Source organism: Acholeplasma equifetale ATCC 29724 (assembly GCF_000687735.1).
GTDB lineage: Bacteria > Bacillota_I > Bacilli_A > Acholeplasmatales > Acholeplasmataceae > Acholeplasma > Acholeplasma equifetale.
Window position 1 is genome coordinate 288,357 of record NZ_JHXL01000001.1, and the last position, 48,852, is coordinate 337,208.

At 27.9% G+C, this 48,852-nt stretch carries 52 protein-coding genes, 1 tRNA gene and 1 riboswitch (1 of these 54 cut by a window edge); of the genes, 9 read left to right on the plus strand and 44 right to left on the minus strand.

Translation table 11 applies throughout. The annotated features are described in order from the left end of the window. The 4 genes from T434_RS0101405 to T434_RS0101420 form a co-directional block, all read right to left on the minus strand. Nucleotides 1–399, minus strand: the 5' end (the start) of a protein-coding gene (locus T434_RS0101405; RefSeq protein WP_026399587.1) for a bifunctional riboflavin kinase/FAD synthetase. The gene continues 504 nt to the left of window position 1, outside the view; 399 of the gene's 903 nt are visible here — the first part of the coding sequence; it begins with the start codon at nucleotides 397–399; the stop codon falls past the left edge of the window. Then, a complete protein-coding gene (gene truB, locus T434_RS06430; RefSeq protein ID WP_162150589.1) occupies nucleotides 396–1,253 on the minus strand; it encodes a tRNA pseudouridine(55) synthase TruB in 858 nt (285 codons plus the stop codon). The genes T434_RS0101405 and truB overlap by 4 nt, the downstream gene beginning before the upstream one ends. A gap of 56 nt (nucleotides 1,254–1,309) precedes the next feature. Then, nucleotides 1,310–1,618, minus strand: coding sequence for a thioredoxin (gene trxA / locus T434_RS0101415; protein WP_026399588.1), 309 nt, complete (start codon nucleotides 1,616–1,618; stop codon nucleotides 1,310–1,312). A gap of 76 nt (nucleotides 1,619–1,694) precedes the next feature. Continuing rightward, nucleotides 1,695–4,001 carry an endonuclease MutS2 gene (locus T434_RS0101420; RefSeq protein ID WP_026399589.1) on the minus strand — a complete coding sequence of 769 codons (2,307 nt, stop codon included), beginning with the start codon at nucleotides 3,999–4,001 and terminating at the stop codon, nucleotides 1,695–1,697. A gap of 54 nt (nucleotides 4,002–4,055) precedes the next feature. Here T434_RS0101420 and rnhC point away from each other — a divergent pair, with 54 nt between their 5' ends. Further along, on the plus strand, nucleotides 4,056–4,916 hold the full coding sequence (rnhC, locus tag T434_RS0101425) for a ribonuclease HIII (RefSeq protein WP_026399590.1): 861 nt from the start codon (nucleotides 4,056–4,058) through the stop codon (nucleotides 4,914–4,916). Here the strand turns inward: rnhC and T434_RS0101430 are convergent. From T434_RS0101430 to T434_RS0101485, 11 genes are all read right to left on the minus strand, one after another. After that, complete coding sequence (locus T434_RS0101430; protein ID WP_026399591.1) at nucleotides 4,905–5,795, minus strand: RluA family pseudouridine synthase; 891 nt, start codon at nucleotides 5,793–5,795, stop codon at nucleotides 4,905–4,907. The genes rnhC and T434_RS0101430 overlap by 12 nt on opposite strands. Further along, nucleotides 5,773–6,195: a hypothetical protein gene (locus tag T434_RS07860; RefSeq protein WP_162150590.1), complete on the minus strand. Its 423-nt coding sequence runs from the start codon at nucleotides 6,193–6,195 to the stop codon at nucleotides 5,773–5,775. The genes T434_RS0101430 and T434_RS07860 overlap by 23 nt, the downstream gene beginning before the upstream one ends. Nucleotides 6,196–6,543: 348 nt before the next feature. Next, nucleotides 6,544–7,509 carry a S16 family serine protease gene (locus T434_RS0101445; RefSeq protein ID WP_026399594.1) on the minus strand — a complete coding sequence of 322 codons (966 nt, stop codon included), beginning with the start codon at nucleotides 7,507–7,509 and terminating at the stop codon, nucleotides 6,544–6,546. Further along, nucleotides 7,499–7,981 carry a deoxycytidylate deaminase gene (locus T434_RS0101450; RefSeq protein WP_026399595.1) on the minus strand — a complete coding sequence of 161 codons (483 nt, stop codon included), beginning with the start codon at nucleotides 7,979–7,981 and terminating at the stop codon, nucleotides 7,499–7,501. Before T434_RS0101450 ends, T434_RS0101445 begins: the two co-directional genes overlap by 11 nt. Further along, complete coding sequence (msrA, locus tag T434_RS06435) at nucleotides 7,978–8,475, minus strand: peptide-methionine (S)-S-oxide reductase MsrA (RefSeq protein ID WP_035358034.1); 498 nt, start codon at nucleotides 8,473–8,475, stop codon at nucleotides 7,978–7,980. Before msrA ends, T434_RS0101450 begins: the two co-directional genes overlap by 4 nt. Continuing rightward, on the minus strand, nucleotides 8,472–10,166 hold the full coding sequence (gene aspS, locus T434_RS06440) for an aspartate--tRNA ligase (RefSeq protein ID WP_210997085.1): 1,695 nt from the start codon (nucleotides 10,164–10,166) through the stop codon (nucleotides 8,472–8,474). Before aspS ends, msrA begins: the two co-directional genes overlap by 4 nt. A 2-nt stretch (nucleotides 10,167–10,168) precedes the next feature. After that, a complete protein-coding gene (hisS, locus tag T434_RS0101465) occupies nucleotides 10,169–11,428 on the minus strand; it encodes a histidine--tRNA ligase (RefSeq protein ID WP_026399596.1) in 1,260 nt (419 codons plus the stop codon). Beyond that, the gene (locus T434_RS06445) at nucleotides 11,425–11,970 is read right to left on the minus strand and encodes a GNAT family N-acetyltransferase (RefSeq protein WP_162150591.1); all 546 of its coding nucleotides are present in this window, start codon (nucleotides 11,968–11,970) and stop codon (nucleotides 11,425–11,427) included. Before T434_RS06445 ends, hisS begins: the two co-directional genes overlap by 4 nt. A 290-nt stretch (nucleotides 11,971–12,260) precedes the next feature. Further along, nucleotides 12,261–12,686 (minus strand): D-aminoacyl-tRNA deacylase, encoded by a 426-nt coding sequence (dtd, locus tag T434_RS0101475; protein WP_210997087.1) that lies wholly within the window; start codon nucleotides 12,684–12,686, stop codon nucleotides 12,261–12,263. Nucleotides 12,687–12,694: 8 nt separating this feature from the next. Further along, the gene (locus tag T434_RS06450; protein ID WP_245588310.1) at nucleotides 12,695–14,878 is read right to left on the minus strand and encodes a RelA/SpoT family protein; all 2,184 of its coding nucleotides are present in this window, start codon (nucleotides 14,876–14,878) and stop codon (nucleotides 12,695–12,697) included. Nucleotides 14,879–14,896: 18 nt separating this feature from the next. After that, complete coding sequence (locus tag T434_RS0101485; protein ID WP_026399598.1) at nucleotides 14,897–15,409, minus strand: adenine phosphoribosyltransferase; 513 nt, start codon at nucleotides 15,407–15,409, stop codon at nucleotides 14,897–14,899. Nucleotides 15,410–15,567: 158 nt separating this feature from the next. Here T434_RS0101485 and T434_RS0101490 point away from each other — a divergent pair, with 158 nt between their 5' ends. Beyond that, entirely contained in the window at nucleotides 15,568–16,818 is a 1,251-nt protein-coding gene (locus tag T434_RS0101490; protein WP_026399599.1) for a replication-associated recombination protein A, read from the plus strand. Between the two features lie 18 nt (nucleotides 16,819–16,836). On the opposite strand, the gene T434_RS0101495 is transcribed toward T434_RS0101490, so the two are convergent. Both T434_RS0101495 and T434_RS0101500 read right to left on the minus strand, forming a co-directional pair. Beyond that, nucleotides 16,837–17,709 carry a cation diffusion facilitator family transporter gene (locus tag T434_RS0101495; RefSeq protein WP_026399600.1) on the minus strand — a complete coding sequence of 291 codons (873 nt, stop codon included), beginning with the start codon at nucleotides 17,707–17,709 and terminating at the stop codon, nucleotides 16,837–16,839. Nucleotides 17,710–17,794: 85 nt separating this feature from the next. Beyond that, nucleotides 17,795–19,480 (minus strand): ribonuclease J, encoded by a 1,686-nt coding sequence (locus T434_RS0101500; protein ID WP_026399601.1) that lies wholly within the window; start codon nucleotides 19,478–19,480, stop codon nucleotides 17,795–17,797. 138 nt (nucleotides 19,481–19,618) lie between these two features. On the opposite strand from T434_RS0101500, the gene recU reads away from it, so the two are divergent. Beyond that, nucleotides 19,619–20,203: a Holliday junction resolvase RecU gene (gene recU, locus T434_RS0101505; RefSeq protein ID WP_162150593.1), complete on the plus strand. Its 585-nt coding sequence runs from the start codon at nucleotides 19,619–19,621 to the stop codon at nucleotides 20,201–20,203. On the opposite strand, the gene T434_RS0101510 is transcribed toward recU, so the two are convergent. Further along, entirely contained in the window at nucleotides 20,191–20,817 is a 627-nt protein-coding gene (locus tag T434_RS0101510; protein WP_162150594.1) for an energy-coupled thiamine transporter ThiT, read from the minus strand. The genes recU and T434_RS0101510 overlap by 13 nt on opposite strands. Before the next feature lie 59 nt (nucleotides 20,818–20,876). Next, nucleotides 20,877–20,985, minus strand: a riboswitch (TPP riboswitch). 133 nt (nucleotides 20,986–21,118) lie between these two features. Between T434_RS0101510 and T434_RS07865 the strand changes: the two genes are divergently transcribed. The 3 genes from T434_RS07865 to T434_RS0101525 are packed head-to-tail and all read left to right on the plus strand — an operon-like array spanning nucleotide 21,119 to nucleotide 22,862. Further along, the gene (locus T434_RS07865) at nucleotides 21,119–21,493 is read left to right on the plus strand and encodes a hypothetical protein (protein WP_162150595.1); all 375 of its coding nucleotides are present in this window, start codon (nucleotides 21,119–21,121) and stop codon (nucleotides 21,491–21,493) included. A gap of 1 nt (nucleotide 21,494) precedes the next feature. After that, nucleotides 21,495–21,932: an NfeD family protein gene (locus T434_RS07625; RefSeq protein ID WP_084301012.1), complete on the plus strand. Its 438-nt coding sequence runs from the start codon at nucleotides 21,495–21,497 to the stop codon at nucleotides 21,930–21,932. Between the two features lie 15 nt (nucleotides 21,933–21,947). After that, the gene (locus tag T434_RS0101525) at nucleotides 21,948–22,862 is read left to right on the plus strand and encodes an SPFH domain-containing protein (protein WP_026399606.1); all 915 of its coding nucleotides are present in this window, start codon (nucleotides 21,948–21,950) and stop codon (nucleotides 22,860–22,862) included. A gap of 45 nt (nucleotides 22,863–22,907) precedes the next feature. Here the strand turns inward: T434_RS0101525 and T434_RS0101530 are convergent, their stop codons facing one another. The 17 genes from T434_RS0101530 to T434_RS07795 all read right to left on the minus strand — a co-directional run bounded on the left by T434_RS0101530 (nucleotide 22,908) and on the right by T434_RS07795 (nucleotide 37,154). After that, nucleotides 22,908–23,945, minus strand: coding sequence for a M42 family metallopeptidase (locus T434_RS0101530; RefSeq protein WP_051614293.1), 1,038 nt, complete (start codon nucleotides 23,943–23,945; stop codon nucleotides 22,908–22,910). A gap of 229 nt (nucleotides 23,946–24,174) precedes the next feature. Beyond that, entirely contained in the window at nucleotides 24,175–25,038 is an 864-nt protein-coding gene (locus T434_RS0101535) for a UTP--glucose-1-phosphate uridylyltransferase (protein WP_026399608.1), read from the minus strand. Further along, entirely contained in the window at nucleotides 25,039–26,511 is a 1,473-nt protein-coding gene (locus T434_RS0101540) for a hypothetical protein (RefSeq protein ID WP_026399609.1), read from the minus strand. An 82-nt stretch (nucleotides 26,512–26,593) separates the two neighbouring features. Then, a complete protein-coding gene (gene rplT, locus T434_RS0101545; RefSeq protein ID WP_026399610.1) occupies nucleotides 26,594–27,124 on the minus strand; it encodes a 50S ribosomal protein L20 in 531 nt (176 codons plus the stop codon). Nucleotides 27,125–27,137: 13 nt separating this feature from the next. Further along, nucleotides 27,138–27,344 carry a 50S ribosomal protein L35 gene (rpmI, locus tag T434_RS0101550; RefSeq protein ID WP_026399611.1) on the minus strand — a complete coding sequence of 69 codons (207 nt, stop codon included), beginning with the start codon at nucleotides 27,342–27,344 and terminating at the stop codon, nucleotides 27,138–27,140. Between the two features lie 15 nt (nucleotides 27,345–27,359). Further along, nucleotides 27,360–27,899 carry a translation initiation factor IF-3 gene (gene infC / locus T434_RS0101555; protein WP_162150609.1) on the minus strand — a complete coding sequence of 180 codons (540 nt, stop codon included), beginning with the start codon at nucleotides 27,897–27,899 and terminating at the stop codon, nucleotides 27,360–27,362. Nucleotides 27,900–28,242: 343 nt separating this feature from the next. Further along, entirely contained in the window at nucleotides 28,243–28,989 is a 747-nt protein-coding gene (locus T434_RS0101560; protein ID WP_026399613.1) for a hypothetical protein, read from the minus strand. Further along, a complete protein-coding gene (locus T434_RS0101565) occupies nucleotides 28,986–29,609 on the minus strand; it encodes a hypothetical protein (protein WP_162150596.1) in 624 nt (207 codons plus the stop codon). The genes T434_RS0101560 and T434_RS0101565 overlap by 4 nt, the downstream gene beginning before the upstream one ends. A gap of 78 nt (nucleotides 29,610–29,687) precedes the next feature. Further along, nucleotides 29,688–30,941, minus strand: coding sequence for an aminopeptidase P family protein (locus T434_RS0101570; RefSeq protein ID WP_026399615.1), 1,254 nt, complete (start codon nucleotides 30,939–30,941; stop codon nucleotides 29,688–29,690). 18 nt (nucleotides 30,942–30,959) lie between these two features. After that, nucleotides 30,960–32,600 (minus strand): phospho-sugar mutase, encoded by a 1,641-nt coding sequence (locus tag T434_RS0101575; RefSeq protein WP_026399616.1) that lies wholly within the window; start codon nucleotides 32,598–32,600, stop codon nucleotides 30,960–30,962. A 7-nt stretch (nucleotides 32,601–32,607) separates the two neighbouring features. Then, entirely contained in the window at nucleotides 32,608–33,348 is a 741-nt protein-coding gene (locus tag T434_RS06455; RefSeq protein ID WP_035358040.1) for a type III pantothenate kinase, read from the minus strand. Between the two features lie 16 nt (nucleotides 33,349–33,364). Next, nucleotides 33,365–33,985 carry an MBL fold metallo-hydrolase gene (locus T434_RS06460; protein ID WP_084301013.1) on the minus strand — a complete coding sequence of 207 codons (621 nt, stop codon included), beginning with the start codon at nucleotides 33,983–33,985 and terminating at the stop codon, nucleotides 33,365–33,367. A gap of 36 nt (nucleotides 33,986–34,021) precedes the next feature. Beyond that, complete coding sequence (rpmG, locus tag T434_RS0101590; protein ID WP_026399617.1) at nucleotides 34,022–34,171, minus strand: 50S ribosomal protein L33; 150 nt, start codon at nucleotides 34,169–34,171, stop codon at nucleotides 34,022–34,024. 68 nt (nucleotides 34,172–34,239) lie between these two features. Further along, the gene (locus T434_RS0101595) at nucleotides 34,240–35,778 is read right to left on the minus strand and encodes an ABC-F family ATP-binding cassette domain-containing protein (protein WP_026399618.1); all 1,539 of its coding nucleotides are present in this window, start codon (nucleotides 35,776–35,778) and stop codon (nucleotides 34,240–34,242) included. Continuing rightward, nucleotides 35,775–36,254 carry a hypothetical protein gene (locus T434_RS0101600; RefSeq protein WP_162150597.1) on the minus strand — a complete coding sequence of 160 codons (480 nt, stop codon included), beginning with the start codon at nucleotides 36,252–36,254 and terminating at the stop codon, nucleotides 35,775–35,777. Before T434_RS0101600 ends, T434_RS0101595 begins: the two co-directional genes overlap by 4 nt. Then, nucleotides 36,251–36,736 (minus strand): NUDIX hydrolase, encoded by a 486-nt coding sequence (locus T434_RS0101605; protein WP_162150598.1) that lies wholly within the window; start codon nucleotides 36,734–36,736, stop codon nucleotides 36,251–36,253. The genes T434_RS0101600 and T434_RS0101605 overlap by 4 nt, the downstream gene beginning before the upstream one ends. Nucleotides 36,737–36,986: 250 nt before the next feature. Next, nucleotides 36,987–37,154 carry a hypothetical protein gene (locus tag T434_RS07795; protein ID WP_156934074.1) on the minus strand — a complete coding sequence of 56 codons (168 nt, stop codon included), beginning with the start codon at nucleotides 37,152–37,154 and terminating at the stop codon, nucleotides 36,987–36,989. 87 nt (nucleotides 37,155–37,241) lie between these two features. On the opposite strand from T434_RS07795, the gene T434_RS0101615 reads away from it, so the two are divergent. After that, nucleotides 37,242–38,171, plus strand: a complete 930-nt coding sequence (locus tag T434_RS0101615) for a helix-turn-helix domain-containing protein (RefSeq protein ID WP_162150599.1) — start codon at nucleotides 37,242–37,244, stop codon at nucleotides 38,169–38,171. Between the two features lie 17 nt (nucleotides 38,172–38,188). Here the strand turns inward: T434_RS0101615 and T434_RS0101620 are convergent, their stop codons facing one another. After that, nucleotides 38,189–38,812 (minus strand): Pr6Pr family membrane protein, encoded by a 624-nt coding sequence (locus tag T434_RS0101620; RefSeq protein ID WP_026399622.1) that lies wholly within the window; start codon nucleotides 38,810–38,812, stop codon nucleotides 38,189–38,191. A gap of 53 nt (nucleotides 38,813–38,865) precedes the next feature. After that, complete coding sequence (locus T434_RS0101625) at nucleotides 38,866–40,383, minus strand: hypothetical protein (RefSeq protein WP_026399623.1); 1,518 nt, start codon at nucleotides 40,381–40,383, stop codon at nucleotides 38,866–38,868. A gap of 145 nt (nucleotides 40,384–40,528) precedes the next feature. Here T434_RS0101625 and T434_RS0101630 point away from each other — a divergent pair. After that, a tRNA-Lys gene (locus T434_RS0101630) sits at nucleotides 40,529–40,604 on the plus strand. Between the two features lie 558 nt (nucleotides 40,605–41,162). On the opposite strand, the gene T434_RS0101635 is transcribed toward T434_RS0101630, so the two are convergent. From T434_RS0101635 to T434_RS06465, 6 genes are all read right to left on the minus strand, one after another. Further along, nucleotides 41,163–41,354, minus strand: coding sequence for a hypothetical protein (locus tag T434_RS0101635; RefSeq protein WP_026399624.1), 192 nt, complete (start codon nucleotides 41,352–41,354; stop codon nucleotides 41,163–41,165). A 60-nt stretch (nucleotides 41,355–41,414) separates the two neighbouring features. Beyond that, a complete protein-coding gene (locus T434_RS0101640) occupies nucleotides 41,415–42,101 on the minus strand; it encodes a Type 1 glutamine amidotransferase-like domain-containing protein (RefSeq protein WP_084301014.1) in 687 nt (228 codons plus the stop codon). A gap of 79 nt (nucleotides 42,102–42,180) precedes the next feature. Next, nucleotides 42,181–42,381 (minus strand): hypothetical protein, encoded by a 201-nt coding sequence (locus T434_RS0101645; protein ID WP_026399626.1) that lies wholly within the window; start codon nucleotides 42,379–42,381, stop codon nucleotides 42,181–42,183. 36 nt (nucleotides 42,382–42,417) lie between these two features. Next, on the minus strand, nucleotides 42,418–43,458 hold the full coding sequence (locus T434_RS07870) for a hypothetical protein (RefSeq protein WP_162150600.1): 1,041 nt from the start codon (nucleotides 43,456–43,458) through the stop codon (nucleotides 42,418–42,420). Further along, entirely contained in the window at nucleotides 43,455–46,445 is a 2,991-nt protein-coding gene (locus T434_RS0101650; protein ID WP_162150601.1) for an EAL domain-containing protein, read from the minus strand. The genes T434_RS07870 and T434_RS0101650 overlap by 4 nt, the downstream gene beginning before the upstream one ends. Next, the gene (locus T434_RS06465) at nucleotides 46,432–47,316 is read right to left on the minus strand and encodes a choline kinase family protein (RefSeq protein ID WP_162150602.1); all 885 of its coding nucleotides are present in this window, start codon (nucleotides 47,314–47,316) and stop codon (nucleotides 46,432–46,434) included. Before T434_RS06465 ends, T434_RS0101650 begins: the two co-directional genes overlap by 14 nt. Before the next feature lie 104 nt (nucleotides 47,317–47,420). Here T434_RS06465 and T434_RS0101660 point away from each other — a divergent pair, with 104 nt between their 5' ends. Beyond that, complete coding sequence (locus T434_RS0101660; protein ID WP_026399628.1) at nucleotides 47,421–48,572, plus strand: CPBP family intramembrane glutamic endopeptidase; 1,152 nt, start codon at nucleotides 47,421–47,423, stop codon at nucleotides 48,570–48,572. A 135-nt stretch (nucleotides 48,573–48,707) separates the two neighbouring features. Here T434_RS0101660 and T434_RS08070 read toward each other — a convergent pair whose 3' ends face one another. Next, the gene (locus T434_RS08070; RefSeq protein ID WP_342668039.1) at nucleotides 48,708–48,845 is read right to left on the minus strand and encodes a transposase; all 138 of its coding nucleotides are present in this window, start codon (nucleotides 48,843–48,845) and stop codon (nucleotides 48,708–48,710) included. Nucleotides 48,846–48,852 lie beyond the last annotated feature (7 nt).

The window sequence follows — 48,852 nt, forward strand, 5'->3', positions numbered from 1 at the left end:
CAAATCTTTAATTGTCCCAGAACCTCTAAAACCAAATCTAAAATCTTTTCCAACAACAATTCTTTTTACATGAATACTTTTTAAAAATTCTATAAAGGCTTCTTTAGATAATTGAGAAAATTCTAATGTGAAATGTATATTAAAAAAGTAATCCACATTTAAATTTTCAAGTGCTTTAATCTTATCTTCAACGTTCATTAAAATTGATACATTTGTTTGAGTTATTACGGAGACTGGATGTGGTGTAAAACTCATAACAGCTGATTTTGTATCATGAAATGATTTTGTAAGTTTCATAATTTGTTGATGTCCAATATGTACACCATCAAAATTACCAATTGCTAAAGTTATTGGTACATCATGTTTAATATTAAAATATTCAGAGTTATATACTTTCATAGTGATTTTCCTTTACCAAAAAAATATTTAGGTTTAAACTTATCGCCATCTAATTCATAGTACGCAATCATTTCATTATTATGATTTATAACTACAAATGGATCTTTTTCAGTTGTTTGTCTGTGATCAAGTTGAACACCGTTTTTAACTAATCGAATCATATAATCATTAAGCTTAATTCTACGAATGTTATCAAAAAGTTTTTCATCTGTAATCAAATCATTCATTGTAACTTCTTCTATATTTTTCGCATCTTTCAATTGATATTTCCCGATAGATAAACGGTTTAACTTTTCTAATGCGCCATATGTATTCAATTTATAACCTAAGTCTCTTGCTAAACTTCTAATATAGGTTCCTTTAGAGACATGAGTTTCAAAAGTTAATTTTCCATTAAAATCAATCATTTTAAAATCATAGATTTGAACGCGTCTTGGTTCTAATTCTATTTCTAATCCTAAACGTGCCATTTCATAAGCTTTCATACCATCTTTTTTTATGGCAGAATACTGTGGAGGAATTTGATCGTAACTTGGTATAAATGAATGCATCGCTTCTTTGATACGTTTTTCATTAATTTTTACTTCTTTTTCTTGAATAACTTTACCTGTAACATCTAGGGTATCATAATCTTTACCGAAAACCATAATACCTTCATATGATTTATCTAAATTTTCAAACATAAAAAGAAGCTTTGTCGCTTCGCCAACTAAAACGATAAGTAAACCTGTAGCAAATGGATCCAAAGTTCCAGTATGACCTAATCGTTTAATACCTAATCTTTTTTTAAGCTTCATTAAACAATCATGGCTTGTAATACCTTGGGGTTTATTAATAAGTAAAAGACCATTCATTTTATCACCATATACATTATATATGAAAAAAGGCTTTTTATAAGCCTTTTTAATCATTATTTATGTTCTTCAAGCCACTCTAAAATTTTTTCTCTTGGTTGATATCCTGAAGTTCTTGAAACTTCTTTACCATCTTTATATAACACTAATGTTGGAACTGCACGAATACCTGTTTTGATTGCTTGTTCACGATATTCATCAATATCAACTTTAATAAATTTGGTATCATTCTTTTCGGTAGCAATTTGTTCTAAGACAGGCATTAACATTTTACATGGACCACACCAAGTAGCATAATAATCTACTAAAACTAAACCTTCTTGATTGATAAGTTTATTGTAGTCCTCGCCTTTAAATTGTTGCATGAACTGCGCCTCCTATTATTTTTTTCATATCTATATTATACATTTGAAACTCTCTTTTTACAAAAGAAATGACACTTTATAATGTAATAATTGTTACACCATTTAATCCTTCACCCTCACCACCATATCGATAAGACTTAACATATGGTGACTTCTTAATGTATTCATAAACAGCTTTTCTTACTGCCCCTGTACCAAAACCATGAATCACTCTAATAAACGGCATATTAGTTAGTAAAGCATCATCAATTGCTTTATCCATCAAATCTTTGACATCTTCATATCTTACGCCACGTAAATCAAGTTCATATTGAGCTTGTTTCATTGGTGCTTGGTCACCTTTCTTTTTAGGTGTTACGGTTTTAACTTTTGTTTTAACGGGTGTTTTAGCATGTACTTTACGTAAATCATTTTTCTTAAATGTTAATTCAAAAGGTCCAAATGCAACCACATAATCATCTTTTTTGATTGCAACTACAATACCCTCTTGTTGATATGACTTAATATAAACTGTATCATTAACTTGAATATCATCACTTTCTACTTCTTCTTCTTTTTTAAGTGTATTCAAGCTTCCTTTAAGTTTAGCACTTTCTGGTTTTGTAAGTGTTTCCTTATGTGTCAATTCATCAATTTTTTGAAGTAACTCTTCTTTTAATTTTTGATAAGTTTTTAACTCTTTTTCTTCAATCTTTGCTAAACGTTTTTCTTTTTCTCTTTCAAATAATTCTAATTTCTCTTGATACTCAAGTTTTTGTTTATTTAATTCTTTTTCTTTTTCTAGCAATTCTTCTTTTAATTTAAAGACTTCATTTTGTTCTTTAGAAAGTCTTTCAAGCATAAGACCAATATCTGTTTGATGATTTAGTAATAATGACTTAGCGTGTTCAATAATTTCTTTCTTTATGCCTAATCGCTCTGCAATGTATAATGCATGGCTTGATCCAGAAACACCAAGTTGAATCTTATAAAGTGGTTTTAATGTAGTTTCATCAAATGCAACACTTGCTAGTAAAATATCTTTTTTCTCATAAGCATATAACTTTAGTTCACTATAGTGTGTTGTCACTAAAAGACGTATGTTTTCATTTTTTCTTAAATAATCGATAATTGAAATTGCAAGTTGTGTTCCTTCAAGTGGATCAGTTCCTGAACCTAGTTCATCAAGCAATATTAAAGATAATCCGTTTTGCTCATCAATAATATTTTTAATCTTTGTTAGATGAGATGAGAATATAGATAAATTTTGTTCAATTGATTGTTCATCACCAATATCGGCATAAACACCTTCAAAAAAACTCATTTTTGAATTTTCACTAGCAGGAATTAATATTCCAGCATGCAAGAATAGTGTTAAAAGACCAACAGTTTTTAAAGCTACTGTTTTACCTCCAGTATTTGGTCCTGTAATAAGCAAGGTCTTATAATTTTTATCAACTTTAATGTCGATAGGTACAACAACCGATGGATCAATCAAAGGATGTCTTGCTTGAATAAGTGAAACGTCACCTTCATTATTTAAAATTGGTAAAACACCACGAATACTTAAACTATAAAGCGCTTTGGCGTGAATTAAATCCAGCTTAATTAATGCTTCAAAACTTTCTAATATTTCTTTAGTATGTGGATATAATTGTTCACTTAATTGTTTTAAAATTCGATAAATTTCTTTTTCTTCTAATTGCTTTAAATATTCAATATCTTGAGTAATTTGTCGAATCTCATCAGGTTCAATAAAGACTGTTTGTCCACTTTGTGAAATGTCATGAACAATCCCTTTTATTTTATTTCGATAACTATCTTTAACAGGTATTGCATATCGATTATGACGCGTTACAATTAAGCTCTCATTTAAATAATCTTTATATTTGGTTAATAAGCCTTGTAGTGTAATTGTTAATTCTTTTTCTTTTTGATTAAGTGTTTTTCGAATTCGATTTAATTCAACGGATGCAGTATCTTTTATTTCATTTTCATCAATAATTTCATCAATCAAATCCAATGGTTTATTAAGTTCATGAATCAAATCAAAGATTTGTCCAATATATGTATATTGATCGAGTTGTTGTTGATATGACTTAAATTGAGCTACCATCTTTAAAAAATTATTTAATAGTACAACGTCCTCGATACTTAAAATCATTTCTCGATTAAGTTTGACTAAAAAATTTCCTTGATCAAAATTCTTATGGAAAGGAAATCTTTGAAATCTTTCAATGGCACTCAAGGTTTCATGTGTATAATTAAGTTCTTGTAAAAAAGTATCATAATCTTTAGCGAGTATTTCAACATTGAGCATTGATTCTGCTTTAGATGAATTTGTATACTTTTTGACTTTGTCTAGTATTATGTCTAATTCTAGCACTTTATGTGAAAAGGACATGAAACACACCTTCTTTCTAAAAAAATGGTATAATCTATATAAACAGGTGAAAAAATGAAAAATCTAACGCTTAACTTATCCAAGGGACAACTTGAAGCTCTAAAAACATTATATCAAGAAAATTTAATTAAGGTTGAACAACCTTATATCTTTTTTGCTGCAGTACATAATGATGTAAAAATTACTGCCTTTAATACTGGAAAAGTTGTCATTCAAGGACAAGAAATAAATTCTGAGGTTATTGCTATTAAAGCATATTTAAATATTAAAAATTATGCTGCAATTGGTTCAGATGAAGTTGGAACAGGTGATGTTTTTGGGCCAGTTGTTGTATGTAGTGTATATGCAAGTGAAAGCGATGTTGAATATTTAGAAAGTTTAAATGTTCGTGATTCAAAAAACATGAGCAATCAAGATATTATTAAAATTGCTCCTGTTATTGCTAAAAAACTCATTCACTCACTTGTTATTCTTCCACCAGAAAAATATAATGAAAAAATTAAAGAAGGTCTTAATTTAAATAAAATTAAAGCCTTCTTACATAATTACGCAATTATTAAAACAAGTGCTAAAATTGATCGACAACTTCCTGTTATCGTTGATCAATTCTGCTTACCAAGTCATTATTATAACTATCTAAAAGATGAAAAGATTGTTTATCGTGATATCGAGTTCCATACTAAAGCAGAAACTGTTCATATTTCTGTTGCTGCTGCTTCAATTATTGCACGTTATGCGTTTTTAGTTAAAATGCATGAATTAAGCAAAAAGTTTGAAATTAAACTTAAACTTGGCGCTGGTAAAGAAGTTGATGAACAAATTCTTGAAATTTATCAAAAACATGGTGCACATGGTTTGAACGCTATCGCTAAAACAAATTTCAAAAATGTAACTAAACTTGGATTAATTATTTAATTTTAAAAATTCTTCGAACTCTAAAGGCAATGGCACTTCATGTGTCATTTCTTTTTTTGTTATAGGGTGAATATAGTGTAATTTATAAGCATGTAACATTTGACCATTATCTACATATGGTCTTTTATAACTATATAATGGATCTCCAACAATCGGATATCCAATATATTGTAGATGTACTCTAATTTGATGTGTACGACCTGTTTCTAAATTACATCTTAATAAACTAAATTTACCGTTAGTCTCTACTACTTCAAAATGTGTAACTGCATGACGTCCTGTTTTAATGACCGTATTTTTAGTTCTATAATTTGGATCTCTTCCAATTGGTGCATCAATAGTTCCAAATTGTGTATTTGGTGTACCATGAACTATTGCATAATAACTTCTTTGAATCTCATGATTTTTTAAAGCTTTTGCTAAATTTTGATGCGCCTCATTTGTTTTTGCAACCATCAATAAACCTGATGTATCTTTATCAATACGATGAACAATCCCTAATCTTTGAGGACCATTCACATCAGATAAACTTTGATAATGATAAATTAATGCAGAAACAAGCGTATCACCCTTATAAGACGGTGCTGGGTGTACAACTAAACCTTTTGGTTTATTAATCACTAGAATATGTTCATCTTCATAGACAATGTTTAATGGTATATTAACTGGTTTAACATCATATGTTTGTTCTTCTGTTATTGCATATGTAATTTCATCATTCATTGATAACATAAAACCTGGTTTAACCATTTTACCATTTACTAATATTTCTCCGTTTTTAATTGATTTTGTAATTAATGAACGACTAAAACTTGTTACCTCAACTAAAAAGTGGTCAAGACGTTTTTTATCAACTTCATGATATATAATTTTTTCCATAAGTAAACACCTTCTTTATATAGTAATACACTAGATATATAAATCCAAATACACCCATTAACATACTTAAGTTAAATTGAAAAGAATTAATACTAAAATAAGTCACTATTGATTCTTCAAAAAGATAATCTAATCCAACTGAAAAAATAAACGTAGTAATCATAATTGATGAATACATATAAAACTTACTTTTCTTTTCACTTAATTCAAGTAATAATCCGCTTATCCAAATCAATAAAAACATCATAAATATGAATAAAAATGATGGCATATTTATCTTGGTATAAGTTAATCCTATTTTAAATACGCCTAGGGACTTAAAAATTTGTGTAAATTCTAATATTGTTTTAAGTAAAAATTCGAATAATATAAGAAAACTTGTTATTAAATATTTTTTCATTGATAACCTCACTAAATCATTAACATAACGATACATCCAATTGTCCATATAACAATCGAACCTATTATCAATGATAATAAATTAAATACTAAAAATTGAATGTTTGAAAGTTTCTTTTTAATTACTTGATATTTAAAAATTAAATATAAAATAAATAAGCCATAAATTAATAGAGTAATAATAAATGATATTAATATAATATACTCACGATAAAGTAGGAAATTTGCAGATATTAAAATAAGGGGTAAAAAAATGATTAAACTTTTTCGAAAGGCATCTAAACTTAAATGAAGTCTCAATTTTTTAGAATATATTTTTTTATAGTCTTGATGTGTTGAAGATATTAATTTAAATAGGTTGACCAAAAATATCATAGATAACCTCAATTGCATCCTCTATTGTTTCAACAGGATAAAGATTTATTTTTGATTCAAAATCTAATACTTCATTAAGTTGTGCCTTGGGTAATATAAAATATTTTGCCCCTTCTTTATATGCTTGATATACTTTTTGTCTTATACCCCCGATAAGTCCAATTTCTCCATTATACCTAATTGTCCCTGTCCCAACAACAAGTTCATTAATTAGATCATAAGATGTTAGACCAAGATAAATGGATAAAGTATACATCATACCAGCACTTGGTCCCCCAGTGGACCATAGTATATCGTTAAGCTTAATTGAAGGGTATGTCGAATGAATTTCATATTTTGGATAAAATCTAAATAAATGTTCTTTTGTTTTATGAATTTTTATATCAAAAATTTCTTGATTTCTACTTATTGTTAAAATAACTTCATCTTCTAAACTCAAAAAGTATAAACCCATTGATTCATAGTCACTAAATCCTTGATGATTAACATCAATAATAATATCTCCAATCAATAGATTATCAAAAAATGTTTCTCTATAATCAACAATCATTCCAACAAATTCATAATCAATTTGAATTGAATTTACCTTTTCTTTTGCAAGTTTGTAAGACCATATAATGGCTTGTTCAATGGATGCATTTTTTTGGTTTTTGCTACGGATAATTTGTTCAAAAACATTAATTTGCTGTTCATATGGTGATTGATAATCAACATCCATATTTGGATCCAGTCGATAAACTAATCTCATAAATGGCGTAATATAATCAAGTGATATAACTGAAATACTACTCAAATATGGTGATTGTTCATATCCTTCAATTTCAAATGCCTCTTTAATTGTTTTAGATTCATTTGGTGCGATTATATAATAATTTGTTGGAACACTTAACATTAAAATAAGATAGATATAGACGAAAATAAAACTTCGCTTAATCTTCATTTACTGGCTCCAAAATGATTTTGTCTACTTTAATTTGACGTGCTTTAATACCCGCACTTTGCATCATTTTTAATGATGCTTGATTAAAATCTTTTCCATGATCTTTATTAGATTCATAAATGATTTCTTTAATTCCAGATTGAATGATCAATTTCATACATTCATTACATGGAAAAAGTGTGACATAAATTGTCGCACCTTTTAAATCTTGTGTTGAATTCAAAATAGCATTTGCTTCTGCATGAACAACATAAGGATATTTTGTATTGACAAAATCCCCTTCTTTTTCCCAAGGAAAATCATCATCATTCATACCCATAGGTAAGCCATTATACCCAATCCCAATAATACGTTTATCTTGATTTATAATACATGCGCCCACTTGTGTGGATGGATCTTTTGAGCGTAAACTAGAAAGTTTTGCAACACCCATGAAATAACTATCCCAATTAATATAATTTTGTCTTTTCATTTTTTCTCATCCCCCTTAGCTAAACTTAAATCAACATGACAGTATCCATTTGGATTTTTACTTAAATAATCTTGATGATAGGTTTCTGCATAAAAGAAATTATGAAGTGGTTCAACAGATACGACAATCGGTTTATCATATTTTATTTGCTCTTGTTTAATAAATTCTAGTGCTATATCTCTATCGATTATATTTTCATAATATATACCGCTACGATATTGAATTCCAACATCATGACCTTGACGGTTTAATGATGTTGGATCAATAATTCTAAAAAAATGTTCGTAAATCTTATCAAGTGGTATAACTTCTTCATCATATTCGATTAAGATTGCTTCAGCATGTGTTGCTATACCATGACATACTTGTTCATAACTCGGATTTTCAATATTACCATTAGCATAACCAACTGTTGTATCTATAATTCCTTTAAGTTGCTTAAAATAAGCTTCAACACCCCAAAAACATCCACCTGCAAGAACAATTTTTCTCATTCTACTTTCAATCCTAATTCTTTTAATGATACTTCATCAACTTTAGATGGACTCATCATCATTAAATCTTTAGCAGATTGTGTTTTAGGGAATGCAACTACATCTTTAATGTTTTCTGTTTTGGTTGCAAGCATAACAATTCTATCTAACCCTAATGCAATTCCTCCATGAGGTGGTGTTCCGTATTGTAATGCTTCAACAAAGAATCCAAATTTTTCTTTAATTTGTTCTTCTGTAAATCCAAGTGTTTCAAACATTAGCATTTGAACTTCTTGATCATATATACGAATTGAACCACCACCAACTTCATAACCATTCCATACAAGATCATAAGCTTTAGCTAATGCATCTTTTGGATTATTTTTTAACTCATTCGCATCTTTTGGTGATGTAAATGGATGGTGTTTAGCATAGAATCTATTTTCAGTTTCATCATATTCAAGTAATGGGAAATCTGTTACCCATAATAATTCATCTTTAGATTCATCAATCATTCCAAGATCGCGAGCAATAGTCTTACGAATCGCTCCTGCTGCTTGAGTTGAGCCATCATAAGTTCCTGGAATAATTAACATAACTGTATTTTCTTTCATAATTGTTGCATTAACAAACTTAGAAATAGATCCTGATAATTGACCATTTTCTAATTTTAAGTATGCTAATGTATCACCATGATTTTTCTTAACTTCTTCTGTTAATTTATCAAAATATTTTCTTGTAAATAAAGCGTTATTTTCTAAAGTAAAACCTCTTAAAACTTTATCTTTAAAAATAGGAATTTCAAATCCTTTGAATGTATCATTGAAGTTTTCTATTTTAAGTTCATAACGAATATCTGGTTTATCAGAACCATATGAATCAAAAGCTTCTTTATAAGACATACGTTTTAAAGGGAATTTAATGTTTTTATTCAGTAATTTCATTAAATTTTCTATAACTTTTTCTGTCATACTCATGATGTCATCTTGATCAACAAATGATGCTTCAATATCCACTTGAGTGAACTCTAATTGACGGTCACTTCTTAAATCTTCATCACGAAAACAACGTGCAATTTGGAAATATCTTTCGAATCCAGCAACCATATAAAGCTGTTTAAAAATTTGAGGAGATTGTGCTAGTGCATATGCTTCCCCATGATAAAGTCTTGAAGGAACTAAGAATTCTTTAGCACCTTCTGGAGTTGTTTTAACTAAATAAGGTGTTTCTAATTCAAGGAAACCTAAATCTTCTAATGAATGACGAATATTTTTAGTAATTTCACTACGTTTTAAAATATATTGTTGTTGTAAAGGACGTCTTAAATCTAAATAACGATACTTAAGTGCAACTTCTTCACTCACAGCTTCTTTATCACTAATTGTAAATGGAGGAATTTTTGCAGTATTGATAATTGATAATTCTAAAACATCAACTTCAATTTCTCCAGTTGGTAATTGTGGATTGACACTTTCTCTTAATTTAACAATGCCTTTAGCTTCAATAAGATATTCACTTTTAACGGACGAAGCTTCTTCATATGAAGGACTTTCTGGACGTACAACAAGTTGAGTTATACCAAATCTATCTCTAAGGTCAATAAAAATTAATCCACCAAGATTACGTTTTTTTGCAACCCATCCTTTTAAATAAACATTTTCATTAATATGATTTTTTCTAAGCTCATTATTGTGATGTGTGTAATTTTTCATAATTATAAAACTCCTAGTTTTTCTTTTAACTGATTCATTGGAATAAGTTCCTGAATTTGAGTATCTGTATTTTTTAATTGAACCATTTGATCTTTTAGTTCATTTTCACCAATGATGACTAAGTACTTAGCTTTTAAATCTAAAGCTTCTTTTAGTTGTGATTTAAAACTTTTCGGTAAATAGCTCATATCTACTTTAAAATCATCTTGGCGTAATTCATTTAATAGCTTAAATGACATGCTTTTCGAAGGTTCATCAAAATAGATGAAATATGCGTCTAAACGTTCTTCGTTTACTAATTGAATATTTTCCATTTCAAGCGCATAAAGTAATCTTTCCATTCCAAATGCAAATCCAATAGCACCTAACCTTGGGCCACCTAATTCTTCAACTAATGATTCATATCGTCCACCACCACCTAAAGTGTTTTGTGCACCAAATCCCGGTATTGCAGCTTCAATTTCAAATACGGTATGTGAATAATAGTCTAAGCCACGAACAATTTTCCCGTCAATGATGTAAGGAACATTTAATGCATCAAGCGCTTCTTTAACTTTATTAAAATGTTCTTTTGCAGCATCTGATAAATAATTTATTGGTAGTGGAGCATTTTCTACAATTTCTTTATCCTCTGGTGCTTTAGAATCAAGAATTCTTAATGGATTCTTATTTAATCTTTCAATAGAATCTGCACTTAATTGATCCTTAAATGGTGTTAAATAATCAACCAATACTTTTTTGTAATTAGATTTTGATAAATCATCACCGATTGAATTAAGTTTAACTTTGACTCCTTTTAAACCTAACCTACGAATAGTTTCATAAGCTAGGAAAATAACTTCAGCATCAACAAAAGGATCAGAACTACCAACTGCTTCTACTCCAAATTGCATAAATTGACGATATCTACCTTTTTGAGGGCGCTCATATCTAAAGTTAGGTCCTATATAATATAGTTTTGTTAAGCGATTATTAGCATATAACTTATTTTCAACATAGCTACGAATAACACCTGCTGTACCTTCAGGTCTTAATGTTAAATCTCTATCTCCTTTATCTTTAAAGTTATATGTTTCTTTAGTGACCATATCTGATTGTTCGTTTTCTCGATGAAAAACATTACTATATTCCATCATAGGCGTACGAATTTCTTCATATTTAAATGTATTAAATAAGTCTCTAACAAACTTTTCTAAAGCTTGCCAACGTTTTGATTCATTTGGCAATACATCATATGTTCCTTTTACTTTTACAAAACTCATTTAAAATCTTCCCTTCTTAAGTAATACCAGCTCGCAGGTTCATAAACACCATTAAAGCGATCATAGTATGTTTCTAAATCTTCTCTTTCAAAAATAAATCCGTTTTTTTCAATTACTCTTTTTGATGCTAAATTTTTATTGGCATGCCCAATAATAATTTTATCGAATTTGTGATAATAAAAACCTACTTCTAATAATTTTCTTAAAGCTTTAGTCATGACACCTTTATTCCAATAATCTTTATGTAAAACATAACCTACTTCAACGGTGTTATTTGGATGTAGTGTATGAAAATCAACAGTACCAATCATTTTATTCGTTTGTAAATCAACAATAGCATATCCAACAGGTAAACCTCTTTTTGGACGTGATAAAAAGAATTCTTTAATTGAATAACTTGCTTCTGTAATATCATTATATGGACCCCAACTTAAGTACTTTACTACTTCCATATCCTTACCATATTCATACATATCAACAGCATCTTTTAATTCAACATCTCGAAGCATATAATGATCAAAAAATATAATTGGTTGTTTCATATATATCATCCTTTCTTAACAAAAAATCGTCCTTAAAAATAAATTCTAAGGACGAAATTAATTTCCGCGGTGCCACCTTAGTTCCAGTCGCCTGGCCCTCAAATGTACATTGATCTCAAGAGGTGTCACATTTACTTAACAAGTACGCATTTTCACCCTTTAGCGCTCTCTTATAACTTTTTAGTAAACCTATCTCTTTCATCGACCGATTTAATTAATATTATCTTATCATTTATATAATGAATGTGTCAAACCATTCAAAATATTTTAATTAAATATGATAAAAATTATCATATTTCATAGATTAAATTAAATGGACCAACATATTGTGCATCAATAATCATATGTGCTCCAAAAACACCAGTTTTTACAGAATATCCTTCGTTTTTTAACAATTCAATAAAATATAAATATAATTCATTAGCAAGTTTAGGATCTGCTGCATTTGTAAAACTAGGTCTATTATTATTTGATGCATCTCCATATAAAGTAAATTGTGAAACAACTAATATTTCATGTTTTTCTTTATCTAACTTTAAATTCAATTTATCATTTTCATCATGAAATATTCTTAATTTCATAAGTTTATCTGCACACTTTTTAGCTTTTTCTTTGGTGTCTCCTACTTTTACACCAAAATAAACAACATAACCTGCATTTATTTTTGAAATTAGGTTACCCTCAACACTTAAAGTTGCATGATTCACTTTAGTCACCAACATCCTCATCGAATTTCACGCTCCACATAATATACTTGAGGGACTTTATGTAGATTTGTAATCAATGTATCGACTTCATCTTTTTTTGTACATGATACTTTGATATGAATGATACTTTCTAACTGTGCATTGCTTATAGCACTAATTTCAGCAATTGAAATGCCTTGTGAGTTCACAACAAATATGACATCTGATAATAATGATTGTCGCTGTGTACCAATAATTTTTAACCAAGTTGCATATTTACGATTGACGTTTGAACCCCAATATGCTTTAATAACTCTATTTTTATCAAATTCTAAAACGTTAGGGCATTCATGTCTATGAACAACAATCCCAGAGCCTTTAGTAATATAACCAATGATATCATCACCAGCAATCGGTGTACAACAATTGGCTAATTTAATTTGAGGATTTGTTAATCCTTCAATAACAACACCTGTTTCTGAAGTTGCAATAAGCTGACGTGTTGTACGTTCTAACTGACGCTTTAAAATAACATCTTTATTATCATCGGGTACTAATTTTGCGATTACTGATTTTGCTGAAATAGTACCTTTACCAATCTCTAAATATAAATCTAAAACTGTTGATAATTGATTTTTTTCAAAATTCTTTTTAACAAAATCATCATTTATTTCAATTTCTTCTTTTAAGTTTGATAATTCTCTATCTAAAATTTCTTTACCAGAAGCAATAAGTTGTTCTTGCTTATCTTTATTTAAAAACGTTTTAATTTTATGTTTTGCATGTGGAGATTTTGCAATTTTTAACCAATCTTCACTTGGACCAGATGAATTCTTATTTGTCTTGATGGATACAACATCACCTGTTTGTAGTTGATAATCAATCGGAACAATACGATTATTTACAATTGCACCAACCATTCGATGTCCAATGTCTGTATGAATACGATATGCAAAATCAATTGGTGTTGCACCTGCGGGAAGCTCAATAACCTCCCCTTTAGGTGTAAAAACATAAACATTTGCAGTGAAAATATCTGTCTTAACCGTGTCAACAAATTCCTCTGATGAACCCAATATATCATCTTGGTCTTCTGTAATTTTTAATAACTCTGCATACCATTTTAATTTTTGTGCAATTTCAAATTGCTCACGTTCTTTACTGTACACTTTATTTTCTTTATAAGCCCAATGTGCTGCGATACCATATTCAGCGACTTCATCCATTTCATGAGTTCTAATTTGAACTTCAAAAAGTGTTCCATCTGAATGTAGTACTGTGGTATGTAAAGATTGATACATGTTTGGTTTAGGAACAGCAATATAATCTTTAAAACGTTTTGGAATTGGTGTAAAGTGAGCATGAATGATTCCCAATGACTGATAGCACGTTTCAACTTTATCAACAATGATTCTAATTGCTAATAAATCGTAGATATCTTCAAATTGACGACCACCATTTACCATTTTCTTATAAATTGAATAAATGTTTTTAATACGACCTTTGATTTCAAAATCTCTTAAATTTGATTCTTCAAAAAGGTCTTTAATATATTCAATCACATTATTAATTGAATTTTCACGTTCTTCTTTTTTAGCTTTAACTAAATTGGAAACTTTGTAATACATTGCAGGATCAACATATCTTAATGATCTATCTTCTAATTCAGCTTTCAAACGGAAAAGACCGAGTCTATGAGCAATAGGTGCATATATATCTAATGTTTCTCTTGAAATCTCAACTTGTTTTTCTGGTGACATAGAATCAAGTGTTCGCATATTGTGAAGTCTATCAGCAATTTTAATCAAAACAACACGAATATCGCGAGCCATTGCTAATAACATCTTTTGATGATTATCAGCTTGTGATGTGTTTTGGAATGACAATTTATTTAATTTTGTCACACCATCAACCATTTGACTTATATCTTTACTAAACTTTTTTTCGATATTTTCTAAAGTTAGGTCTGTATCTTCGACTGTATCATGCAATAAAGCAGCAACCAATGTGTTTGGCCCTGCTTGTAATTCTGTAAGTATTCTTGTCACCGCAACAGGATGCGTGATATACGGTTCACCACTACGGCGCATTTGACCTAAATGTTTTTCTTTAGCAAGATTATATGCTTCTGTGATTAAATTGATACTTTCTTCTTTTGTAATATAATGAGCAATATCTTTCATAAGTGCTTCATATAATGGATCTTTATTCAATTTAATCACCTCCTAAACAAAGTTTTATTAATAATGTATTAATGATAATACTTCGTATTTATTTAATAACTCTCTACCTTTTAAATCATCTAATTCAATTAAAAAACATAAACCTACAACTTCTCCACCTAGTTTTTCAACTAAATCAATAGTTGCTAGCATTGTACCACCTGTTGCAAGTAAGTCATCAATAATTACGACTTTATCGCCTTTTTTAATTGCATCTTTATGTAATGATAAAGAATTGGATCCATACTCTAAATCATATGTAACCGTAATATGTTCTCTTGGTAATTTACCAGGTTTTCTAACTGGTGCAAAACCAATACTTAAATTAACTGCTACAGGACATCCAAAAACAAACCCTCTAGCTTCTGGTCCAACAATAACTGTTGCACCTTTATCTTTTGCAAAATTACTAAATTGTTGATTTACGTATTGATATGCCTCACCATTTAACATAAGTGGTGTAATATCTCTAAATAAAATACCTTCTACTGGAAAATTAGGTACTGCTGCGATATATTTTTTGAGATCCATTTCTTTTACTCCTTAAAATAAAATAGCCTTATTGGCGTCTACTAAATATTTTATAATATTTATGTACTTTTTACAATGAAGTGTATATGATTTTAAATAAGATATAGTTATAACTATATAAATATCAATGTTATAATATTCATAAAGGATGTGATTTCATGGAACCACTAGCAAGTCGTCTAAGACCTAAATCATTTGAAGATGTATATGGTCAAGACCATCTAATTGGTCCTGATGGTGTATTAAAGAAAATGATTGAAAAGAAAAAATGGTTATCTTTTATTCTCTATGGTCCCCCAGGAACTGGAAAAACTACAATCGCTCAATTATTTGGTGAACTATCTCATCTTGATACTTATTTTTTTAATGCATCTACTGATAATAAAGCTAAATTAAAAGACATATTAGATATGACTGCTTATCACGATGTATTAATCATCATTGATGAAATTCATCGTATGAAAACTGATATTCAAGATTATCTTTTACCATTCTTAGAAAGTGGTAAAGCCATCATGATTGGTTTAACAACTTTAAATCCATATCAAAGTATCAATATGGCTATACGATCTCGTTGTCATTTATATGAAGTTAAATCATTAACAGATGACGATATTAAAAAAGCTTTAATGAATGGTTTAAGACATTTAGAAGTTGATATAAAAATTACAGATGACGCTTTACAAGCAATCATACGTGCTTCAAATCATGAAATACGTTCAGCACTCAATTTATTAGAAAGTGCCTCTTTCATACTTGATGATGGTGGTACTTTAACTTCCAATATTGTTAGAAAATTAGCAGGAAAACCACAGTTGTCTTTAGATGATAAAGAAGATCATTACTTTGAAATGTTATCTGCATTACAAAAATCAATCCGCGGTTCTGATGTCGATGCATCACTTCATTATCTTGCACGTTTAATAACACTTGGAGATTTAGAAGTTATTTTAAGAAGATTAATAGTCATTGCATATGAAGATATCGGTTTAGCAAACCCTACAATGGGACAAAAAGTTATGGCTGTTTATGAAGCAGTTAAAATATTGGGATTACCAGAAGCTAGAATTCCACTATCAGTGTTAGTCGTTGACATGGCGTTATCACCTAAAAGCAATACTGCTTATACAGCTTTAAATAAAGCTTTAGAAGATTTCCAAAATGGCATTACAGGTGAAATTCCAAAACACGTTGATAATAAATACATTAGACTTCATCCAGAAGTCTATCATTATCCGCATGATGATAAAGGTTCAATCAACGCTCAAAAGTACTTACCAAACGAAATTATAAATCGTCGTTATTATGTACCTAAGTTTGAAAGTGCTTATGAATCAGCACTCGGTGAACGAAAAAAAATAATTGATAAACTAAAAGGTTATATTACAAAAGAAAAAACAGATAAATAATGAATTATCTGTCTTTTTTTATGATATTGGATTTACATGTACCATACAATGTAATACGTCCATCTTCTTTTCGACTTCATCATGTACTGATTCTGAAATTAAATGTGCTTCATTTAAAGTTAGAGAACTTGATACACCTATTTCAACATCAACATAGTAGTGATTCATATGTTTTCTAACCTTTAAATCATCAACACTTAAAACACCCTGACAATCTAAAATAATTTTACGAATCTTTTCAAGTGTCTTTTCATCAGCTGATTCATCAACTAAAAATGAAATAGCTTCTTTAATCATTTTAAAACCAATATAGAAAATCAGTAATGAAATGACCATTGATGCAATAGGTTCAAAATGAATCATACCATACTGTGCGATGATAATACTTATAAAACTGATGGATGTCGAAAGTATGTCAAATAAATGATTATTAGCATCAGCTTTTAAGCTTGCAGAATAATATTTTTTTGCAAAATATGAATTAATCATAAATAAAATAATTTTAATAATAATAGCTATACCAGCAATTATAATTGTGTACTCTTCAGGTGTTTCAATATGTGTTGGATCTTTAAGAACATCGATTAATGTATTCATCCCATGATAGAAAATAAATCCCGCAGTGAACATAATAATGACACTTAATAATAAGTAAAGAATACCTTCGAATTTTTCATGCCCATAGGGATGTCTACGATCAGGTCCCTTTGTTGAAACTTTTAAAACAATTAACATGAGTACACTTACAAGAATATCAGCCATTGAGTTAATTCCATCAGCAATTAAACTTTGTGAGCTACCAACCATACCAGTTATTAATTTAATTAATGTTAAGATAACATTTCCTATTAAACTGATACTTACTATCTTAAATAATGTTTTATTTTTCATAATTTCATCCCTTTAAAACACACTTAATTATTATATACTAAATAATTATATTTTATATAAAATAAATAAAGGACTTTTTAGTCCTCTATTTTGAGTCAGTTTCGGTTGATATAATAACTGGAATGGTAATTGGTTTACGTTTTGTAACTTGTTGAATATATTTGGTTGATTCTTCTTTAATATCTTGTTTTAAATCGTTCCAATTAATATACTTTCCTTTTAAATGCTTGTCAACAGTTGTAAAGAAAATATTTTTTAATTCATTGATAACTTCTTGAGCTTCTTGAACATATACAAATCCACGAGAAACAATTTCAACATCACCTAAAACTTTCTTTTTCTTAGGATCAATATTTGCAATAATAAGTAATACACCATCTTCTGCAAGCATTTCTCGATCTCGCATAACAAATTGATTCACATCACCTATAGCAGTTCCATCAATTAAAATGTCTCCAGTTTTAATATCCCCTTTAGACGTATACGATAACTCACCTTCTTTAAAGAACGCAACATCACCATTATCTAAGATAATAATTTTATCTTCTTGGTATCCTATTGATTCAGCAATTTGTTTAACACCATACTGATGTCGATACTCACCAATTGTTGGAATAATATATTGAGGACTTAATAGATTCATCATCATTTTGATTTCTTCAGATGTTGCATGGGAACTTGTTAATAATCGATTTGGAATTTGTTTAACAGTTGCATCACTTCGATAAAGAACATCTAAAGTTCTTGCAGCCATTTTTTCAGTACCAGGTACTGGAGGGGTCATAATTAAAATTGTGTCCTTGTCATTAATATGAATGAGTCTATCTTGTTTTTTACACATTCTTTGTAACATAAAAAATGGTTCATGACGATTTCCAGTAACTAAACATACCAAATCTTTTGAATCATTTTTATTTTTATCATCAATATAGCGTAATGTAGTTAAAGCATCACTTGGAATTTGTAAATATCCCTTTTCAATAGCAATATCAACAATTCTTTGAGCTTTTCTTCCGATAATCGCAATCTTCTTATGATGGATTAAGGAAATATCAATAATTCTTTGAATTTTTAAAAGATCTGATGAAAATAATGAAACAATAATTCTACCCTCAGCATTTGCGTATACAGAGTTTATTTTATGAGTCAATGCATCATGAATACCACCGTCTTGAATAAGTGTAGAACCTAATGATTCTGGCAATAATGCAATAACTTTCTTTTGAGCTAACTCATTAATTTTTTTAAAATCTGTTTGATATTTTGGATCTTTATTTTGAACAAAAGTAAAATCAGATGTATATACAATAACACCATCAATCGTATGGATGGCTATACCAATACTTTCTGGGATAGAATGTGTTGTTGAGAAAAAAGTAACTTTAACATTTCCAGAACGAATAATCGTATTACTATCAATGGTATGTAAAGTTAATTTACTTAAATCGTAATTTTTCTCAATTAATGAATCCTTAACAACTTCCATTGTAAATGGTGTAGCATAAACAGGTACATTAAGCTCATTTAAAATATGAGGTAAAGCCCCAATATGGTCTTCATGAGCATGTGTTAAAAAAATACCCTTTATACGATCTTTTATGTTTATTAACATTTTGTAATTTGGAATAATTTCATCAACACCATATAATTCTTGTGTTGGGTATTTTAAACCGGCATCTAATATGAAATATTGTCTATCTACATCAACAACATACATATTTTTACCGTTTTCTCCAAGCCCCCCTAAGGCAAAAAAACGAATTTCACTCACTTATGTTACTTCCTTTCAGAAACGCTTTTTTCAATTTATTATAACACATAAATATATATCTATGAAACATAAAAAACTCTAACATATTTTTTTATTGTTATGTTTTAGTTTATAATATGAATAAAGTGAGGTTTTATCATGTTAGGTTATCCAACAAAAAAGAAAGTTGTAAAAAAAGAAGTTAACTATGCGAATTTAGGTATGACATTAGAAAGTGATATTGATTTAACAAATCAATATTATTTAAGAAAGTCTATTGCTGTCATACATAAAAAACCAACACCAATTCAAGTTGTTAATGTATCTTATCCTGCTAGAAATAAAGCAAAAATCACTGAAGCTTATTATAGAACACCTTCAACTACTGACTATAATGGATTATATAAGGGATATTATATCGATTTTGATGCGAAAGAAACAAATAGTAAAACCTCTTTTCCATTATCTAACATTCATGATCACCAAGTTCAACACTTAAAAGATATCGATACACACGGAGGTATCGCATTTTTAATTATCGGTTGGAAAAAATATCAAGAATATTATCTTTTACCATTCAAAGAGTTATTTCACTTTTGGTCTTCTGCACAAGAAAAGGATGGCAGAAAATCCATCCCTTATACTTATTTTAAAGAAAACGGATATTTAATTCCATTTTCATATGAGCCTAGATTAGATTATTTAAGTGTTGTTGAAAAAGTTTTTTTATCTCAAACTAAATGATAATTTTCTTTTATGACACGAAGTTGATTTCGGGTAGATAAACCTATAACAATTAATGTTAATATCGTTGTTAAGGTATAAATACCATTGTAAATTCCTGAATAGATGAATGCTTGATTACCAACAGAACTCAATAAATTTGAAGTCCATTCATCATTTGTAGCATAACTAACCCAAAGAACTGCACCAACAATTGTTGATGATAACCATCTAATCAACATCGTAATGATAACAACTAATGAAAATTTAAATGGTGACTCTAACGATTTTTTAAAGAATCCTGATAATCCAAGCGCTCCAAAAGCAATCACATAATCTAAGAAAAAGACAAGCAATGCCTGGTTAAGATCTTCTGCAAAATATGCAAGAGCATAACCATCTAGAAAAAAACCTAGTATACCATATATTACTGCGCCAATAATGCCATAAAGTGGTCCTAATAGAACACCAATTAATAAAATTGGAAATAGTGCAACATTAAAAATTCTTCCACCCAGTGGCATAGATAAATTAAGTCCAGGAATAATTCCTGTAATTACATCTAACGCAATCGCGATAGCAAGTAGCATTGAAACTAATGCTATTTTTTTTATGATCATTTGATTTTGATTCATATTCTCTCCTCCTAAGAAATAAAAAAATTCTTTGGGAGCCAAAGAATAGAGAAGTAAAAAAATATTTTTTACACTTTCCCTACGCTGGCATAACCCAGATCAGGTTCTTACGGGTCGATTTTCAATTCAATCCTCTCAGCTAAAAGATTAGCTCCCCGAAGTGATCATATGTATTATAACACATCTTTTTTATAGTTCAAAAAACTTGCTTACTTATCATAAAATAATTAAAAATAATTTTTTATAATTTGATTGACATTTTTTATAATTTTAAATATAATGAAATTGTGAGGTGAATAAGATGAGTATTACATGGTTTAGTGATGAATCGAAAGACATATATGTAACAATTACGCGAATGCATATCACAATCAATAAAGCTGGACTTCAATTTTTTGATTCGGCTTATCAAGTTATGCTTGGTTATGATAAAGCCAAAAATGTTATTATAATTAAACCTCTTTCTAAAGATGATGTCACAAGAGGAGACATTCCTGAGCATGCAATGTATAATATAAGTATTAGTTCAACATATGCACGTATAACAAACAAAGCATTTATTACGAAAGTCATAGAAATATTTAATTTAAATTTAGATGATAAAGGATCTAAGTATAAAGCACGTTGGCGTGTAAACTCAGGTGTTTTAGAGGTGGAATTAAAGGGGGTAGAATGATATGTACGATTACATGGTGTGGATATGGTTGCTTGTATTTGTTTTAGCATTAATACTTGAGTTTGCTACAGCTGATTTTCTTACAATTTGGTTTGCAATATCAGCGCTTCCAACAGCTATAATTGCATATTTTTTCCCTGAAATGATTATTCTACAGATCACATTCTTCTTCTTATTTGGATTTCTACTCATGCTTATTATTAGAAGATATGTTGTTAGATACGTTAAGCGAAATGTAGTATCAACGAATGTAGATTCTTATATAGGAAAAACCGCTGTTGTTGTAGAAACAATCAAACCAAATGAACGCGGATTAGTTAAATTTCAAGGAGATCTTTGGACAGCTATTTCAACGGAAACGATTGAAATCAATGAAAAGGTTAGAATACTAACTATTGAAGGTAATAAGTTTATCGTAACAAAAAATTTAGATGAATAAAGGAGATAGGTAAAAATGGATGATTTTGAAATTTTAGTTTTAGTTTTAATTTTAATATTTGTTGTTATTGCAATTATATTAATTTCAGGGATTCGTGTTGTTACACAATCAAAAAAATACGTTATCGAACGTTTAGGTGGTTACCACACTACATGGGGTGTAGGTGTCCATTGGTTAATTCCATTTATTGATAGAGTTGTTTCGGTTGTATCTTTAAAGGAGCAAGTTAAAGACTTTGATCCACAAGCTGTTATTACTAAAGACAACGTCACAATTCAAATTGATACGATTGTATTTTTCCAAGTTACTGATCCAAAACTATATGCTTATGGTGTAGAAAACCCAATAATGGCTATTGAATCACTATCTGCTACTACTTTAAGAAACATAATTGGTGAATTAGACTTAGATGAAACATTAACATCTAGAGATATAATCAATACTAAGATGCGTACAATTCTTGATGAAGCTACTGACAAATGGGGTATTAAAGTAAACAGAGTTGAAGTTAAAAACATTATGCCTCCAAAAGATATTCGTGAATCTATGGAAAAACAAATGCGAGCAGAACGTGAAAGACGTCAAACAATTTTAATTGCTGAAGGGGAAAAAACAGCTAAAATTTTAGAGGCTGAAGGATATAGCCAATCTACAATTTTAAGAGCTGAAGCTGAAATGCGTGCTAAAATCTTAGAAGCTGAAGGGGAAGCTGAATCAATTCGTAAATTAAAAGAAGCTGAAGCTTTAGGTATTAAATTAATTAAAGAGGCTGGTGCTGATGATGCAGTATTAAAAATCAAGGCATATGAAGCTTTAGCGCAAGTTGCTGATGGTCAATCAACAAAAATTATTGTTCCATCAAATTTAGCTGAATTAGCAGGTACAATCACAGGATTATCTGAAGCAGTTAAAGATACAAAAAACAAATAATTAATCCTAAATAAAAACTCAGTCTAAAATATAGACTGAGTTTTTTTATCCTAATATAATTTGATTAATTTTTTCTTCATCTAATGACTCAACAAATTTAATAAGTAATTGAATCGTATTTAAAACATCATTTTTATCAATAACTGCATAGTTTGAATGAATATATCTAGTTGGAATGCCGATAAATAGTGATGGTGCTCCTGCTTTTGATAAACTCATCATTGCTGCATCAGTACGTCCAAAATTCATTACAGATTCTTGATATGGAATATTGTTTTCTTTAGCAATATTTAAGACATAATGACGTAAACCTTGATGTGCAATTAATCCCGCATCATAAGCATAAATTTGTGGCCCTGCTCCTAGTGTATTACCTTCTTTGTCGCCACCTGGAACATCAAATCCAGCACCAACATCAACAGCAATCGCTAAATCTGGTTCTACTAAATATGAAATTGTTTTGGCACCTTTTAATCCAAACTCTTCTGATACAGTAAATGCTGTATGTAATTCACAGTTAATTTTTCCAATGTTTTTATAAACTTCTTTTAAAATATATACACCAATACGATCATCTAAAGCTTTTGAAGCTATTTTATCGTTAGCTAGTTCAACTAAATCTCCTATAGGTGTAATCATATCACCGATTTGAATACCAGCTTTTAACACTTCTTCTTTCGATTTAAAACCAGCATCCAAAAAGAAATCTTTCATTGGAAGTGCTTTTTCTTTTTCATCTACTGATCTTAACATTAACGGTTTATGTGCCATTAATGCTGGATAGACCTTTAGTGATTTTGTTGTAATATTAAACATATGACCTAAAATGTTTTCTTGATAAATGGCACCAACTGGTTGAAATTTTATAAAACCATCTTGTGTTATAGATTTAACAATCATACCCACTTCATCTGTATGTGCAGCGAGCATGACACGTTTTCCATGACCCTTCTTATAGTCGATAGATCCTAAATTATCTTTTAAATCTGGTTGCCCAAGCTTATTAACTAAATAATCAATCACTTCTTTTTCTTTTGATGGAATACCATTTAATTGTGTTAATTCTTTTATGTCTTTAATCATATTCATTCCTCTTTTACCATATTACCATATAAAAAACCTAGGTAATGGTGAGAATCTGGTATGTAAACATTTGGAACTTACTTTTCATTAACTTGGGATTCCAAACTTAATTGGCTTTCACGCTGCTAATGTTCAGTTCCCCTTCTGATTCTTTGGGTTCCACCGGTACTACCTAGGGTACTTATACTTTATATCTTTTTTTTGATTTTGTCAAATCTTATAGTCTATATTATAACTTTTCTCTTAATAAATTTCTAAATGATTCCTTAAGTTCTTCATTTCTTAATGTATAATCAATGATTGCCTCTAAATAGCCTATTTTAGAACCAGTATCATATCGCTTTCCAATCATATTATATGCATAAACCTTTTCTTCTGACATCATTCTTAGAATTGCATCAGTTAATTGAATTTCCCCTTGTGCTCCTTGATTTTGAGTTTCAAGATATTTAAAAATAGTCGGTGTTAAAACGTATCTACCGGATATCGCATAACGACTAGGTGCATTAATTTTAGGTTTTTCAACAACACCTTCTAATTCCATGACACCTTCATCATCAATATGTTTTGGCTTACAAATACCATATTTACTTGTTTGATCCATAGGAACTTCCATAGTGCCTAGAACACTTGAATTTTTTTGTCCAAATAAATCAATGATTTGTTTTAATGCGGGTTTGATGTCTGAATAATATACATCATCTCCTAAAAGGATTGCAAATGGCTCATTTCCAATCAATTCTTTTGCTTGAAGAATAGCATGTCCTAATCCAAGTTGCTCTTTTTGAATCACATAATGAAATTTCATTCCAAATCCAGTTTGCTTAATCATCGCTAAATCTTTATCGTTATTTTTATGTGTTAAAAACTCTTCTAATGCTTTATTTTCTCCAAAATATGTTTTAATGCATTCTTTATGTTCTGAAACGATGAATACAATTTCTTCAATTCCAGATTGATGCGCTTCTTCAACAATATAACTTAATACAGGTTTATCAATAATAGGTATCATCTCTTTCGGAATACCCTTTGTAATTGGAAGAAATCGAGTTCCCCACCCAGCTGCAGGTATAACTGCCTTTTTAATCTTCATTTAATTCTCTCCTTCGTCATAATAAACTAATATTCTTACATAGTTACCACGATACATCATCGCAGTTAATAACATATCTCTAACCTTTTGTTCAATTGCAAATTTAGATTTTGATGTTCTTGCAGTAATTCTAGCAGCATAATAATGCTCATCATCTAAGTCACTCAAATGTTCTGTATAATAATGTTTACTAACCTTTTGCATATCAGATAATTTTTCAAATGAAAAAATCATCGAAATGATTACATTAGAGGATTCTAAACTTAAATCATCAAGTAATTCTGCAAGTGACAGTGCTCTAGCAACAATATATTCTGTTTTATGGAAAAAATTCTTTTCATAATATTGTTTATTTTTATCGATAATCACGTCATAATGTATATTTGCTTCAAAAAGTGCTTCTAAATAATTACTAAATTTAGATACTTTTTTCATATGTTTATGATAAAAGTCAGTGTATATTTCAATAAATTCACCATCATATGTATAAGCGCTTATCATAAAATGTTTTCTATTCGCATAGAATAATACATCGTGTAACTTTTGATGGAATGTATCAATATTAACTCTAAATTTAAAATGTCCAATTAAACTATATGATTCATTATAAACAAACGGTTCATAAAATGAGTTTGCGTAAACATATCTTCTATCTTGCGTATCAAAATACTTATACGGATTATATGCAACTCTATTTAATGAATTAATCTTCTCATAAATGACATCAGCTAATCCAACTATAAAAACAAGAATTGAGAATATAATTTTTGTAGGTAATGATAAATTTGAAAGCGCAATAACATAAATAATTGGAATGAACATAAACATAATTGTTGCTCTAAACATTGCAGTAAAGCCATTTTTAAATAATATAAAGGTTAACATAAATAACGCAAGAACACCATAAAATGTAAAAATTTGCGTCATATTATAATTTGTTAAATCAAAGTATATATTTTTCAACTCATTCATAAATAAGTAAATTGATGCAAAGAGTAACAACAGTGTCACAATTTGTCGAGTTCTTAAATACCATGATTTTGTATAAAGTTTTTTTGTTTGAGGTAATCTTACAAAATCTTTCATAGCTTGTCGATATTCATAAAATGGCCAATATTTTCCACGTATTGATATTCTTAGTGGTTGTGTTGATTCATCTTCTAAATTTTTTTCTAAGAATCTTTCAAAGTTTGCCAATGGATTAAGTACGATCATTAATGTACCAATTGCCATTATTGGATGTTGATACTCTCTTAAAAATATCAAAAGCAAAACAATGACTACAATATAAATGGTTAAAATAATAAATTTAGCCGTACCACTAAACAAATACACTAAAATCAATACGAAAGATACCACAGCAAAAACACCATAAATAATGGCGTATTCCTCTGATGAAAGAGGAATGACTATCGGAAGTGATAGCATTAATAATAAAGTTAGTATACTTGTAATTAGTAAGCGTCTTTTCATATCAAACCCTTATTTTATATATATAATCATTATAACAAAAAAAGTGGCTGTTAGCCACTTTGATATTAATAATCAATTCAGATTACATTAAATTTTTTAAAGCTTCAACAAGTTCAGCTTTTTTCATTGATGAGTAATTTGCAACTGATTTTTCTTTAGCTAATTCTTTTAATTCAGCTAATTTTAAATCTTCTAAATTTACATTTGTGTTTTCAACTTTTGCAGTTTTAACTGTAGCATTTTGATATTTTGATGGGTTTTCTAATGCATCTTTAGCAAGATTTACATATTGTGCAAATACTTCTGGTTCGTGAACTGCAATGTCAGCTAATACTTTTCTATTTAATTCAACATTTGCTAATGATAAACCGTGAACAAATTTTGAATATTTTAAGCCATTAGCTTGAGCAGCTGCATTAATTCTTGAAATCCATAATTTTCTAAAGTTTCTCTTAGTTTGTCTTCTGTCTCTATATGCATAAGCTAATGAATGCATAACTTGTTCATGAGCTGTACGATATAAAGCATGTTTTGAACCAAAATAACCTTTTGCTAATTTTAAAACTTTTTTACGTCTTCTACGTGTTTGTGGACCGCCTTTTACTCTAGCCATTGTTAACTTCCTCCTACATCATGTTAGAAATTAGTCGTTTAATTCTTTTTGCATCTGTTTTGTCAACAGTTGTTTCTGCGGCTAATTGTCTATTTTGTTTTGTTGTTTTTGATGCTGCTAAGTGATTTGAATACGCTTTATGTCTCATTAATTTACCATTTGCTGAAACTTTGATACGTTTCTTTAAACCACTGTGTGTCTTGTGTTTAATTTTACTCATGGTTGCTTACCTCTTTCATTCTTTTTTTCCTGGTGCTACGACACCAATTAATGTGTTACCTTCTAATTTTGGCTTTGCTTCAACAATTATGTTTTCAAGTTTTTCAATAAACTTTTCAACTTGTTCTAATCCTAGTTCGCTATGTGTAATCATACGACCTCTGAAGCGTAGTGTAACTTTAACTTTGTCACCTTGATCGATGAACTTTTGTGCTCTTTTAAGTTTTGTTTCAAAGTCATGTTTATCAATGGTTGGTGATAATCTAATTTCTTTAACATCAACAACCTTTTGATTTTTTTTCATTTCTTTGAGTTTCTTTTGTTGATCATAACGATGTTTAGAATAATCTAATAATTTAGCTACCATAGGTTTTGATTGCGGTGAAACTACTAAAATATCTAAATCACGCTCTTGAGCAACATTTAAAGCTTGATTACGATCAAATAGACCTAATTTATTACCTTCATCATCAATAACTAAATATTGACCATTAGGTAAGAATTCATTTACTAAATCCCCTGCAGTATTTTTTGTACCGCTGCGCTGTGGTTTAATATTGAATCGCTCCTTCCGTTTTTATCTAAGTGTATATTTATGAAAAAAGTGAGTATAATAATATACCCACTCACTCTAAAATCAAACGAAATTTGTCATATTTTAGATTGTGCTGTTTACCCAAGGATGAACCATCAGGTGAGAGGGTATCTCTTCTTTCCACAATATACCTTGTTTATTATATATAATAAGTTCAATAATGTCAACAATAATTCTTTTCTTTTTTTAATATTATGAAATTTATGACATAAACCAATAATACTAAACTCTTTGAAATGAAAAATTTTTTAATTAAAATATTAATTTATGATATATTTCATTTTGCTTTTCAGTATATCATATTTTATGATATAAAAATACATTTTTGTATTGAACCACTATTTAATAATTCATAATTATAAAAGAATTTAAAATTACCAACATAATATACTTCGTTACAAATAATTATTTTTAAATAAGCCGTATGACATACATAAGGTTCATCAAAAAAATGAATAACTAAAGTTTTTTCGACTTGATAATAACTACATATTGTATCCCCAATTACGATTTCATCAATTTGATATTCATCATTTAATTCAACAATTATTTGTTTAAGTCTTGGAAAGTTATCATGTTTTATTCCTTCCAAGGATTTTATTATATTTTTTGAGATTTCATTAGAATATTCAATATATAAACTCCCTACAAAGACTTTATATTTTTGACCTTGATATTTAAAATGAAAATACAGTTTATCAAATTTTATTGATGTATCAATTTTGGGTAATTCAATTTTAACTTCTCTTCCATAAAAAAGTTTATTTTTATAGTATTCTTGATGAATGCTTCTATCCGTAATGACATTTGTTATAAATTTTATATCTTCTTTTTCATTAGTTAAAAAACAAACATCATCAGATTCTAGTAATTTAAAAGATTCATCACTTGTAAAATATTCAATTTTTAGTGATGTTTTACCATCATTTAATAAATACTGTGATTCTTGAATAAAATAAAGTTCAAAATTATTATTCTCTTTAGGTATCATACACACAATTAAAATAAGTATGAATATAAAAATACCAATATAAATCATATATTTTTTCATATTGGTGTTATCTCCAATCTTTGATAATGCGTTGTAACAATGAAGATTTCAAATCCACCTTTATCAACTTCAAAAAATAAAAAGTATCTTTTAGCTACACCATTGGTTATTTTACCTTCACCATACATATATAAAACAAGTTGAGTTCCAGGTTCAATTGAAACCTTAATATCATAATTTTCTTGTTGTTCTTCTTGATGTTCAGTTTTATATTCTAAATTAATTGCAGCATCTAATCCATCACCAAATATTTTATTATTTTTCATCGTTTTGATTTTTAGTGATCCTGTAGCTTTCAAATGATATTCATCAATCACCTTTTTTGTTGATTTATACTGATAATTGATTGCTGATTTGCCATTATTATAATAGCTAAATAGTGTCTCAGATATAAATTTAACTTTCATATTTTGGTTTGCATAATACACTTTCCAACCTAAAAAGTGATATTTAGGGAAATTTTTATAGTATGCTTCATAATCATCATTGGTGAATTCATCTATAAACTTTCCATATCCTACTTTTGTGATTTCTTGAAAATCTTGATATGCGTATGTTTTTACTGGAATCATACAGATTAATGTGATACATAGTATGAAAATTAATACTTTTTTTGCCATATAAATCCCTCCTATATAATATTAGAAAGACTTATAATTTTTTACTTTTAAAATATAAAAAAAGTAAGAAATTGCTTCTTACTTTTTTGCTAGATATGCTTCAATATCATCAACTTCTTTAATGATTTCATCTGATAAATTAATACAACCATTTTCGGTTAATAATAAATTATCTTCAATACGTACACCAATGCCTTCTTCCTTAACATATAAACCTGGTTCTACAGTAATAACTTGTCCAACTTTAAATGGTTGAGTAGGATCACTAACATCATGTACATCAAGTCCTAATGGATGTCCTAATGAGTGATAATAATATTTATTAATTTCTTCATCTTCTTTAATTAATCCAATAGCTTTTGCTTCTTTGATTAATAGATTTCTTCCCATTTGGTTATATTCAAATTGAGTTATACCAGCTTTTGCCCATTTAATTATAGCTTTATTTACATTTAGGACTGCTTGATATATTTCTTTTTGACGTTTTGTAAACTTACCATTCACAGGATATGTACGAGTAATATCAGATGCATAATAACGATAACGAACACCTAAATCTAAAAGAATTAATGAATTAGGTTCAATAGGTTGATTATTGTCTTCATAGTGTAATACTGTTGCATTAACACCTGATGCAATAATCGAATTGAATGCTGGACGTGTTTGATGTTTATTTAGAACATAATTAAATTCTGCTTCCACATCATATTCAAATTTTGCTTGTTTTAAGGTATCTAACATTCTTTGGTTTGCTAGATTTGAAATGTGAATAGCTCCTTTAATTGCTTCAATTTCTTCATTATCTTTTTGACTTCTTAAATCCGCTAAAATAATGTGACTATTTTCGATTTTAATATGTGGATACATCTTTGCAAATTTTCTTGCTTTTCTCTCCCCTAATAAAGGTTCATCTGTAACCTTTTGACGTTCAATATCAAAATAAACTGTTGAAATAGGCCCAAATAACGCTTTTCTTGTTTGAGTAAAGAGTGAAGCGAGAAAATTATCAAAACTATCAATATCTTTGATATTTGATAATGGTATTTGAGAAATCTTACTTGCATCCTCAAAACTTAATGTTTCACCTGTCCAAAGTGCTTCTAGTGGATCTTGTTTTTTGATAAATAAGAATGCTTCTTCTTTTTCTAATGATTTAACTAATAATAAACAAGAGTTTTCTTGATCAATACCTGTTAAATACCAAAAATTCTTATTAACTTCATAACGATAGTAACTATCGTTGGATAAATGAGGTGCACTACCTGAATAGAAAATTGATATACTTGGTGCACTAACTTTTTTAAAATAATTTGATCGACGTTGAATCTTCATTTTTTGTTCTCCGATTCTTTATATTTCTTCGATAATATTAAATACTTCTTGTTTTAATATATCGATTGTATTTCTAGCTAATTCTTTAGTATTTTCTTTAATTGAGAAATATATTTTTAATTTTGGTTCAGTACCACTTGGTCTAAAGATAATAAACCCTTTATCAGATTCAAAACGAATCACATCACTTGGTGGTAAATAAATATCATGTGGATTCATTTTACCTTTTATGTAATCAATCGTATTTGTTACATTAAACTGATTGATGTGAAGACCACGGGTTCTAAAGTAATTCATAATTTTTTTAATACGTTGTTGACCTTCAATACCTTTTAGTGAAATACTAATTGTCTCATCAACATAATAACCATATTTTTCATAAATTAAATTTAAATAATCAACCATTGTAAGATTTCTTGATTTTAATGTGTTTGCAATTTCAGCAAGTAGATAAACAGCCTGAATAGCATCTTTATCTCTTACAAAATCTTTAACTAAACTACCATATGACTCTTCACAACCAAATAAATAAGTATAATTTGTTTTTGAAATACGTTCAGCTTGTTCACCTATGAATTTAAATCCAGTAAGTGTTTCACCAATATTTTTATGAAATGATTCGCCAATTTTTTTGATTAATTCTGAAGTAACAACCGTTGTATATACAAATCCATCAGGTGTTTTTTGTTCACTTAGGATGTAATAAAGCATAAGTGCTGCAGTTTGATTTCCTGTAAGTAAATGATATGTTCCTTCATGTAAAACACCTACACCTAATCTATCTGCATCTGGGTCAGTAACCAGAATAATATCAGCATTTACTTTTTTAGCTAACTCAATCGAAGCATTAAAACTTTGCTTTTCTTCAGGATTTGAGCTTTCTGTTGCTGAAAAATTTGGATCAGGAATCATTTGAGATTCAACAGGATAAACATTATAACCAGAACCCTTTAGTAATTTAGGTGCTAATGTTCCACCCGTTCCATGTAACGGTGAGTATACAATATTAATATCTTTTTTGATATCTTTATGTACTGCAATTGATATGACTTCTTTAAGATAAATATCATCAATTTCATCATTTAAATAATGAATGAGTTCATTATCTAAAGTCTTAATCTCAAATGGATTTTCAACCTGATTAATATATTCAATCACTTCATTGGATTCATCAATAGATAATTGACTACCCGTTTTATTATATACTTTATAACCATTATATTCTTTTGGATTATGTGAAGCTGTAATCATAATACCTGCACTTAAGTTTAAATGTCTTACAGTAAATGATAACATCGGTGTTGGTCTTAAATTTTTATATACATATGATTTAATACCCAGAGCAGCTAATACTTTCGCTGCCTCTTTAGCAAACTCATATGACATATGACGATTATCGTAAGCAATCGCAACCCCTTCTAAAAGGTTGTGTTTTAATAAATATCGTCCAAATCCAAAAGTCGCTTTTCGAATAATATAAATATTCATTCGATTTGTACCAAGACCTAATACACCACGAATTCCACCAGTTCCAAATGATAAGTCTTGATAAAAGGCTTCTTCAATTTCACTTGATGATAAATTTTTTAAAATATCTTTTTCTTCTTTTGATAAGGTTGGTTCATTTAACCAATTTAAATAACGTTGTTGAGTATCCATAAACACCTCATATATTTTTCTTGTAAATTTCCAATAAACCTTTTAATACAATTCTTGAATCTCGAATAAGTGGTAACCTAACTTCTTTTTCAATAAGTTTTGATAATCCACCTGTGAGTATAATACTAAATTCTTCATTAACTTCTTCTTTTATTCGTTGAACCATACCTTCAATTAAAACAACAGTTCCATAAATTATACCAGATTGTATGCAATGAATTGTATTATTACCTAAATATTTAGGTGGTAGTTTAATTTCAACTTCATGTAATAATGCTGTATTACCTGCAAGTGATCGAATTTGTAATTGTATACCTGGTGTAATAATTACACCATAAATAGTTTTATTTTTTACATAAATAAATTTATTTGCTGTACCTAAATCAATAATTAGTGTAGGATCGTTATTACTCAATCCTGCTGCATCAGCAATTAAATCAGCACCAACTTCTCTAGGATTATCTGCTTTAACAGAAATACCCGTTTTTGTTCCGGGTTGAACTAAAATTGGTGGTACATTAAAGTATTTTTCAGATATTCTTACAAGTGTTATAGTGATAGGGGGTACAACAGATCCAATAATTACACCTTTTACTTTAGATGGATCAATAAATTCTTTAATCGTTAAAAAATATTCATCTGGTGTTTTTGTAGTATCTGTATTCATTCTAAATGTTGAAATAATTTCATCATTTTCAACAACACCAACATATACACTTGTATTTCCTACGTCAAATAATAAAATCATATTTTTTACCTCATAATTATATTTTACTTTGTTTTTTCCATTTTAGGTAAAAAGGATTACTTTTTTTCTCATTTCTTATCGTAGTTAACTCATCATGACCGGGATAAACTTTAGTATTTGGGTTTATTTCATCAATGATTTTCAAAATACTTTTTTTCAAATCATAAATACTTCCACTCATAAGATCATGTCTACCAACATCATTATGAAATAATGTATCACCTGTAAATAATGCATTATTAACTAAAAATGAACACGAACCCTTGGTATGACCAGGTGTATGAATAACTTCAATAAATTGATCAGCCATTTGAATTTTATCATGATTCTTAATAAGTCTTAAATCGATATTCTTTCTTAAATATGGACGTTTAGAATTTGCATAACCATTATGTTTATCATCAAATAACAAATATGCATCATCTTCATGGATATAAATTGGTACTTTATAATCTTCAATTTGATGTACATGATCACTATGAGCATGTGTTAATAATACTAAAATAATTTCTCGTTCTTTTAAATCTCTTTGAATTTCATCATAACTATGAGATGGATCAATAACTATGCAAGTGTTGAAACGGCATACCATGTAAGTATGGGAAAGTTCGTCATTCCCTTTATATTGATAAATCATGCCTATAAATAGAAAAAAAACTATGCAATGATAGTTTTATCTCTTTTCTCTATGTAATGTGTATGTTCTTGAACGTGGGCAGTACTTCATTAACTCTAAACGATCAGGAGTTTTTTTCTTATTTTTTGTTGTATGATAATTTTCTTCTCCACATTCAGTACAAACTAATTTAACTAATTCGCGCATGAATATTCCCTCCAAACTTGCACTTTAAAGTATAACAAAAATCAATCTAAATAGCAACCATAAAATATTTAATTTGATAAATGTATTTCATAATCACATATATCTTCATAGAATGATGCTTCGTGGCTTACAAGAATTACTGTTCCTTGATATTCAATGAGTGCTTCTTTCAAAGCTTCTTTTGCTAATTTATCAAGATGAGATGTCGGCTCATCTAATATTAAACAATTTGATTTTACATTTCTGTTTAATGCAAATTTTAACTTCATTTTCTCACCACCAGATAATGTCTTTATTTTTCTTAAACACATTTCGTGATCAATACCATATGAAGCTAAAATTCCAAAAATTGTTTTTCTATCATAATCCTGATGCTGAAAATGTACATATTCAAAAGGTGTTGATTCTTCATCAAAATCCATAAGCTGTTCAAAATACAGTATTGAAACATTTTGAATCCATTCAAAATTTCCCTCAATTGGATTAAGTTGATACAAGATTGTTTTTATTAAAGTGGATTTCCCAACACCATTTTTACCTGTGATGACAACCTTATCACCCTTAGTAATTTTAAAGGTTAACGGTTCTACTAAAGGTTCATCATATCCTATGATAAGATTTTGAACTTTCAAAACATCTCTACCTGTTGGTGTATCATTGATAAATCGAATTTTAATTTGGCGTTCACTAATTGGTTTAGCAAGTCTTGGTAGTTTTTGTAACATTTTTCTTCTTGATTGAGCCATTTTTGATGTACTTGCACGTACAATATTTTTACGAATGAATTCTTCTGTTTTTTCAATGAATTTTTGTTGATTAATATATTCTTTTTTATAATTTTCTAGTCTAATTTCTCGTTCTTTTAGATAATAATCATAGTTTCCTTTATATCGCTCAATTTGTTTATTTTCAATACTAAATACTGTTTTTGCGATGTTTCTTATAAAGTACTCATCGTGTGAAACAACCAAAAAAGTTTTCTTAAATCCGTTTAAAAATTTTATTAACCACTCAACGTGTTTAATATCTAAAAAGTTCGTTGGTTCATCAAGTAATAAAACATCTTTTTCTTCTAATAAAAGCTTACTTAAAATAACTTTGGCCCTCATACCACCTGATAGATTTTTAATTGGTTCATTTAGAATAAAATTATCTAAACCTAATCCATTTATAACATTTGAAATTGTTGATTGAATACTATAAAAGTTGTCTTCTATAAGTTCTTCTTCAATACGATGTGCACGATTAAGTAATTTATCATAATCTTTTTCATCAGCAAGACTAATTGATTCATAAATTTTAATCATTTCTTCTTCTTTTTTAAAGAGTGGCAAAAAGACATCGTATAAGTAATTTTTCACAATCATTTCTGGATTAAGTTTAGCATATTGATCTAGATATCCCACTTTACTATAATTTATCCATTCAATAGATCCTTTATCCGGAAGTATTTCTTTATACAATAATTTAAGTAAAGTTGATTTCCCTATACCATTAGGACCTACAATCACCGCATGTTCACCTTCAAAAAGACGCATATTAGCGTCTTTATATATAAGTTCATCACCATATGTAAATGTTAAGTTTTTAACTTCTAAAATACTCACTTTTTAAATCCCTTTTCTAATGCTTCTTCTAATTCATGGTACCCTACAACATGCATTTCCCAAATAGGTTGATAGGGTTTTGTAAAAAGAATTTCTCTTTCATCATAATGATACATGTATGGCCCTTCATTCGGATAAATAATTACAATTTTCTTTCCTTTTTGAGTTGAGAAACTCATCATATTTTCTAAATCTGTTTGATAACTCGTTCTTTTTTCCCAAATTAACATTGAATTAAATTTTACTTTTGCTTTTGTTGGTGCATAAAAGAATGTTAATAAGTATTTTTCACCATTTAATTCATATTCATAATAAGGCTTTTTATAAATTAATTGGCCATACTTATTTAATACATTTTTTGAATCATTTAATATTGTTTTATTCGTTTTAAAATGTTTAAAACTTAAAAAACTAACAACTAAAATAACAACAATAACGATTAAAATTCCAATTAATAATCCTAAATATTCATTCATAATTCAAATACCTCTACATCCAATAAGTTATTTCCTTTAAATGTACAATGATAGTGAAATCTCCTTTTATCTTTCACCACATGCTCTATAAAATATGGAATATTATAACTTACACCAAGATTTTCCTTATCATTAATCCAATCTAATTTTTTCCATTGAAGAATACCTTCAGAAGTCATTTTAGGCGTTTGATATTCAAAATCATTAGGTAATTCAACTAAAAAAAGATGCATACCTTGTTTATAAACATTCGGTTCAGAATTCCAAGTAACAATACCTTTATCAACTAATTGATCTTTATTAATTTCAATTTCTGTTTCTTCAAAGATTTCGCGTATTATACAATCTTGGGGTGATTCATCAGTGGATAGTCGTTTACCACCAACACCGTTCCACATACCTTTCCAAGGTTGATTATATCGATTCATCATTAAAACTTCATCATTTTTCTTAATAAATGCCAATGTGAAAATATAGTTCATTTTATCAAGCTCCTATACTGTTACAATTATAACATGAGTATATATTTTAATATGTTTATAAAAGAAAAAAACATCCAGTTTTCTGGATGTTTATCTATTTGTAGTATTAATTGGGAGGTATTAATACTACCACAATTTTTAAGTCTTGTTGGGAGAGATCAAGACTTTTTTATTCTTTAAGAGTTACAAAAGGTAAACTCTTTTTAATAAACAAAAAACATAAAGTATATAAATGGTATAATAGAATATATTATGGATTTAATGGTCCATAAGGTAACGCAACTTCTGTATGTGGAATATCTTTGAAGTCGACTGTAGATTGTTCTACTTTTTCAATAGTAGAAACATTTGTTGTCATAGTTCCAAACATACCAAAAAACATCACAAACATAAGTATAATCGCTAATATTTTTTTCATTAATAACCACCTCTATACTGGTATTTTACATAATACATATATATATGTCCACGACATATATGTCGCATATGAAAGGAATGATACCCCATGGGCGTTGATACATCAAAAGAATTAGCACATTTTTTAGAAAAATTAAGGTTTCAACGTAATATTTCTCAAGAAGAATTTACGAGTGGAATCATATCAAACCGACAATATCAACGTTATATTCGTGGTGATTCCCCTATGCCTTTTCATCTTATCAATGCCTTTGCAGAGCGTTTGGATATTAAAAAAGATGTTCTTCTTTTAGAATTTCAAAATAGCACAGTTAAAGAATCCTACCAAATTGTAAGTTTTTTAAATCATATAACTGGGTTTGAATTTGAAAAAGCTGCTGAAGTTAAAAAACATATTAATCCTAACTATATTATCGATAAAGACAATTTAAAAATGTATAACTATAGTTGTTTACTTCATAAATACTATCAAAAAAACATGTCAGAAGATGAACTTAAAAACGATTTGATTTCTCTTATTGATTATCCATATCTATTAAATCGCCAATCAATATCAATGATGGAACTATTAGTTTTATCACAGCTTATTGACTTTGTAGACGAAACTGAAAAAGATAATATTACATCAGTAATTCAAAGTTTTTTTAATAATCCTGATTTAGTATGGACTGGTAGTCAAATCTTAACATACCATATTATCATATTCAGATTAGCTAAGTTCTTTGGTACAAGAAATGATTACCATCAAGTTATCTTTTATTCAAAGTATGGTATCAAATTAAATCATCAAGCAAAATCAATTATTAATCAACACTACTATCACTACTTCTTAGCTCTTTCATATTATCGTTTGAATAATATAAATTCTTTTGAAAAACATTTGTTTAAATGTTTAAATTTATTGCTTATAAATTTTGATGATTCAAAAAATAAATTACTTCTTGATATCATACAAAAAGACTTTAATATCGATTACAAAGATTTTATGATTGAATATATAAAAAAATCCCTTAGTTGAAATCTAAGGGATTTTTCTTAAACTAAGTATTTTTCAAATAGATGTTTTAAATAAATTAAACCTACTGTAAAGACTGAAATGACTGGTAATAATAATCCTACACAGAATATCAAGACACTCATAAGTGTGTTGTCACCATAAGTTGGATTTAAAAAGTTATATGGATACCAATTTGTTAAAGATCCTTGGATTAATATCACTATAAAATAGATTAAAGGAAAAATTAATGATACCCAGAAATCTCTTAACTTAATCTTATCTTCTAAAAATATAAAATAAAAGATCGCATAAAGAATTGGATTAATTGTATGAACGACATGATTATCAAAATTCATAGGTCCACTTTTAATTAACGTATGATAAATTATTCCTGTCATTAAGATTGCAACTAAACCAATCATAGCTATAAATTTATAATATCTGTGAGTATTATATTTTAACAAATATAATATTCCTATAACAAAAATTAAAATATTAGCTAAATTTGTAAAAAATCTTAATGATAATAAGATATCTAAAAATGTATCCTCAAAAGTCATTTGTAAAACACCATAAAAGAAAAAAGCAAATATAATCATAAAAATTGAATATTTAATTTTAGGATTTGTTCGTATTACTTGAATAAATGATTTGTTTTCCATAATCTACCTCCATTTAGTCAATATTATACAATATTGATTTTTGAAGATATAGATTATTGCTTACGCCATTTATAAACTACTAATAACCCAATTGATAATGATCCTATTGTCGCTAATATGATATATAAAACCGTATTTGAATTAAAAATTTCTAATTCTTCATTATTTATGAATTGATTAACTCGGACTAAAGCTTGTAATTTAACTGCTTCTTCATTTAATCTAACTTCTGCTTCGATAAGATACACACCAGGTATGTTTTCTTTATCTTTATATTCATTTTTGGTTATTTCTATTGAATCATATTCAAAATGAATTTGTTCTTTAATTAACATCAATATTTCATCTTCATTTAGTACATTGTTGTTATCTAAAATGATTTGATTTAAATTAATCAAAAAAATCGGATTCGTAGTATCTTTAACATGTATTTGAATTACTTTTTCTGTCATGTTATTACTTTTATCATACGCTCTTACGATAATTTGATAGTGACCAATCGTATGTTTTGATTGACTGTATGTGTCTTGATTGATAATGATTTTAACATTGTCTTTGTCTATTTCATCATAAGCAGATATATTTCGTAAAATTTCTTCAATAGTCAATGTCTCTTCTACTGAAATTTCATAGAATAATTGACCTGTAATTATTGGTTCTACATCATCGATAACATGAATAATGATTTTGTGTATTGTTTCGTTTAATGATTCATCTTTAACCGATACTATCATTTCATATTGTCCGATTTTATCAAAATTTGACTCATAAGGATGATCTAAAACATCGACACTAATAGCATCCACTGATGAATAATTATCTTTAATCTCTAATGTTTTTAGAATATCTTGAATAGAAATTTTAGATTTATAATTGGTATAAATTACACTAGAATTTACAATTGGTGACGTTAAATCTTTCACTTCAACATTCAATAATATTCTACTTATATTTTTAGATGAATCTTCGCATTTTAAAGAAATAAAATATTGACCAATTTTATTTAGATTCATTGAATAATTTTCTTCAACAATTTCAATTTTATCTGATATAAAACCATCATAATTATCATAAGCAACAACATAAGAAATAATATCATCCATACTTAGAGGATTATCAACATTAGATATAAATGTTAATGGAAACATTATCTCTTTATATCCAGTTTCTTTAATGATTCGAATTTCATGTTGTATATCTGCATTCATCTTATATGAGTCGTTTCCACTGTAGATTAATATATAACCTGTATTTTGTAAGGCTTTACCTTCTATTCTGAATTTTTGATCAATCATCATTTCTTTTACTATTTTATTTTTATCTAAATCTTTAATAATTACTTTATTATAAAATGTTTCAAATTCTAAAACAAAATCTAAATCTGAGACTCTAGCTTCAATTGAGTCATTATAATTAAATCGAATTAGTATATCATTCTCAAATTCTTTAAAATCTGCATATACATCTCCTTCTATCAATCTAAAAATTACATTAGTACTTTTTGCATATGTATGAGGTGTAACACCTAATAAGAATAATAAAATTGATATTGAATATAAAATTTTTTTCATTTTTGCTCACCTTTCTTTAATTCTTCTACTCAATAATAGTAAGAAAATGTAAATTTAACTTTTTGTTTTCATAAATTATAAAAATTTTTATTTAATCATTGACAATAAAATAATTACGTTATACAATAATTATGCTTTTGAAGATGCACCTTTAGCTCAGTTGGTAGAGCAACTGACTCTTAATCAGTGGGTCGTAGGTTCGAGCCCTACAAGGTGTACCAGTTTAAGGATTAAATAAGAGCTTAATTAGCTCTTTTTTCTTTCTTTCAATCTCATCTTATATGTTTACAAAATGATATACCTTACATCGTTAGTTTTTGATTTAAAAATAAAAAAACACCCTTTTATGAGTTAGTTCTCTTAAAACGGATACTTAAAAAAAAGAGCAAAGAGAGCTCGATTTCGATATTCAATCGGAGTTGTTCTAAAATCAGTTTGTTTAGTATTTCATCATATGCTTTATACTGTGGCTTACCTAAGACTATCCAATCATAATAACCGCTTCGTGAACACTTTAACTTACTGCATAAATACTTGATTGAATATTTATTTTTTAGTCCATCAATTACTTGATAATTTTCCTTTGTTTCCTTAAGTAAGCCACCTGTTTTTTTATATCTTCAGACACCTTTAGTTCCTTAATTAATTGATTTTTAGTCTTATCCTCTAATCAGATTGATTGCTTTGGTTGCCTTTGTTTGGTGTTGTTTCTTTGGTTGCTTTCCCATGTCTATCGACGGTTGTTCCATATTACCGATATTGCCTTACCCACCGAAGGATTACTGTACTAGATATCCAGTTTCTTCATTAACGCTTTGTAATCTCCAGTTTCCCGAGATAAGTACCCCCTTCACAATTTCATTCTTTTCATCGATTGTAAATTGTCGATGCTTAATTGTTTTTCTTTCTTTTACTTTTCCCTCTTTAAAATATCTTAAACAAAAAACAGAGTTAAATGCTTTATTTTGCATATAACTCTGTTTTTTTTATTTTTATGTACGTTTTAAACTAATACTTTCTTATATAGATGTTTATTTTTTAATTCTTTTTCCTTTTTCATAGTATTTAGGTCCATGATCGTTATAAATTATATTTCCATTTTCAATAACCATTAAACCGTCATCATATAAAGCGTGTATAGGTCTAGGATGCATGTGAGATACTTTTCTCATTGATTTCTTTTGTTGTTTTCTACGATTAAAGTGCACTTCTACACCAAAATCTTTAACAAACCCTAGTCCATCATGAATTGAAAATTTATGATAATCTCTATCTTTTGATATATGGAACCAATCAAATTGAATCATTGTTCCAGCACTTGGTCCCATAAAAATTTTGTTTTCTTGTTTTTGCAGGACAGGAACTAACTCATATTCATTTAATCGATCCATAAATCGATCTGGTGCACCACCAGGTAAAAAGATGATGTCAGCATTTTCGATTTTTTCTATAGCTGATTCTTTTGAATCAACATGGTAGATAATCCAACTTATGTTATCTTCTTGAACTTCAAAACGAGATAGTGGCTCCACAATATGCAAATACCACTTTCCTTCAGGTCTACTATACTCCTTTTCATAATTTTCTTGTAAGAAGGCATTATCAAAAAAAGAGAATGCTATGACACATATTTTAGACTTCTTATTGATATATTTTTTTAATATATCATAATACCTATTTTCATGAAAAATTGTTCTTGAACTTAATATATTTATCATAATTCTATTGTATCAAAATTAATTAAAAATAAAAGTTATACGTTTATTTATTCAAAAAATAAAAAGTTAGAATAAAATTCTAACTTTTTTTAGTTACCAAAGGTACTAATAATCCACTTTCCAATGAATAAGGATAAGGATAAGCAGTTTCTTTCATTCTTTTAAATAAAACGAAAACCAATCGTCGTTCATAATCAATACGAGTAACGACACCGTAATCTTTTTCCCCTTCAACTCTAATGCGTTCTCCAATAATGTATGTATCATTACACCATGCCATAAAGATACAACCCCCTTTTAATCTATCTTCATTATATCATACTTTTAAAATGAAATCTTTTAGCATTTTTCCGATAATGAATACAATATCATCATCTTCAATTGATTTAAACCATTCAAAAAATATTGAATATTTTTCTTGATTAATAGCTTGTATTAAAAGATTTATGTGTAATTCAAAGAGTGGATGATCTTTATCATTAAGCTCCGAAACATAAGTTGTGTATTGTTGAATTTTCAAAATTTCATGTTTTAATTCGATTAAAAACATCGGATATGTAATATTAGGTAATTTAATTTTTTTATTATTTAATTGAGTATTCATCTTATATAATCCTAATATTTGATATAAACAAGCTGTATTTATCACATCCGGATAATTATTTTTAATTGTAAACACTTTAGCAAGTGCTTTAATACGTGTACTAAATCTATTTTTTGTTTGTATATCCAAATTTTGGTCATTTAAAAATTGTTGTTCAATTTGACTTATAAGTAAAAGATCATAGTTGTTATTAGATACTTTATTAAAGAGTTTAACTAATAAACCGGTTGTTTTATCTTTATTAGGAATTTTTCTAATAAATTGACTTAAATCTTTCATAAAGAATTTTTTTTCTTTTTGATAAGATTCTATCATTTCATCAAAATACACAGTTGTCTCTTCTTTATGAATTTCTTTATCTTTAATAATATATGTTTGATAAGCAATTGTATCACGTGTTACTTTATCATCAAGTAATAACGAAAATCCATATGAACCATCATGATATGTTCTAAGTGTTGGATGTCCAACAATATCATTACGAATATATTTTAATTTTCTTAATACATGATTTTGGTTAATGTTAACGTGATATTTAAATTTTGTAGTTACTAAACTTAGTTGATAAATTGCATCTATTCCCACAAATAAGGCTTGCATTAAACCATATGCATCCAATAAAATTTCTGATTTTAATTCATCATTGCGTTTCAAAAAAGCATCAATCATTAAATCAACATCTTCTAACGCACTTAATGCACTTTGAGCTCTTATTTGTTGGTCAAATGGCAAATTCTCAATAAAATTTTTCACTTAAATTGCTCCTTTATCTTATAAAATAATTGATCTGCATCTATTTTTTTGAATAGATCACCTTCAATATATCTTACATCAATATTTTCTAGAAAAGCTTTATCTTCTTTTTTATTAACATTTCTTACGATAAATGCCATTTGATGTTCTTCTAGCAATATTTTTAATTTTTGAATATAACTCTGCCATTTTGGTTGTGATTGATAATCCAAGTGTAACGCATGGAACGGATATGTTAATGCAACATCAACACTTGTTGTATCCATCCCAATACCAAATTTCATAAATTCATCAATTACTCGAATGTACTGATTAGATTTAATTTGATCACCTTTAACCTTAAAACGAATAAATTGATATGGAATTTGATATTTTTGGAACATTTCAAATACGTATTGATTAAATGTAGGGTCCATCATGGTTTCTTTTGAAATAGGGATTGTAATTTTAATTAAATTATTAGTTTCCTGTTCCAATGCATGTAAAAATTCTAATACCATTCTTACATGATATTTTTCTAAATCTAATAATCGATTACGTTTTTTAGCTATAGTAAGTAGATACTTAATATCAACATTAAGTTGATCTACCTTTAATTCAGATTCATATTGCCAAACGATATTGCGTTTAACATCAATAATTTGATTAAAGGATAAATTAAGTTGTTGGTTTTCCATTGCTTCATTTAAACATTGTATAATTTGTTGTTCGAATACTTCATTCTCATATATTGAATGCTCATAAAATACATATTTTTCATCATGTGTGGTACGTTTTAGATAATCCAATGATAATTCTAAATATCGATATAACTTGTATGGAAGTTTTTCTTCAGTAACTACAGGATATCGTATAATTGCTATTTTTGGTTGAAATTTCTCATAATGTATTACTTGAGATTCATAACTCTCCATATATTTGATGTAATCCTTAATAAGTTTAGTTACCGTTCTAACATCATTCATCGGTACATAAACAAATAATTTATCATCACTAAAACGATAGGTTTCACCCTGTTCAAAAAATTTTTTTGTCACATTTGAAAATTCTTTAAAATATTGTTTTGTTATATCGTAACCATAAATCGGTAATATAAATTCATTAAATGAAATGAGCATAAATGATGATTTTGTTTGAATATATTCTGAAATTTTATCATTTAATGCATTAAAATTCATTAAGTTTGTATCAAAATCCACTTTTGATTCTTGAATTAATTTATTCTTTTCTTCTAAATGATTTGTTATATTTTCAAAACGTGATATAACTACAATCTCTTCCCCTTTTTGAATAGAGGTAAAATATTCAGTTATATATTTATCTAAATAATGGTATGTAATTTCAGCTTGTTGATTTCCACGTATAAATAATTCTTTAATTGTTGATTCATATCGATGAATATCTGATGGGTGTATATTTCTTAAAAAGATTTCTAAAGGATCATATTGATTGATAGATAGTAAATTTTGAGCACTAATATTATATTTTGACTGATTTTTGCTCATGATACGAAGAGAAAATATAGGCGATGCAAATACATTTTCTAAAAATTGATTTTCTTTTTTTTCAGCTCTGACTCGCTTATCATCTACCATCAATGCATAAATAATATTTGACAAACCTTTGAATAAGTCATAATATATGCCCGGATCTTGAATTTCTTTTTCAAGATGTACAATAAATACTCCTAAATCATAAATCGGATATGCATAAATATATCCAACCTCTTCACCATAAGGTTTATTTGTTAATACATTGTTGATATCTTTAAATTCATTAAGTAATCCAAAAACATCATCACCGTTTTTCATTACTGTTTTAATGACTGTATTTTCAATCATTTCAGGTAATAAAACTTTATCATATAGTCTTTCAACTTTATAGTTATATAATCTTGAGTCTTTATAATCATAGATAATAAAATCTTTAACCTTTATATATTCATCTACTTTAATGAAAAACGTTCTAAAAATATCTCTTAAGTTTTTATCATAAATTTGATGTGCATAAGCAATTAAATCTACTAAAATATGAAAATGTTCTAAATTAATATTACGTTTCTTATCGGATTTTTCAAAAATAACTGTTGGTTGATTAGGTTCTACTTCAAAAACTTTTGGTTTTTGCTTCTTCTCTTCTTTTAATAAATTTTTAAGTTTTTTCTGATAAATATCAAATGAAAGTTTATTATTTGTTGTTTGATAAAACTTAGTAAAAAGTTCATAATATGATTTTTGATATTCCAATGGAAAACTATCTATTTTTTCACTAATATCTGCATCTATAATTGTTATTTGATGTGCTTTATTTTCTTCTATATATATTTTTAATAATGCTAAATTAGCATCTTTATCATAGATTGAATGATTGACATATTTTTGTGCAATATGTTTCAATTCATCATAATTTTTCAAATTATATAAAGCTTTTAAATAAGAAGGTATATACGTTTCTTTAGGATCGATTTGTTTTAATGTATCGATTAAAGGTATAACTTTATGGTCTTCTTGATTTTCTAAATAAATCACTAATAATTCATTCAAAATATTTACTTTAATTTGGTCTGGTAAGTGATCTTTAGCTAATATTTCTAAATCAATTAAATATGGTTGGTGTGTTCTTTTTTTGAATTCAATTAGATCTAAGTGTGCTTTATATTTTTCAAGTACTGGCAATACGTTTTTTCTTAATTGTATAAATTGATAAGCTAAATCATATTTTTTTACTTCTAGCAAAGATAAAAACATGACTTTAAAAAAGGCATCATCTTTTTCAGATATGAACTTTTCTTCATTTTCTTGATAAAATTTAAGCCCTAATTCAACATTTTGGTCATAAAGTTTTAAGTCATATTGAAGTTCTAATCGTTTATAAAAAAGTCTTTTATATTTTTCAAAACTTAAAACTTCATTTTCCAGATAATGAATAATATTTGGCAAATCGTCAATATTTACAACTTCATTTATAAGTTGTTCAATTGTTTTCATAGAATCCCACCAATTCAAGATAAAAATTTGTTGCAAAATTTAAATATTTCTTTGCAATTTCTCCAAAATCCATGTGTAATTTTTCTGATAATCCAACTTCATCTTTATAGTTTGCCACAATATGCCATTGAAGTACTTGATACATTCTATAATATTTTACCTTATTGATTTCTTCAATCGTTGGTTTTCTTTCTAAATAAGCTTCAAGTAAAATTAATGTATCTTTAAATTCAATATTGCCAAATGATGCAATATCATAATATGGATCGTTCATTCCAGAAAATTCCCAATCAAGTAAATATACTTTATTTTGATATTTAATAAGATTACTTCTTTGAGCATCACCATGACAAAACACCTTAGGTTGTTTACTAAAATGGTTATTATACAAATTAAACCAAAAATCTTTTAATACATAATAAGCATCAGTAGGTTTATTTTTTAATAATGATTCATAGTGATTAAGTCGCTCTTCTAAGCGGTAATCAAAACCTTCTAGATTAGATTGATGTAATGTTTTTAATGTTTCTGCAACTAACCTTACACCATTATTTGATAAATTTTTAGATAATACTTCTCCATCAATAAATGTTGATACTTTACTACCAGTTTCAACATCAAAATAAATGGTTTTAGATGTTAAATTTAAATGTTCAATTAATTTTAAATGTTCATACTCAATTTTTGGTGTAACGATTACATCGCCCTTATCACCAATTAAGCGAAATACAAATGGATTCCCATCAACAAAAACTTTGTATGTATAGTTGCTCATTCCACCTAAAAATCTTGAATCAACAAGAATGTTATCTTTATGGACTAAAAAAGCCCTTTCTCCTAATTTTAATAATCTATCTGTAATTGTCATCATGAAACCCTTCCTATTTACAACTTTGTATTTCTTTTCTATTATAACATTAAAAAATAACTTATATTTAGTATAATAGTATTATATTGATGAAAGTGAGGATTCATATGCAAAACAATTTTAACCAAGAGTACAATGATTTTTCATCATTAACTGTATCAAATGAAGATTTAGAAATACTGAATAAACCTAGATATATTATTAGTATTTTTACATATCTAGCTTTTCTAATCTTACCTAGTTTATTTGTTATACTATTTGTTCTTCCTTATGTTCTTGATAATAAATCTTTAATTATTCAAGCAGATTCTTTTGAAAATTCAATTTATACTGCTTCACTTGACACAAATAGTTTATTAATTATAAAACCAGAAGCTTTTGATAATACTCAAGATTCATATCAAGATTTTTTCATCGAAGTATATAAAAAAGATAATTACTCTGTTTATGTACATATATTAAATCCATTTATATTAGAAAAAACATTCTTTGATTCAAATAAAAAGCTTACCGATGATGCGTTTAATAAAATCATGTCTGGTGAAATTACTGAATGGTACAATAGAAGTTTCATATCTATTTACGTACCTAAAGATGATGTTGCAAGTTTTGTTCCAATTACATTAGAAACACTTAGTATCACAGATGGTGATATAATTATTACTGATTTATTTAATCAAATCATTAATTTTGTTAGTTATTTAGTATTTGCTGCATTACTAATTTATATCTTAATGCCATCGATCAAATTAGATATACCTCAACTAAAAGCTTTATCAAAAAAAGAAATTGCAACTCGTTCTGGTATAGGCGTTTTATGGATTTTGGCACTTGGAATTGTGTCCAACACTATCAGTTTTATGCTTTATCGAATTTTCGATATTATTCCTGAAACTTCAATGAACCAAATGATGATTAACAGAGCACTAAAGAGTCCAGGAGCTATCTTTATCATTCTAACTGCTGTTTTTGTTGGACCTATTGTGGAAGAATTAGTGTTTAGAAAAAGTTTTTTTGGTTTAATTAAAAATCCAAAAATTGCATTAACTGTTTCTTCTGTTTGCTTTGGTTTAATTCATATGACAACTGAAATTCTTCAAGGTGATATTTTAATGGTTGTCATCAATGGTATTGGATATATTTCAGGTGGTTTAGCTTTAGGTTATATATATATGAAAGAAAATAAAAACATATTTATTCCAATCATTGCGCATATGGCTTATAACTTATTAAGTATTGTTTTAAGTATTCTAGGATAAAATAAAGGTCCTATAACTAATATGGAGGTTTAATCCATATCGACCTATAACATATATGGAGGTACACCACACCTATAACAGATGTGGAGGTACCTCCATTTTTTGTTTACTGTAACGATAAATCTATAATTATTTTTAGTTTTTAAGTGGTGTATCTTTGTTGATAGAATACATAATTTTGTTTCTTAATCTTCTAAAGTCTCTAATCCCATTAGAGGCTTTGATAAGAGTTTTTATTTTAGAGTTTGTAGATTCAATAGGTCCATTAGATATACGTCTG

Excerpts from the sequence above, each read along its gene's own strand:
- recU (WP_162150593.1), top strand. The coding sequence starts at position 19,619 with ATGTTAGGTTATCCAACAAAAAAGAAAGTTGTAAAAAAAGAAGTTAAC.
- T434_RS07625 (WP_084301012.1), top strand. The coding sequence starts at position 21,495 with ATGTACGATTACATGGTGTGGATATGGTTGCTTGTATTTGTTTTAGCA.
- T434_RS06460 (WP_084301013.1), bottom strand. The coding sequence starts at position 33,985 with ATGATTTATCAATATAAAGGGAATGACGAACTTTCCCATACTTACATG.
- hisS (WP_026399596.1), bottom strand. The coding sequence starts at position 11,428 with ATGAGTTTTGTAAAAGTAAAAGGAACATATGATGTATTGCCAAATGAA.
- T434_RS0101445 (WP_026399594.1), bottom strand. The coding sequence starts at position 7,509 with ATGAAGATTAAGCGAAGTTTTATTTTCGTCTATATCTATCTTATTTTA.
- T434_RS0101525 (WP_026399606.1), top strand. The coding sequence starts at position 21,948 with ATGGATGATTTTGAAATTTTAGTTTTAGTTTTAATTTTAATATTTGTT.
- T434_RS0101485 (WP_026399598.1), bottom strand. The coding sequence starts at position 15,409 with ATGGATCTCAAAAAATATATCGCAGCAGTACCTAATTTTCCAGTAGAA.
- trxA (WP_026399588.1), bottom strand. The coding sequence starts at position 1,618 with ATGCAACAATTTAAAGGCGAGGACTACAATAAACTTATCAATCAAGAA.
- T434_RS0101640 (WP_084301014.1), bottom strand. The coding sequence starts at position 42,101 with ATGATAAATATATTAAGTTCAAGAACAATTTTTCATGAAAATAGGTAT.
- T434_RS0101620 (WP_026399622.1), bottom strand. The coding sequence starts at position 38,812 with ATGGAAAACAAATCATTTATTCAAGTAATACGAACAAATCCTAAAATT.
- T434_RS0101600 (WP_162150597.1), bottom strand. The coding sequence starts at position 36,254 with ATGAATGAATATTTAGGATTATTAATTGGAATTTTAATCGTTATTGTT.
- truB (WP_162150589.1), bottom strand. The coding sequence starts at position 1,253 with ATGAATGGTCTTTTACTTATTAATAAACCCCAAGGTATTACAAGCCAT.
- T434_RS0101430 (WP_026399591.1), bottom strand. The coding sequence starts at position 5,795 with ATGGAAAAAATTATATATCATGAAGTTGATAAAAAACGTCTTGACCAC.
- rplT (WP_026399610.1), bottom strand. The coding sequence starts at position 27,124 with ATGGCTAGAGTAAAAGGCGGTCCACAAACACGTAGAAGACGTAAAAAA.
- T434_RS06445 (WP_162150591.1), bottom strand. The coding sequence starts at position 11,970 with ATGAAACAACCAATTATATTTTTTGATCATTATATGCTTCGAGATGTT.
- T434_RS0101650 (WP_162150601.1), bottom strand. The coding sequence starts at position 46,445 with ATGAAAACAATTGAACAACTTATAAATGAAGTTGTAAATATTGACGAT.
- rnhC (WP_026399590.1), top strand. The coding sequence starts at position 4,056 with ATGAAAAATCTAACGCTTAACTTATCCAAGGGACAACTTGAAGCTCTA.
- T434_RS06465 (WP_162150602.1), bottom strand. The coding sequence starts at position 47,316 with ATGATGACAATTACAGATAGATTATTAAAATTAGGAGAAAGGGCTTTT.
- T434_RS07865 (WP_162150595.1), top strand. The coding sequence starts at position 21,119 with ATGAGTATTACATGGTTTAGTGATGAATCGAAAGACATATATGTAACA.
- rpmG (WP_026399617.1), bottom strand. The coding sequence starts at position 34,171 with ATGCGCGAATTAGTTAAATTAGTTTGTACTGAATGTGGAGAAGAAAAT.
- T434_RS07860 (WP_162150590.1), bottom strand. The coding sequence starts at position 6,195 with ATGAAAAAATATTTAATAACAAGTTTTCTTATATTATTCGAATTTTTA.
- T434_RS0101490 (WP_026399599.1), top strand. The coding sequence starts at position 15,568 with ATGGAACCACTAGCAAGTCGTCTAAGACCTAAATCATTTGAAGATGTA.
- T434_RS0101565 (WP_162150596.1), bottom strand. The coding sequence starts at position 29,609 with ATGGCAAAAAAAGTATTAATTTTCATACTATGTATCACATTAATCTGT.
- T434_RS0101540 (WP_026399609.1), bottom strand. The coding sequence starts at position 26,511 with ATGAAAAGACGCTTACTAATTACAAGTATACTAACTTTATTATTAATG.
- T434_RS0101510 (WP_162150594.1), bottom strand. The coding sequence starts at position 20,817 with ATGAATCAAAATCAAATGATCATAAAAAAAATAGCATTAGTTTCAATG.
- T434_RS0101570 (WP_026399615.1), bottom strand. The coding sequence starts at position 30,941 with ATGAAGATTCAACGTCGATCAAATTATTTTAAAAAAGTTAGTGCACCA.
- T434_RS0101420 (WP_026399589.1), bottom strand. The coding sequence starts at position 4,001 with ATGTCCTTTTCACATAAAGTGCTAGAATTAGACATAATACTAGACAAA.
- T434_RS0101575 (WP_026399616.1), bottom strand. The coding sequence starts at position 32,600 with ATGGATACTCAACAACGTTATTTAAATTGGTTAAATGAACCAACCTTA.
- T434_RS0101645 (WP_026399626.1), bottom strand. The coding sequence starts at position 42,381 with ATGGCATGGTGTAATGATACATACATTATTGGAGAACGCATTAGAGTT.
- T434_RS0101605 (WP_162150598.1), bottom strand. The coding sequence starts at position 36,736 with ATGAACTATATTTTCACATTGGCATTTATTAAGAAAAATGATGAAGTT.
- T434_RS0101535 (WP_026399608.1), bottom strand. The coding sequence starts at position 25,038 with ATGAAGATTAAAAAGGCAGTTATACCTGCAGCTGGGTGGGGAACTCGA.
- aspS (WP_210997085.1), bottom strand. The coding sequence starts at position 10,166 with ATGAAAAATTACACACATCACAATAATGAGCTTAGAAAAAATCATATT.
- T434_RS0101560 (WP_026399613.1), bottom strand. The coding sequence starts at position 28,989 with ATGAAAAAATATATGATTTATATTGGTATTTTTATATTCATACTTATT.
- rpmI (WP_026399611.1), bottom strand. The coding sequence starts at position 27,344 with ATGAGTAAAATTAAACACAAGACACACAGTGGTTTAAAGAAACGTATC.
- T434_RS0101660 (WP_026399628.1), top strand. The coding sequence starts at position 47,421 with ATGCAAAACAATTTTAACCAAGAGTACAATGATTTTTCATCATTAACT.
- T434_RS0101625 (WP_026399623.1), bottom strand. The coding sequence starts at position 40,383 with ATGAAAAAAATTTTATATTCAATATCAATTTTATTATTCTTATTAGGT.
- msrA (WP_035358034.1), bottom strand. The coding sequence starts at position 8,475 with ATGAGAAAAATTGTTCTTGCAGGTGGATGTTTTTGGGGTGTTGAAGCT.
- T434_RS0101495 (WP_026399600.1), bottom strand. The coding sequence starts at position 17,709 with ATGAAAAATAAAACATTATTTAAGATAGTAAGTATCAGTTTAATAGGA.
- T434_RS06455 (WP_035358040.1), bottom strand. The coding sequence starts at position 33,348 with ATGATTTTATTATTTGACGTAGGAAATACAAGTGTATATGTTGGTGTT.
- T434_RS0101635 (WP_026399624.1), bottom strand. The coding sequence starts at position 41,354 with ATGCAAAATAAAGCATTTAACTCTGTTTTTTGTTTAAGATATTTTAAA.
- T434_RS0101615 (WP_162150599.1), top strand. The coding sequence starts at position 37,242 with ATGGGCGTTGATACATCAAAAGAATTAGCACATTTTTTAGAAAAATTA.
- T434_RS07795 (WP_156934074.1), bottom strand. The coding sequence starts at position 37,154 with ATGAAAAAAATATTAGCGATTATACTTATGTTTGTGATGTTTTTTGGT.
- T434_RS0101450 (WP_026399595.1), bottom strand. The coding sequence starts at position 7,981 with ATGAAAAGACAAAATTATATTAATTGGGATAGTTATTTCATGGGTGTT.
- T434_RS0101530 (WP_051614293.1), bottom strand. The coding sequence starts at position 23,945 with ATGATTAAAGACATAAAAGAATTAACACAATTAAATGGTATTCCATCA.